This window comes from Leisingera sp. ANG59 (assembly GCF_013317235.1).
GTDB lineage: Bacteria > Pseudomonadota > Alphaproteobacteria > Rhodobacterales > Rhodobacteraceae > Leisingera.
Map to the genome: position 1 here is coordinate 54,767 of NZ_WLCM01000008.1, position 53,836 is coordinate 108,602.

Sequence of the window (53,836 nt, forward strand, 5' to 3'; positions counted from 1 at the left end):
CGCCGCGCCACGCTCAGTAGCCGTTCCAGCGGAACGCGCCGTCCTCTGCCAGCGGCGAAAACGGGTTGAAGGCGATCTCCCAGACATGCCCGTCCGGGCTGCGGAAATAGCCGTGATGGCCGCCCCAGAACACATCCTGCGCAGGCTTCAGCACCTCTGCCCCGGCGGCCTCGGCCGCGGCCAGCAGTTCCGCCACCTCTTCCTTGGTCCGGGTGTTGTGGCTCAGCGTCATGGCACCGGTTCCCAGGGCGTCTGCGGGCAGGCCGATATCCTCTGCCAGCGCCGCCAGCGGATAGAGGCCAAGCGTCTGCGAAATCAGGTCGAAGGCAATCACCCCATCGGGGCTGTCTGCCCGTATCCAGCCCAGGGCCTCATAAAAAGCCGCGGCCTTCGCCATGTCCGGCACGCCCAGCGTAATCAGGCTCACCCTTTGTTCCATCATTCAAATCCTTGTGTTTTCAACCACTTTAATATGCTGTCCACCGTTGCCTGCGTCTGGCCGGGGGAGACGATATCTCCGGCCAGAACATGGCCATGAATATCGTCCGCAGACCCCGGCGGCACCAGGTTCGCCGCCACCGGGCCACCCCATGCCGCGGCGACCTCGTCGGTGATGTCCGGCCGCACCACCTTATCGCCCTCCGAATACCAGAACAATACCGGAACATTTCCTTTGCTGAAATCCATTCCGCGGACCGTTTTCAGCAACGCCGCCATCGGCAGCACGGCCAGCGACGGGTATCGCGTGGTCCAGAACCGGCCATAGGCCTCGCTGCGCACCGGCAGCTCTATCTCCTGCCCGGCCAACGGCGGCAGCCAGTAGCGCGCGGCAGGCCAGGTCAGCAGCGGTGCAAAAGTAGTGTTCAGCCCGTAGTTCGGCGACATCAGCACCATCGCATCGATGGCCTGCGCCAGGTCCGGATCCAGCGCCGCCACCGTGGCCAGGGTGGCACCGGTGGAATTGGCGATCACCACAACCCGCTCCCCCACCTGCGCCGCCGCCGCCAGCGCCTCAGCAGTATCCTGCATCCAGGCCTTGGGCGAGCCCTCCAGCATCGCCGCGCCAGTGCGCCCGTGGCCGGTCAGCCGGGTAAAGACCAGGTTGGCCCGCAGGGCCTGCGCCACCCGGTCCGGCACCGGGCGGATTTCTTCGGAGGTCGCGGAAAAGCCGTGGATATAAAGGACGGAAACCGCCGTCCGCGCCTCCGCCTGCCCCGCCCAGACCACACGCTTCTCTGCACCCGGAGTAATGTCGTTAAACCGGCCCTCGACGCTCTCGAAGTAGACCTGCACACCTCCGCCGAACTTGCGAGTGTCAAAGCTGGCGCTCAGGTCCACATCTTCATAGGGGCCAAAGGTCCACAGCGCCGCCACCGGCACCGCCAGCGCCAGCAGACCCCACCCCAGGGCGCGTCCGAACCTGCGCATCAGGCGCCGCCCAGAACGTCCAGCACCGCGTCTTCGATCATCATCAGGCAGGCCTCATCCGAAAACCGGTGATCGGCATCTTTCACCAGGTTCAGCCGCATGTCCGGGCAGGTCGCATGGTCCATCAGCCGCAGCGCGGTCTCCGTGGACACCGCCGTATCCGCCGTCCCCTGCAGGCAGCGCACCTTGAAGGGCAGGAACAGCGGCGTGCGCAGCACCAGCCGCTTGCGCCCGTCCTCGATCATCCGCTTGGAGATATGGTAGGGCTCCATGTAATCGCTCGGCAGCTCCACATAGCCTTTGGCTTCCAGCTCCGCCTTCTGCACGTCCGAGAAATTGGCCCAATAGCCGTCCTCGGTGAAATCCGGCGCCGCGGCGATGGTCACCAGGCCCTTGATCCGCTCCGGCATCTCCCGCGCCAGCAGCAATGCCTGCCAGCCGCCCATGGACGACCCCACCGGCACGATCTCCCCTTCGGTCAGCTGCGCCACCGCCTCCAGCGTGTCCTCATGCCAGTCGCCGATGCAGCCTTCCTCGAAGGTGCCGGAGCTTTCGCCGTGGCCGGAATAGTCGAACCGCAGAAACGCCTGGCCTCGCGCCTTGGCCCAAGCCTCCAGATGCACCGCCTTGGTGCCCTCCATGTCCGACTTCAGCCCGCCCAGGAACACCACGCACGGCCCCTGCCCCTCGCTTTTGTGATAGGCAATCCGGCGGCCCTGGGCGGTCTCAAGGTAAGATGCGGCTGGCATGTCTTTGCTCTCCTGTGCTTTTCCCAAGATGTGGCACGGCTCCGCCCGCCCCGCAAGCGGCAGCACTGCCTGCTTGCAACACCCCCGCCGGCTTCCTTATGGTCCGCGAAAATTTTTTTGAAGGACCCGGGGCATGTTCAGACTCATCAAGGGCATTTTCACAGGCGCCGCCATTCTCGCGGTGGCGTTGGCCACGGCCTGGGCCGTGCTCGCCCTGTGGTACCGGCTGCCGTTCGAGGCGCTGGGGCGCAGTGCCCTGGCCGGCAGCTTTGCCCTTCTGGGCCTTGCAGTCAGCGCCGGACTGTTCCGCCGCCGGGCCTTGCGCGCGCTGACAACCTTCACCCTGGCCCTGGCCGCGGTCATCCTGTGGTGGTCCACCCTCACCCCGCCCGCGGACCGCGACTGGGCACCCGACGTGGCCCGCCAGGTGACCGGCCAGGTCGAGGGCGACTTCCTCACCCTTAGGGACGTGCGCAATTTCGCCTGGGAAACGCCGGAAGACTTCACCGAAAACTGGGAAAGCCGCAGCTACGACCTGACCAAGCTCCAATCCACCGACCTGTTCCTGTCCTACTGGGCCGGGCCGCAGATGGCGCACATGATCGTCAGCTTCGGCTTTGAAGGCGGCGAACATATCGCCTGGTCGGTCGAGGTTCGGCGCCAGCTGGGCGGTGGTTTCTCCCCGATTGCCGATCTGTTCAAGTCCAACACCCTGGTCCTGGTCGCCGCGGATGAGCGCGATGTGGTCGGCACCCGCACCAACGCCCGCGGCGAGGACGTGCAGCTGTTCCGCATCGGTGTCAGCCCCGACACCGGCCGGGAACTGCTGCTGAAATATGTCGAGACCGCCAACAGACTGGCGGCCCGGCCCGAGTGGTACAATTCACTGACCACCAATTGCACCACCGTGGTGATGGACCTGATCCGCAGTTTCGCGGATGAGGTGCCGCTGGACTGGCGGGTGCTGGCCAACGGCTATCTGCCGGAATTTGCCTGGGAACAGGGCGTGCTGGACCAGAGCCGCAGCGTGGGCGAATTGCGCGCGCTTGGCAGCATCACCCCGATTGCACAGGCGCATGGCGTGACACCGGACTACTCCGCAATGATCCGAGAAGGCGTGCCGTCACCGGCCCAATAGTCCCGGATCCTTTTCATCCGGCCGGGAATATCCCGGGGAGCGCGAGGGGAGGGCCCCTCGCCCGCCTGCCAATTTCTGCCCGGTCAGGAAAGGCCGGCAGCCGGTGTCCCGTCGGCCTTCTGCATCTGCAAACGGCCCAGCAAGTTCCGGATCCGGCTCAGCGTCTCCCCGGTCTGCACCGCCTTCTCCGCATTTGCCCCGCCTTCGATCTGCGCGCCATGCTCATAAGACAGATGGCGATGCGACAGGATCTTTTGCGACTGGCACAGCGCGGTTTCAATCAGATCCACATCTTCAACCGTCAGGTCAAAGTTCGGGTTCGGGCGGGTCATCGGAACACTCCTGGTATGTCCTTGGGTCTCAGGTTTCGGCCACCCTGCCCCGGATTCCCATCCATGGCAACCATTTTTATTGTTATTTTTCAATTGCTTAGTGGTATACAAATATGTGCAATCGCATGCGCAGGCACACAATCGGATTTTCCTGCGCAATTACAATCACATGCAAAGCCGCCTTGACACTGCTCCTTGCTGGCCGCAAAACGCGCGGACCAAACACATACCCGCAACCGGGCGTTCTGTGGGCGCCAAACCGACGAGGAGCAGCCAGACCATGGCCCAAATCTCTCTCACCTTCCCCGATGGCAATGCACGATCCTACGACGCAGGCGTCACGCCGGCGCAGGTGGCTTCCAGCATTTCCACCTCGCTGGCCAAGAAGGCCATCTCCGCCACCGTCAACGATCAGCACTGGGACCTGCAGTGGCCGATCGAAGGCGACGCCACCATTGCCATCCACACCATGAAGGACGAGGCGCAGGCCAACGAGCTGATCCGCCACGACCTTGCGCATATCATGGCGCGCGCGGTGCAGGAGATCTGGCCCGACACCAAGGTCACCATCGGCCCGGTGATCGAGAACGGCTGGTATTACGACTTCGACCGCGCAGAGCCCTTCACCCCCGAAGACCTCGGCGCGATCGAGAAGAAGATGAAGGAAATCATCAACAAACGTGATGAGGTCCGCACCGAGGTCTGGGAACGCGACCGCGCGATCCAGCATTACACCGACAACAACGAGCCCTATAAGGTCGAGCTGATCGAGAGCATCCCCGGCGACGAGCCGCTGCGGATGTACTGGCACGGCGACTGGCAGGACCTCTGCCGCGGCCCGCACCTGCAGCACACCGGACAGCTGCCGGGTGACGCCTTCAAGCTAATGTCGATCGCGGGCGCCTACTGGCGCGGTGACTCGTCGCGCCAGATGCTGCAGCGCATCTACGGCGTGGCCTTCACCGGCAAGGAGAAGCTCAAGGCGCATCTCACCATGCTGGAGGAGGCCGCCAAGCGCGACCACCGCAAGCTGGGCCGCGAGATGGACCTGTTCCACATGCAGGAGGAAGCCCCGGGGCAGATCTTCTGGCACCCCAACGGCTGGACCATCTACACTGAGCTGCAGGACTACATGCGCCGCCAGCAGCGCAAGGGCGGCTATGTCGAGGTGAACACCCCGCAGGTCGTCGACCGCAAGCTGTGGGAACGCTCGGGCCACTGGGACAAGTACCAGGAGAACATGTTCATCGTCGAGGTCGACGAGGAGCACGCCCGCGAGAAGGCAGTGAACGCGCTGAAGCCGATGAACTGCCCCTGCCACGTGGAGATCTTCAAGCAGGGCCTGAAGTCCTACCGCGATCTGCCGCTGCGCATGGCGGAATTCGGCTCCTGCAACCGCTACGAGCCCTCGGGCGCGCTGCACGGCATCATGCGGGTGCGAGGCTTCACTCAGGACGACGCGCATATCTTCTGCTCCGAAGACCAGATCGAGTCCGAGACCGCAACCTTTATCGAGTTCCTGTCGACCATCTACAAGGACCTCGGCTTCGAGAAGTTCTCGGTCAAGTTCTCCGACCGGCCGGAAACCCGCGCGGGCTCCGACGAGGTCTGGGACAAGGCCGAGGCCGCGCTTCTGTCCGCCACCCGCGCCGCGGGCATCGAGCCGGAACTGAACCCGGGCGAAGGCGCCTTCTACGGGCCCAAGCTGGAGTTCGTGCTGACCGACGCCATCGGCCGCGACTGGCAGTGCGGCACCCACCAGGTAGACTTCGTGCTGCCCGAGCGGCTGGACGCGACCTACATCGGCGCCGACGGCAACAAGCACCGCCCGGTGATGCTGCACCGTGCGACTCTGGGCTCGTTTGAACGCTTCATCGGCATCCTGATCGAGGAGCACGCGGGCAAGCTGCCGTTCTGGCTGGCGCCGCGACAGGTGGTGGTGGCCTCGATCACCTCGGAGGCCGACGACTACGTGCATGAGGTCGTGGCGGAACTGAAGAAGGCCGGCGTGCGCGCCGAGGCCGACATCCGCAACGAGAAGATCAACTACAAGGTCCGCGAGCATTCGGTGGGCAAGGTGCCGGTCATCCTCGCCGTCGGCCACCGCGAGGTGGAGGAGCGCACCGTCTCCGTCCGCCGCCTCGGCGAGAAGCAGACCAGGGTGGAGAGCCTCGAAAATGTTACAAAGTCGCTGGCGGTGGAAGCCACCCCGCCGGACCTTCTGTAACATTCCGCCCCGAAAACAGCTTCAGCGGCCCCCATTCGGGGGCCGTTTTGTTTCATGAACTGGTTAAACCCCGTTATTTCAGGGCTTTGCGCGGCTTGCCGCTCTCACATACACTGACGCGGACGTGAGACACGGCCTCGTGACTTAAAATCCCGGAGGCCTCGGGTTAGTGTTTTCTTGTCAACACGACACCGCACGATTAACCGAAAGGAATTCACGAGATGTCGACCACCGCAAAATCCCTGGCCGTTGCCAGCGCCGTTGCCGCCGCCCTGACCGCAGCATCAACCATCCCTGCTGCTGCCGCCACCAAGGAAAAATGCTACGGCGTTTCGCTGGCAGGCCAGAACGACTGCGCCGCCGGCCCCGGCACCACCTGCGCAGGCACCTCGACCATCGACTACCAGGGCAACGCCTGGACCCTGGTGGATGCAGGCACTTGCGAAGGCATGGAGCTGCCGGCCACGGCCGACGGCACCGAGCGCAAGGGCTCGCTGGAGCCGCTGGAACGCGACCTGCCGGCATAAGAGCGGCTTGAATTCAGGGGGCGGGAGTGAGAATTCCCGCCCCTTTTGCACCCGGACACAGGACCCGCCATGCTCGACGCCGCTGCTCATGACAAACTGCCTGCCGCTCCCGGCGTTGGCTACAAGCCGCAGCATTTCGCCCAGATTACCGCTGACCCTGGCGCGGTCAAATGGCTGGAAATCCATGCGGAAAACTACATGGGCGACGGCGGACGGCCGCTTGCGCAACTGCGCCACCTGTCCGAGCGCTTTGCCATGTCGGTGCATGGCGTCGGCCTCTCTATCGGCGGTGAAGGACCCTTGGACGCAGACCACCTGGTCCGGCTCAAACACCTGGTGGGATGGCTGACCCCCGCCAGCTTCTCCGAGCATCTGGCTTGGTCCACCCATGACAGCCATTTCTACAACGACCTGCTGCCGCTGCCTTACACGGACGCCAGCCTGCAGAGGATCTGCGATCATATTGACGAACTGCAGAGCACCATCGGCCGCCGTATGCTGCTGGAAAACCCCTCCAGCTACCTCGCCTTTGCCGAGAGCACCTGGTCCGAGCCGGAGTTCCTCGCGGAAATCTCCCGCCGGACCGGCTGCGGCCTGCTTCTGGACGTGAACAACGTCTTTGTCTCGGCCACCAACCTCAATTTCTCGCCGCAGGGCTACATCGAAGCCTTCCCGCTGCACGAGGTGGATGAGATCCACCTGGGTGGCCACGACGAGGATGAGGACGGCCACGGCCGCCCGCTGCTGATCGACAGCCACGGGTGTGCTGTGGTGGATCCGGTCTGGGCGCTCTTGGACTTTACCCTCGCCCGATCCGGCCCCAAGCCGGTGCTGATAGAATGGGACAACGACGTGCCGGATTGGCCGGTGCTGGAGGCCGAAGCCGCCCGCGCCGCAACCGCGCTGGAGCGCGTCCCGGCATGAGCGTGTCCCAGACAGAATTCACCCGCGCCATGATGGATGCGGGGCAGCCGGTGCCGGACGGTCTGATCGACCATCACGCCCAGCCCGCCGGGCGCCGCTTCAACGTCTACCGCAATAATGTGGCCGTCTCGCTGACCGAGGCGATGCACAGCGCTTTTCCGGTGATAGCCAAGCTTCTGGGAAAGCAGAACATGGACGGGCTGGCAGGCATCTACCTGCGCCAGCACCCGCCATCCACGCCCCTGATGATGTTCTACGGCGAAGATTTCCCCGCTTTCCTGGAAGCCATGGAGCAGCTCAAGCATCTGGGCTACCTGGGCGATGTAGCACGGCTGGAACTGGCCCTGCGCCGTGCCTATCACGCCGCAGATGCCGTCCCGGTCGCGCCGGAAGAGCTTGGCGCCCTGGCACCGGACCAGCTGATGAACACCCGCCTGACGCTGGCGCCTGCGGTGGACGTGCTGCGCTCGCCCTGGCCCATTCACGCGATCTGGCGCTACAACACCGAGGACGGCGCGCCCAAGCCTGAGCTGCGAGCCCAGGACGTGCTGGTCACCCGCCCCGAATTCGACCCCACTCCCCAGGTTCTGCCGCCCGCGGGCGCGCAGTGGATCCGCGCCCTGATCGGGGGCGCTTCCATCGGCGAAGCACTGGAACAGGCCGCCGCCGAAGACAAAAGCTTCGACCTGGGTGCCACGCTGGCCTTGCTGTTGCAGGGCGGCGCAATAACAGGATTGGACAGCAAAGGGTAAATCCATGCACGCACTTGTCTCCATTCACGACGCCGTATTCCGCCAGGTGGAAAGGGCCGGCAACTGGCTGCTGCCGCTGGCGGCGCGTTTTGTCTTTGCCTCGACGCTGCTTCTTTATTTCTGGAACTCCGGACTGACCAAGCTGGGCGACGGCATCCTTGGCCTGTTCAGCCCCTCGATCGGCGCCTACAGCCAGATCTTCCCGAAACAGCTTGAGGCGGCCGGCTATGACATCTCGCAGTTCAGCCTGTTTCATAAACTGGTGGTTCTGGCCGGCACTTATGCCGAATTCATCCTGCCGCTGCTGATCGTGATTGGCCTGCTGACCCGGCTGGCCGCGCTTGGCATGATCGGCTTTGTCGTCGTGCAGTCGCTGACCGATATCTACGGCCACGGCGCCACCGACGACAAAACCCTCGGCGCGCTGTTCGACCGCTTTCCTGATGCGGTGATCCTCGACCAGCGGCTGTTCTGGATTTTCCTGCTGGCGGTTCTGGTGATCAAAGGCGCAGGCGCCCTGTCGGTCGATGCCCTGCTGCGCCACCGGATGGAGCCCGTTACGGCCTGAGCCTGAAAACCGCCCATCAAAAAAAGGCGCCCTGCTCCGGCAGCGGTGCCTTTTCCATTCGGACCGGCCTGCGTCAGAAATGCGCCTTGGGCTCATCCGGCTTGCCGGCCGCCAGCGCCATCAGCCCGCCCACGGCAGCAAAGCTCAGCGGGAAGATAGTAAAGACGTTGAGGCCGAACCCCGCATACATGCCTGCCGCTGACCCCAGTAGCAGCACGCCGCCCCACAAGGCCCGAGCCCGTGCCATCGCCCCGCCGGCAATCGCCAGCAGCGGCGACAGCACCGCCAGCAGCCGCAGCTGCTCGACATTCTCCACCTGCTCAGCCAGCCCTTCGACCTCGCCAAAATGCTCCACCGCCGCGGTGTAGCCGTAGCCGAAAAAGCCCACCACCATGCCGAAAATCCCGGCGATGATCCCCAGAACAAGGGCTGCATTCCGCATCAATTCTCTCCCAAAAACTGAGGTAAAGACATATGCGCCGCGTTAAGCCGCGCCAAGGGCCGCCTTGGTGTTCTGATCCCACCCCAGGAAAAATTCCCCGTCACGCTCGATCAGCGGCCGCTTCATCAATGCCGGGTGCGCCCGCAGCAGCTCCAGCGGCTCGCCGGAACGCTCTTCCTCGCTTAAGCCCCGCCAGGTGGTGGAGCGCGTATTAACCAGCTTGGCGCCGAACTGCGCAAGGGCTGCCTCCAGCAAACCCTCCGGCATGCCATCCGCGCGGATATCGACCAGAACCGAATCTGGACGCTCTTTCAACGCCTTGCGGCAAGTATCGCAGTTCTTGAGCCCGTAGATTTTCATGATGCCTTCATGCTCCCCATCCGGGATTTACACAATTTATGGTAGAATTCACCGGTTTCTCTTGATTTTCAGTCAGCCCGTGCAAAACTCTAGGTTGTCCGGCTTCGCCTTACCCCGCGCGGGCAGGGAGCTGGCCGGATGCCCCGGGATGCCCCTGGGCGACGTGCAAAGTAGAAGGAGACACGGGAAATGCCAAGCGGCACCGTGAAGTGGTTCAACACCACCAAAGGGTACGGGTTCATTGAACCCGATGAAGGCGGCAAGGATGTGTTTGTGCACATTTCAGCGGTGGAGCGGTCGGGCATGACCGGTCTCGCCGACAACATGAAAGTCGGCTATCAGCTGACCGAGGGCCGGGATGGCCGGCAGATGGCTGCTGACATCAAGGCGATGTAAGGTCTCATGCCTGCGCTGCGCCCGGGCTTTGGCCGGGCGCAGGCAATAGAGGCGGCCTCAGCCCCGCCGCAGATATTCCACCATGATACAGGCCGGATCGCTGTCGCGCAGCACTGTCTCCCCGGCTTTGGTCCATTTGTCTGCCTGAAACTCCGGGAAAAACGCGTCTGCATCCTCAATGGTCAGATCCACCTCGGTGACCAGCAGCCTGTCCGCCATCCCCAGCATCCCGCGATAGATCCCCTCGCCGCCGATGCCATAAACACGCCGGTAGCCTTGGGCATAGGCTTCCTGCATCGCAGCTTCGATTGAGGGCAGCACGGTCTCTGCCGCCTGCGGGTTGGAGGACACCACCAGATTAAGCCGGTTCTTCAACGGCTTCACCGGCAGGCTGTCCCAGGTATTGCGGCCCATGATGATGGCACCGCCCAAAGTCTCGCGCTGGAACGCCTTCAGATCCTCGGGCGCAAACCACGGAATTTCGTTGTCCTTGCCGATGGCGCCGTTGCGCGCCCGCGCAGCGATCAGGGTAATCATGCCTGTTGTCCTTGTTTCTTAGACCGCAACCGGCGCCTTGATCACCGGGTCCGGGTCATAATTCAGGATCTCGAAATCCTCGAAGGTGAAGTCGAAAATCGAGTTCACCTGACGCTTGATCCGCAGCTGCGGCAGCGGCTTGGGGCTGCGTGACAGCTGCAGCTGCACCTGCTCCAAATGGTTCGAATAGATATGCGCATCCCCCATCGTGTGCACGAAATCCCCGGCCTCGTAGCCGGTCACATGCGCCAGCATGGCCAGCAGAAGCGAATAGGAGGCGATATTGAACGGCACCCCCAGGAACATGTCGGCGGAGCGCTGGTACAGCTGCATATGCATCTTGCCGCCCGCAACCCGCACCTGCCACAGCGTATGGCAGGGCGGCAGCGCCATGTCCGGCACATCCGCAGGGTTCCAGGCTGAGACGATCAGGCGGCGGCTGTCCGGGCTTTTGCGGATCATCTCCACCAGATCCGAAATCTGGTCGACACTGCCCGCACGGTAAAGCGGCTCATCCCCGATGGTGCCCTCTGCCAGCTCCAGCTTGGGGAACCGGCGCCATTGGTGGCCGTAAACGGGGCCGAGGTCGCCGTTCTCATCGGCCCATTCGTCCCAGATCGACACCCCGTTTTCCTTCAGGTAGCGGATGTTGGTGTCGCCGGACAGGAACCACAGCAGCTCATGGATGATCGAGCGCAGATGCAGCTTCTTGGTGGTGACAAGCGGGAAACCGTCCGCCAGGGAATAGCGCGCCTGCATCCCGAAACAGGACAGCGTGCCGGTGCCGGTGCGGTCGTCTGACGGCACCCCGTTATCCAGAATGAACTGCAGCTGATCGTGATACTGTTGCATGGCCTGCTCCCTGCCCTCTGGCGCTGGCCCGGTCTTACCTTCCGGACCGGGCGGGGCCAAGCGGGAATCCCTTGCGCCCTGCCCCTGGGAACATACTACATCTGGCCCGCCGGGAATCAAAAGCCGCAAAATGAGCATAGGATCGTGACGGCAGCCCCGTCTTTGACGCTTTTCCTTCTGCGCGGTGCAGGCAATACTGCGGGCAAAACCAATCAGGGGAAACCATCATGCCGCTTACTTATCTGCACACCATGGTCCGGGTGAAGGATCTGGAGAAGTCCATGGCCTTCTTTGAACTCCTCGGCCTCAAGGAGACCCGCCGCTGGGACAACGAGCAGGGCCGTTTCACCCTGGTTTTCATGGCGCCTCCGGGCCAGGAAGACGCCCCTATCGAGCTGACTTACAACTGGGACGGCGACGAGGGGCTGCCCAGTGACAGCCGCCACTTCGGCCATCTCGCCTATGGGGTGGATGACATCTATGCCACCTGCCAGCACCTGAAGGACAACGGTGTCACCATCAACCGCCCGCCGCGCGACGGGCATATGGCCTTTGTGCGCTCGCCGGACAATATTTCCATCGAACTGCTGCAGAACGGCACCTCCCTGCCTGCGGCAGAACCCTGGGTGAGCATGGAAAATACCGGTCATTGGTAAAACTGGCCGCCGGTGGCACAGGCCGCGCCCGGCGGGACTGTCTGCCAGACTGGCTGCAAAGGCGGCCTCCGGTCGGCCGGTAAGTGGAGGTCAGGGGGGCGGCTTGCGCGTGTCACTGGCCGCCAGCCCGCCCCTGGAAACAGGCTGCTTGCACAGAGACAAGCGGCCGCATGGCCCCGAACGCACCGGGCACAGCCGACCGCGCGCGACAGCCCCAAACTTATTTAGGACCCTCACGCAGAAAACCGGCTCAGCCCTGCCGGGGCTGTCCGTGCAAAAAACGCCAGTTCTTTACCCCGTTAATGCCGGGCGGAAAGGGCGGCCGCTTCTGCAGCCTCTGCCGTGGCCTGCGCGAGGCCCGGCGCCTTACCCTTCAATCCTAGCAGAGCACGGTTTCCCCTCATGCCCTGTCAGCGGCCTGCCGGTATCCCCCGGCTGCGCGGCCTGTTTCCTGCTGGTAAGTTTCGCCGGCAGGCCCTTAGTAAATATAGCGGATCTGGTCGGACCAGTAGCGCTCCATCCGCTTCAGCGAGGCGGTAATGTCCTCGATCCCTTCCGACGTGATCACGTTCTTGCCCTCCAGCCCTTCGGCATGGCGGGAGAACAGCGCCGACACGATGTCGCGGATCTCGCGGCCCCGCTGGGTCAGGCGCACCCGTACAGAGCGGCGGTCGATCTCGCAGCGCTGATGGTGCATATAGCCCATCTCGACCAGCTTCTTCAGGTTGTAGCTGACATTGCTGCCCTGATAGTAGCCGCGGGTTTTCAGTTCCCCGGCGGTGACCTCATTGTCGCCGATGTTGAACAGCAAGAGCGCCTGGACCGCGTTGATCTCCAGCACCCCGACGCGCTCAAATTCATCCTTGATGACGTCCAGCAGCAGGCGGTGAAGGCGCTCAAGCAGCCCCAGCGCCTCCAGGTAGCCAGTCATGAATCCCTTGCGGTCCGTCTGGCCAATTGGCAATTCCATACTCATTCGCATCTCCGACTCGAATTTGCTTCTGAGACAAGATGCCAACAATTCCCGAAAAATCGGTTAAGCCGGAATTTTATTATTTTTGGTGGGTTTGTGCTATCTCCGAAACCAGGGCGCGAAACCGCTCTTGCGGTTCCGCCTGGCCGGTCACCCACTGGTACAGATCCTGGTCATTCTCAAGCAGCAGCTGGTCGTAAAGATCCAGCTGCGCCGCGTCCATCTGCTCCAGGCTGGCGGCTGCATAGGCCGACAGCAGGATATCCATTTCCTTGATACCCCGGCGCATCGAACGCATCTGCAGCCGCTTCAGGCGGGTGGATCGGTCTTCCTGCATCATTCGGCCTCAGGCAGTTTCCGCTGCCGGAGCCTCATTCACCTGCAGCAGGGTGCGCAGTTTCTTTTCCAGCCGCGCCGCGCGCTCGGCGTTCTGGCGCATTTCACTGCGAAGCGAACGCAGCTCGTTCAGAACGCTGGCGAAATCACCGGCTTCCAATTCCAGCGGCGCCGGTTCGCTCATGCCTTCGCCTTCGCCGGTCAGCAGCCAGGACATCGACACGTTCAAAAGGCCCGCAAGCATGGTCAGCTTGTTGGCGCGCGGCTCCGACAGGTCCCGCTCCCAGGCGCTCAGGGTCGATTTCTTGACGCCAAGCCGCCGTGCCAGCTGGCCCTGGGTCATCCCGGCCGCTTCGCGCGCCGCAGCCACGCGGTCACCGAAAGTTGCTGCATCGGGGCCGTACCAGTCTGTGTTCTGCTCAGTCATTGTCCGTTCTCCTAACTCAAAGTGCCAATGCAGCTTGATCGCTGTTTGGCGGCAACCTATGACAGTTCCGCACAACATTCAAACCGGGGCACCGCCAATGTCTTTCCTGTCCGAGACCTTATCCCGCGTCAAACCGTCGCCGACCATAGCGATGACCGCAAAAGCGGCAGAGCTGAAGGCGGCGGGACGTAACGTCATCGGCCTCAGCGCCGGTGAGCCGGACTTCGACACGCCGCAAAACATCAAGGATGCCGCGGTTGCCGCCATTGCCGCGGGCAAAACCAAATACACCGCCCCCGACGGCATCCCGGAGCTGAAGCAGGCCGTCTGCGCCAAGATGAAGCGCGACCACGGGCTGGACTACACGCCGGCTCAGGTCTCGGTCGGCACCGGCGGCAAGCAGACGCTTTACAACGCGCTGATGGCGACGCTGAATCCGGGCGACGAGGTCGTGATTCCCGCTCCCTACTGGGTCAGCTACCCGGACATGGTGCTGCTGGCGGGCGGCACGCCCGTCGTGGTCGAAACCGCGCTGAAAAACAATTTCAAGCTGACTGCGGACCAGCTGGAGGCCGCAATCACTCCGAAAACCAAATGGTTCATCTTCAACTCCCCGTCGAACCCCACCGGCGCCGGCTACAGCCGGGACGAGCTGAAGGCACTGACTGAGGTGCTGATGCGCCACCCGCATGTCTGGGTGATGACCGACGACATGTACGAGCACCTCGCCTACGACGGGTTCGAATTCTGCACGCCTGCGCAGGTGGAACCTGGGCTTTATGAGCGCACCCTCACCTGCAACGGCGTCTCCAAGGCCTATGCGATGACCGGCTGGCGCATCGGCTATGCCGCGGGCCCGGAAAACCTGATCGGCGCGATGCGCAAGGTGCAGTCGCAGTCGACCTCCAACCCCTGCTCTGTCAGCCAATGGGCCGCGGTTGAGGCGCTGAACGGCACCCAGGCCTTCCTCGCGCCCAACAACAAGACCTTCAAACGCCGCCGCGACCTGGTTGTCTCGATGCTGTCGGAGATCGAGGGCATCACCTGCCCCACGCCCGAGGGCGCGTTCTATGTCTACCCCTCTATTGCCGGGCTGATCGGCAAGACCACGCCTGCGGGCAAACGCATTGAAACGGATGAGGATTTCGCCACCGCCCTGCTGGAGGAAGCGGACGTTGCCGTGGTCTTCGGTGCCGCCTTCGGACTGTCGCCCAATTTCCGCGTCAGCTACGCAACCTCCGACGCAGCGCTGGAAGAGGCCTGCCGCCGCATCCAGGCCTTCTGCGCCGCGCTGACCTGACAGGAGACAAGAGCATGAGCGCCGATCTGCCGGATTATTACTTCCGCGTCCGTGAGAACGGCGCTTTTGTCTTCCGTGTCGATACCGAGAACCGCAACCGGCGGATCGAGATGGACCAGATCGCCGTAGTGAACATCCGCAACGGCGAAATCAAGCCGCACGGCCAGCGCCAGCTGACCGCTCAGGACATCGCCGAGATCAAATCCTGGATGGAGGCCCGTGCCGCCACCCTGGCGGCCCGCGATATTGACGACATCCACCGCGCCATCGACCACCTGAACCTCACCGCTCACTGGGTCAACAGCCGCGCCACGGATGCACAGCTGGAGGACGTCACCGATGCGCTCTTGCTGGCGATGCACGACCTGCGCAGCGTGCTGGTGCGCAAGAAGGCCGACCGGCTGATGAAGGAACGCGGCGCCGAATAACCCCGCCCCGTTTCAGCCGCAATAGAGCGACCGGACCGAAAAGGACCGTACCGGGCTCTGTGGCTGCGGCAACGCAGTGCTGGTCTGCCCAGGCTTGTGCCTTGGCAAATTCGGATTGCCCAGAACAAAGCCGCTGCGCTGCCGCAGCGCGTCCGGCGTTCCCGGGGCCACCCCTATCAGTCCCAGCCGCCAACTCAGATGCACTACGCCCCGTGCGTGCAGATCACCGCCCAAGGTAAACCAGCGCGGCGGCCCGACCCGCTGCGGCTGCACCTCTTCCAGGCCGGCAATCTGGCAGACGAACTGGCCCTTGACCTCTGCCCGCAGGCCGCCGCTCCGCGGCTCCCGCGTCAGCGACACCAGGTGCCCCGCCTTGATCCCTGCGCCGCGAACCGCAAAGTCCAGCGCCTCCGGCAGCTCGAACACCACGGTGTCCGGCCCGAACAGCTTGTCTTCGCCCTGCCAGTCGCTGCCGCTGGCAAAGCGCAGCTGATAGCGCCCTGGCGGCACCAGCACCTTGAAGAACGCGCCGCCCTGGATATAGGCCGCCAGCGCGTCGCCGCCGCGGCCCGACAGCACCAGGTAATAATCCGCGCCCTCCGGCGTTTTGACCTGCAGCGGGAACACGGCGGGCAGCCCGGTGCGGTTCCACATCAGCCCGGCGCGGGGATGCTCAGCGGAAGTCTCCGCAGCAACCGCCGCCGCCCCGCAGAAAACCGCCAGCAGCAGCCCGGCCAGACGTGCTGCCCAAACCCTGCATGCCGGACCGCTCGGCCCCCGCATCATCACTGCCAGTCCTTTCTGCCGCCACAGCTTGCGGCTGCCATCAGCCTATCACACCTGCGCGGTTCTGCCCGCCCAAGCCCCGGCAAGGCTTTGCCGACTCCAGCCCCCGCTGCACGCTGCGGCTGGACGCAGGCTCAGCCGCATGGTTGAGGTTCAACAGCTCCGCCGGATCTCATTCCGGCCCCTGGCAGAATACGAGAACGCCCATGCGCCCCGGTTTCCTCTTCAGCACCCTTCCCCTTCTCTGCGCCCTGGCCCTGCCGCATGCCGCCGCGGCCGGCGGCCCGTCGATCAAGGTCCAGGACAAGGGCAACCAGTACAAGTACGAGTACAAGGACCACCGCTGCCAGTTCAAATACCACCTGAAGTACGGCAAGGGCGACGCCAAGACCTCAACCAAGGGCGACTGCTCCCACATCGCCCGTTTCCCGCAGTTCGCGCCGCCCGCCGCCTATGCCCACGGCAGCAGCGGGCGGGCACCGCAGCCCGCATCCTGGCCGTCGTGCAACTCGCAGGCCTTGGGCCGCCTGCTCGGCGGCGCAGCCGGGGCAGCGGCGGGTTCCCGGCTCGGCAATGGCGACACCATCACAATTGCCGCGGGAACGCTGCTGGGCGCCCTGCTGGGCGGCGAGATCGGCCGCCGCCTGGGTGCGGACGACCGCCGCTGCATCGGCTCGGCCCTGGAATACGCAGGCGACAGCCAGGTCTTCGACTTCACCAACCCGCAAACGGGTCTCGCCTATGCGCTGCGCCCGCTTGCGCGCAGCAGCCACGACGGCAGCACCTGCCGCAGCTTCGATGCCCGGTTCGACGGCGGCCCCTGGCACCGCGGCCTGGCCTGCCGCGAGGGCGGCGAATGGCGGATCGTCAGCCTGGACTGACGGCGCCGGGCCGCGGATGTCACGGGATTTCTTGCCCTCCGCTCAGGCCCCTCGGCCAGCACCACCGCAGCCGCCCCCGCAATGCCGCGGGTTGCCGCAAAGGAACTGCACATTTCCTAAGCGCCTCCAGTTGCATTGCCTTTGCTCTGCCCTGGGCTCGCTGAACTGTCAGGCGCGCACCGTGAATTGCCCGCCCTGCAGCGGCCGCGCCACCCGCCGGATACGAAGAAAGGCCCCGCAATCCGAGGGGCCTTTCCTGGGCTATGCCGCCACCGGCGCGGCTGCAAGGACTATGCTGCGCCCGCCCCAAAAGGCCAAAGGGGAGCAGCGGGACGGTACACCGGCGGCTTTAGCCGGATCAGCCCGCCCGGGTCAGAACGCCGGCTTCAATCGCCGCGTTGACCTCAGCTGCATCGGCTTCGCCGTCCGCATTGGCATCAACCGTGGCAAAGGTTTCCGCGGTCAGGTCCGGGAACGCCAGCTGAAGCTCTTCCAGCGAGAAAGTACCGTTGCCGTCTGCATCCAGCTCTGCTGCGACGTCCTTTGCAGCCAGCGGGGATGCAACCAGGACAGCAACAGCGGCGGCGGTCAGGGCAAACTTTTTCATGTGAGACACTCCAGTCATCCTTTGGTTTGTTGCGGTCCGAGGCTTGTCCTGCGAACCGTGAGAAACAGCTAAGAGGCCGCCCCGCCCGCCGCCACCCCCAGACCGCAGCCAGCGATATTCCGGGCGCAAGAGTGCCGTTTTCCTGTTTCTGATAAGCAGGTTACCGCCTCAGATCCCGATCCGGCCTTGTTCAGCTCAAGGCCAGCAGCCGATCCTGCGGCTTTCCGCCCAGCCAAAAGCAAGTGCACCGTGACCGGGAACCAATCCGCCTGTCAGGTTTCACGCTTTGCCTCGCTGCAGCGATGCGCGACCTGTGTTGCGCCGCGGCCTGCAATAATCTGGCCAGCCGGCCCGGAACCGGTAAAGGTGTATTTCCCTGCCCGCGCCACTGCCGGATTTGCTATGCTGAGACAGCGCCTGTCTCCGCAGGCCATCCCAAACCCGCAGCCTGCCGATGCCCGACACGCCCTCGCAAAGCAAGAAGATCGCCCTGGTCCTGCAGGGCGGCGGCGCGCGCGGTGCCTATCAAGTCGGCGCGCTCAAGGCGATTGCAGAACTGTCGGCACAGCAGCGCTCGCCGTTTCAAATCATCTGCGGCGCATCGGCGGGAGCCATCAACGCCGCCTCCATCGCGGCCGCTTCAAACAGCTTTCAGAACGGGGTGCAGCACACCGAAAAGCTGTGGCGCAGCCTGCGCTGCAACTCGATCTTTGACACCCGCGCCCTGCCGCTGCTGCTGACCAGCCTGCATTGGGCCGGAACGCTGCTCTTCGGCCATCTCGGGCTGCGTGCCACCGGCGGGTTCCTCGACTATTCCGCCCTGCGCGCCCTGCTGGAACGGGAGTTCAACCACCGCCACCTGCAGCGCGCGATCCGCAGCGGCGCGCTGCACGCCTTCTGCATCACCGCCTCCAGCTATTCCGAGGGCAAGGCGGTTACCTTCTTCGACGGCCATAAGGACATCGCCGGCTGGACGCGGGCCCGGCGCCGAGGTGAACGCACAAAGATCGGCCCGGACCACCTGCTGGCCTCCTCGGCTCTGCCTTTCGCCTTTGCGCCGGTGCGCATCGGCGGCGGCTTCCTCGGCGACGGCTCGCTGCGGCTCACGTCGCCGCTGTCGCCCGCCATCCATACCGGCGCCAGCAGAATTGTGGTTATCGCCACCCGGGACCAAGGCACCGCCGGCATGCGCAGCCGCCCGGAACAGGACAGCCCCTCCATCGGCGAAATTGCCGGCCACGCACTCGACATCCTGTTCAACGACAACCTCGAATCCGATTACGAGCGGCTCAGCCGGGTCAACCACACCCTGTCGCTGCTCAGCCCGGAGGCCCGGCAGCAGACCCCGCTCAGGATCATCGAGGCGCTGCTGCTGTCGCCCTCCCGCGACCTGCGCGAAACCGCCGTTGCCCATGCGTCAGAAATGCCTCAGGCGGTCCGCCTGCTGATCCGCAGCATGGGCGGCCGGCACGGCGATGGACGGCTGGAAAGCTATCTGCTGTTCGAGCCGGGGTACATCGGAGCCCTGATCCAACTCGGCTACGCCGATACCATGGACCGGGCCGGCGAGGTTCTTGCCTTCCTGCGCAACTGACGGCGGAGCCGCCTTACTCGGCGATGTCCTCGGACCACAGATCCGGCTGCTCGCGGATGAACCGCTCCATCAGCGCGATGCAGTCGGGATCATCGGCAATCACCACCTCGACGCCGTGCTTGCGCAGGAATGCCTCGTTGCCGCCAAAGTTCTGCGTGTCACCGATCACCACCCGCGGGATGCCGAACTGCACGATGGTGCCGCTGCACATCATGCAGGGCGACAAGGAGGTATAGAGCACCGTGTCCCGGTAGGACTTCTGCCGCCCGGCCTTGCGCAGCGCATCCATTTCGCCGTGGGCGATCGGGTCGCCCTTCTGCACCCGCTGATTGCGCCCCTGCGCCACCGCCTGGCCCGCCCGCGCCAGCACCGACCCGATCGGGCAGCCGCCCTCGTCAAACCCCGCCTTGGCTTCCTCATAGGCAAGGCGCAGCAGGCGCCTGTCGTCGTCGGTCATCATGGGCAACGGCCTCTTTCCGAATGAATACAATGCTCTCCTGAAAGCCTGCCCGCCAGCTCCAGTCCGGTCAAGCCCGCCAGGAAACAAGGTAGACCCGCTGAGCAGCCCGGCTCAGGCAGCCCCTACCGTCAGGATCGACCGGCGCCAGAACCGAAGCATCAGGAACAGCCCCGCCGTGGTCAGGCCTGCAACCAGCCCCATCCAGACGCCCAGGCCGCCCCAGCCCAGCAGGAAGCCAAAGACGTAGGAGGCCGGAATGCCCACCGCCCAATAGCTGAGCGCGGCAATCACCATTGGCATCCCGGTATCCTGCACCCCGCGCAGCAACCCCAGCGCCACCGCCTGCATCCCGTCCATCAGCTGGAACAGCGCCGCCGCCGCCAGCAGCACCCCGCCGATCAGCAGGATCGCGTCCTTCTGCGGATCTGCACTGTCCAGGAACAGCGACATCAGCGCATCAGGAATGGTCAGGAACAGAGCAATCGCCACCGCCGACACCGCCAGCGACATCACCGTCACCGCCTTGCCGCCGCGCGCCAGATGCTCCCGGTCGCCGCGGCCAAAGGCATTGCCAGCCCGGATGGTGGCGGCGTTGGACAGCCCCAGGTGCACCATGAACGTGAGCCCCGCCAGCGAGATGGCAATCCCGTGCGCCGCCAGCGTCACCGTGCCCAGCCAGCCCATCATCATGGCCGAGGCCGCAAACAGGCTGGCCTCCGCAAGGGTCGTCAGCCCGATCGGAGCGCCCATGCGGAACACCTTGCCCAGCATCTCCCAGTCCGGCCGGTGGAAGTTTTTGAGCAGCTCATGCTCCGGCAGCACCCGCAGCGCATAGGCCAGCACCAGCACGAAGGACACCCCGTTGGTCACCAGCGAGGCAATCGCCGCCCCGGTGATTCCCAGCTCCGGCGCCCCCCAGTTGCCAAAGATCAGCGCATAGTTAACCAGCGCGTTGATCACTGCCGCAAAGACCGACAGCCACAGCACGATCTGGGTCCGCTCCAGCGCCGCCAGATAGGATTTCGCGACCATGTACAAAAGCGCCGGAAACAGCGACCAGCCGGCAATCCGCAGATACTCTGCCGCGTCATGCGCCACCTGCGCCTCCTGCCCCAGCATCAGCAGGATAGGCTCCGACCACCACAACAGCGGCATCGCCGCCACGCCATAGGCCAGCGACAGCCACAGACCCATCCGGGTCGAACGGCGGATCTGCCGTTCCTCTCCCGCGCCGGCCGCGGCCGCCACCATCGGCATCACCGCAAAGGCAAAGCCGGAGCCCAGAAGGAAAATCGAGAAGAAATAGGACGAGCCCAGCGTCACCGCCGCCAGCTCCGCCACCCCGTACCAGCCCAGCATGACGGTATCGGTCAGGCCGATGGCAAACTGCGCCACATGGCCGCCGATCAGCGGCAGGCCCAGAACGGCAATCGCCCGCACGTGGCCGCGCAGGGGCATCTCGGTGTGTCTGGTCGCTAACGTGCTCATCCCGCCAGCCTTAGGCGCCCCCGCACGCCCCGGCAAGAGAAGAGTTTCCTTGCCTGCGCACAGGCCCATGGTGGTATTCTGCACAGGCAACCCTTCGCAGGAGCCCTTTTGAATGACCGACGCCTTTGCCCAGCTGATCCCCGACGCCCGCGCCTTTCTGGCGGAGCTTGCGCAGAACAACAGCCGGGACTGGTTCACCGCGCACAAGGACCGGTACGAGGCGCAGCTGAAATCCCCCGCGCTCCTGCTGATGGACGAGGTCGCACAGGCGATCAGCCGCCGCAGCGGCGCGCCGGTCACCGCCAAGCTGTTCCGCCCGCAGCGCGACGTGCGGTTTTCCAAGGACAAGACGCCCTACAATACCCATCTGCACATGATGTGGACCCTGAACGGCGCAGGCTGTGCGCTGTTCTTCGGCATCGCACCGGACTATTGCACCGCTGGCGGCGGCATCATGGGCTTCAGCAAGGCGCAGCTGCCGCGCTGGCGGCAGGCCATCGACGGCGCCTTCGGCGATGAAACCGCGGCACTGGTGGACATCCTCGCGCTCAAAGGGTTTGCCGCCAGGGACCCGGAACTGAAACGCGTTCCCGCCCCCTATGGCAAGGCCCACCCCCACGGCGCGCTGCTGCAGCGCAAGTCGCTGACGGTCTGGCATGAGATGAACGCGCACGAGCAGGCCGCCCCGATGGGCGCGCTGATGTCGGCTTACCTGACGCAGGAGCCGATGTTTGCGATGCTGGACAGTGCTCTGTCGGAGTGAGGCCTAGAGCGCCCGCAGCATGATCTGGCTGGCCAGCACCGCCACCACGGCGCCGGCAAGGATCTCCAGCACTGCCGCCGCCCGCAAGGCACCAGTGCCCTGCATCTGCGCCAGCGCGCCCTTGCGCATGGTCACCGCCGCAATGGCCACAGCCACCGTCACCGTGGCGGTGCCGATCCCCATGGCAAAGGCGCCGGCAATCCCGGCCCACAGCACCCCCATCCGCCAGGTCAGCAGCAGCAGGAACACCGCGCCGGTGCAGGGCCTGAGCGCCACCGCGCCAATGATTGCCAGCGCATCGCTCAGCGAATGCACATTAGCGGCTTCCTCGACCGTCGGCCCGTGCCGGTGTCCGCATGAGACGCAGCCCCCGTCATCATGATCGTGATGATGATGATCATGGCCGTGCCCATGGTGATGATGCCCGGCATGGCTTGCGGCCTGAACGGTGCGGCTGCCCATCAGCCGCCGCAGACCGCGCCACAGCAGCCAGAGCCCGACCAGCGCAATCAGCCCGTATGACAGCGGCGCCAGAACATCCTCCGCCGCACTGGTCAACTGCTCGCGGCCCCAGTCCAGCAGCAGCAGCCCGCCCGCCACCAGCAAGACCGCCGTGGCCGCCTGCGCCAATGAGGAGGCCAGCGCCAGCCCGGCCAGCCGCAAGAGCGGCACCGGCTTGCCCATGCCGTAGCCGCCGATGACCAGCTTGCCATGCCCCGGCCCGGCGGCGTGAAAGAACCCGTAGGCGAAACACAGGGACAGCAGCGCCATCAGCGCCCCCGGCTCCCCGGCGCGCAGGGCCCGCAGCCCCCGCGCCATCGCGTTCTGCGCCTCGCGCTGGCCCTCCGCCGCCCAGGCTGTCACCGCCCCGGCACCGCCAAAGCCCCAGAGCCAGAGCGCCAGCACAGCCACGCCCAGCGCTGCTATGGTTAATAAAATCCTCACCTTACGCGCCGCAGCTCAACCGCACGGTATCGGCAAAGGCTTCGCCCACTTCCGGGTAGGCCTCCTCCGCCTGTTCCGCAGGCATTGCGTAAAGCAGCTCCTCCACCAGGGTATAGGCCTGATCCAAGTTGGGCGGGGTAATGCTGCCCTGGCAGCCGCCGGTGACATCCAGCCCCTGGGTCACCGTATAGGCGGTGTAGTAGGTCGGGTCATAGGCCTTGATCACCACCCCGTCCGCGGCCTGCGGCTGTGCCAGAACGCGCCGGTGCCGCGTTGTGATCCGCCCGTCCTGCACCTCGGTGGACAGATGCTCCGGCGCCCCCAGCGCCAGCGCCTCCCCGTCCTGCGTCAGATAGGTATCGCCCTGAAACCCCTCGCTCCAGGCCAGATCAAACCCTTGCAGCTGTGCCAGTTCCTCCGCCGTCAGGCTGCCGTCGAAATCACTGTCCAGCCCCCGGTCCTCAAAGATCAGCAGCGAATAGAATTCATCATAGGCCCAGGTGATCTCCACCGCCTGCAATTGCCCGCCATCGGACACCACCAGCTTCATGCCGGTGTCGATAAAGATATGCGGATGCGCCGCGGCGCCTTGCGGGGCCAGCAGCGCAAGCGTGAACAAGGGAACAAAACGTTTCATGCCCAAAGATCTAAGCCCTGCGCCGCTGCCCCGCAACTGCCGAAGGCCGCTAAGGCGGTCTTCAGCGCAAGTGCTTCTTTCTGGTTCCCAATGCCCCGGGGGAGGCCCGCAAGGGCCGAGGGGCGGCGCCCCTATTTATGCCCCCAGTCATCGGGATTTTCCGAATTGTTCGGACTCAGCCCCAGCACATCCCCCTTGGTGGAGCATCCAAGCCCCAGCACTGTCCGGTTGGCATATGCGAAATAGGCTGTGACCTGATTGATCTCCAGAATTTCCCCGTCGTCGAATCCGGCCTCCCGCAAGGCCCCGATATCGGCTTCGCTCACGCTGGCGGGCTCCTCGGTCAGCATCCGGGCATAGCCCATCGCCAGCACCTGCGCAGGCTCCAGGGGCGCGCCCTCCGGATCGCGCGCCTCGATCGCCGCCCGGATTGCCTGCCCGCGCGCCTGATCCCCCAACAGCCGCTGCAGGCCGGCAAAGTGGTGCTCCACGCAATAGGCGCAATCATTGAGGCTGGATACCCAAACGCCCAGCACCTCCAGAAACCATTTCGGAATTTTATTGCCGGTGTGGTGCAGCACATTCTTGTACAGCGCCATATGGCCTTCCATCGAATGCGGCCGCAGGGAGTGCGCCATCATGATGTTGTCCACGTTGCCACCCGGCCCGCTCACCCGCTCATAAAGCTTCTTCAGTTTGCCAGCTGCCTCTTCAAATGGAACGGTCCTGATCCAGGCCATGTCTCTCTCCCTGATTATCTGACGCCGAGAGTAGCGGGATATGGCACCACCGAAAGACGAAACCGAACGTCACAGGCGGCCCGCCAGGCGGCACCGCTGCCCCGTGCCTGCCTGCCCCCCCCGGCAGGCGCGTTCAACAGTTCAGCTTGGTGCGAAGTTTGCTTCTCTATCCCGCCGGGCGCCAAGTATCCCGGTTCCCGCATTGCGCCCGCCCTGGCAGACGCGTGGCTTAGCGCTCAACTTGCCGCTTCCCGCGCCACCGCGGCAATGGCCGCCCGCACATCCGCCTCGCGGCTGCGGTGGTTGGTGATTGCGGCTCGCAGCATCACCCGGCCTTCCGCACGGGTGGTCGAGAACACCGCCTCGCCGCTTTCCTGCAGGGTCTGGGCGACATGGGCATTGACCACCGACTGCGCCTCCGGCGGCAAATCGCTGCGCGCGGTGAACACGCAGACATTCGACACCACCGGCGCCCCCAGCGCCATAAAAGGCTGGGCCTCGACCTCTGCCGCCATGAACGCCGCCAGTTCGCAATTGCCGGTGATCGCCTCGGAAAAGGCCGCCTCGCCATAGGTCTCCAGCGCCGTCCAGACCTTCAGCGCCCGGTTGCCGCGGGACAAATCAATCCCGTAATCGCAGAACCACGGCTCGCCCCCCGCCAGCCCGCGCTCGGCGCCTTCCAGATACGCGGGCCGCGCCGCAAAGGCCGCCCGGTGCTCGTCCTCATTGCGCAACAGCGCCATGCCGCAGTCATACCCCACATACATCCACTTGTGGAAATCCAGCGCGATGCTGTCGGCCCGCCCGATGCCGTCGGACAGCGACCGGTACGGCTCCGCCGCAATCCGCGTCCAGGCGCCAAAGGCCCCGTCCACATGCAGCCACAGCCCCAGCTCCGCTGCCGCATCCGCCAAAGCGTTCAGATCATCAAACAGCCCCAGATCCACCGTGCCCGCGTTGCCCACCACCAGGAAGGGCAGCGCTCCGGCAGCCTTGTCCCCGGCCACCATCGCCGCCAGCGCGCCGCAGTCCAGCTTGCCATCGGCCAAGGGCACCTTGCGCAGGTTGTCCGAACCGATGCCCAGCAGCTCCACCGCCTTCAGCGTTGCGTTATGCACGCCCTCGCCCGCATAGGCGGTCAGCCGAACATCGCCCTGCCCGCGCTTGCGCAGATCCTTCAGAACCCGCAGCCGCGCCGCCTGAAAGGCAATCACCGTCGCCTGCGACGTCCCCGTCACCAGCAATCCGCTGGCCCCCTCCGGCAGCCCCATCTTGCGGCGGGTCCAATCCACCACCGCACGCTCCATGTAGTTGGCGCCGTGATCGCGCCCGCCCATATTGGCATTGACCGCCGCCGCTGCCAGCGAGCTGATCAGGTCAGAGGCCAGCCCCGACCCCTGCACCCAGCCCCAGAACCGCGGATGAATATTGCCGCCATGATAGGGCAGCACGTCCTCAATGATCCGATCCACGGTCTCCTGCGGCCCGCGCGCCTCAGCCGTCACCGCATAGCGTGCATCAATATCCTCCGGCACCGGCTGCCACGGCCGCTCCGCCGCCTGCTGCATCTGATCCAGTGCCGCATCCAGCATCCGCTGCGCCTCTGCCCGGAACGCCGCCCAGTCCTGCGTCCTGATCCCCTTCTCAGCCACCTTCGCGCCCTCCTCCTGCCTGCCGCTGGCGGCAGGTTTAGCCCGCAAATGCTGCAGTTGCACGGATAAGATCGCCGCACCCGGATAACCGGAATTTACATTCGAGGGATTGATAACTCTCTCACGGCTGCAACCAATCTAGACGAAAGTGGACGCGCTGCAGCATGGTTGACCCAGCGGCACTCCGGGCAGCCCCATCGGCGGAGGCAGCCCTCACCGTTTAAGATTCAAGACGATACAAAGCCCAATCCACCTTATCCACAGCCCCTTGCGTCCCTCTTCCACCCGGCCCCAACACCTGCCATAATGGGCGCCAATCAACACCAAGGAAGAGCAGCTCCCGCACATGGCCGACGACCTCCTCAGCACGCCCGCTTCTGAGACTTATGACGCGTCCTCCATCGAGGTTCTGGAAGGCCTCGAACCGGTCCGCCAGCGCCCCGGCATGTATATCGGCGGCACCGATGAGCGCGCGCTGCACCACATGGTAGCCGAGATCCTCGACAACTCCATGGACGAGGCCGTCGCCGGCCACGCCAACCGGATCGAGGTGACGCTGCATTCCGACTACGCCGTCACCATCTCCGACAACGGCCGCGGCATCCCGATCGACCCGCACCCCAAGTTCCCGGACAAATCGGCGCTTGAGGTGATCCTCTGCACCCTGCACGCGGGCGGCAAATTCTCCGGCAAGGCCTATCAGACTTCGGGCGGCCTGCACGGCGTCGGCTCCTCGGTGGTGAACGCGCTGTCGGATTCCATGGTCGTGCAAGTGGCCAAGAACAAGGAGCTGTTCGAACAGCGCTTCTCCCGCGGCCTGCCCCTCGGCCCGGTGGAGAAAATCGGCGCCGCCCCCAACAAGCGCGGCACCTTCGTGACCTTCCACGCCGACGAGCAGATCTTCGGCCACCACCGCTTCAAGCCCAAGCGCCTGTTCACCCTGGTGCGCTCCAAGGCCTACCTGTTCTCCGGCGTCGAGATCCGCTGGAAATCCGAAATCGACGACGGCGAAACCCCGACTGAGGCCACCTTCCACTTCCCCGGCGGCCTCAAGGACTACCTCACCGAAGTCCTTGGAAAATCCTCCGTCTACGCAGACCAGCCCTTTGCCGGCAAGGTTGAGTTCCGCGAGAAATTCGGCGAGCCGGGCTATGTTGAATGGGCGATCAACTGGACGCCCTCGCGCGACGGCTTCACCCAGTCCTACTGTAACACCGTCCCGACGCCGGAGGGCGGCACCCATGTCACCGGCTTCTGGGCCGCGATCCTCAAGGGCATCAAGGCCTATGGCGAACTGGTCAGCAACAAGAAGGCCGCCCAGATCACCCGCGACGACCTGATGGCGGGCGGCTGCGCGCTGGTCTCCTGCTTCATCGCCGACCCGGCTTTTGTCGGCCAGACCAAGGACCGCCTGTCGACCGAGGCCGCCAACAAGATGGTGGAAAACTCGGTCCGCGACCATTTCGACAACTGGCTGGCGGCCGACACCAAATCCGCGGGCGCCATCCTCGACTTCCTGATCCTGCGCGCCGAGGAACGCCTGCGCCGCAAGCAGGAGAAAGAGACCCAGCGCAAATCCGCCACCAAGAAGCTGCGCCTGCCCGGCAAACTGACCGACTGCACCTCCAAGGACCGCTCCGGCACCGAGCTGTTCATTGTCGAGGGCGACTCCGCGGGCGGCTCCGGCAAGGGCGCGCGCAACCGCACCAACCAGGCGCTGCTGCCCTTGAAGGGCAAGATCCTGAACGTCCTTGGCGCCGCCTCCAACAAACTCGGCTCAAACGCCGAGATCAACGACCTCTGCGAGGCGCTTGGCGTCGGCCTTGGCACCAAGTTCAACCTTGATGACCTGCGCTATGACAAGATCATCATCATGACCGACGCGGACGTCGACGGCGCCCATATCGCGTCGCTGCTGATGACCTTCTTCTTCACCCAGATGCGCCCGCTCATTGACGGCGGCCACCTCTACCTCGCCTGCCCGCCGCTGTTCCGCCTGACCCAAGGCGCCAAGCGCGTCTACTGCCTGGACGAGGCCGAGCGCGACAAATGGCTGGAGAAGGGCCTGGGCGGCAAGGGCAAGATCGACGTCTCCCGCTTCAAGGGTCTTGGCGAAATGGACGCCAAGGACCTGAAGGAGACCACGATGGACCCGGCGACCCGCAAGCTGATCCGCGTCACCATCGACGAGGACGAGCCCGGCGAGACCGGCGACCTGGTCGAGCGCCTGATGGGCAAGAAACCCGAGCTCCGCTTCCAGTACATTCAGGAAAACGCGAAGTTCGTGGAGGAGCTGGATGTTTGAGGGGGTTGGTGAAAGTGGTGCAGAATTAATCTTCTCTTAACCAACCTATGGTACTGTATCCCTAACTACTAGTTTGGGGTATGTCATGAGCACTTGTTTAGCAATCGCCATGTCTTTGGCGCTTTTACTCAATATTGTCGAAGATCTATTCAAGCCTATCTGGTTGCCGTTAAGTGGAACGCAAATGGGGCAGTTAGGCATATTGTTCTTCGGCCTATATGCCTTATGGTCACTTCTTAATCTCCTGAAGGACAAACCTGATGAATAAGACGCAAAGGATGTCACTCACTCTCTCTGAAGATGCGGTCTATAAAATTGACAAGCTAGCTCAAAAAATAGGGGTGTCTCGAAGTAACATACTGCGATTGATCGTTGAACAGACGGTTATGTCACCCGACTGGAGTGAAAACAGCTTACTTGCACGACCCAACCCGAGGACTCCTAGCTGTTTTAGCAATGATCAGCTTCTTGATGTGAAAGATGCAATCGCTACTGTTTCCACTTTGGAAGAAATCCCTGAATTTATTGGCGCGCACGAAACCAAGAAATAAAAAATATGCCTCATAGCGCTTTAAGACTTATTTTTTGCGCCTTACACATTCCTTAAAACACCAGATAAGGAACACTCCAGTTATTTGAGCCAAAAAATGAGAACCTTTCGCAAGCTATCCGCTCTGCACCACAAGGCCCGCACCTGACCTTGGGGAGGCGTGAAGCGCCTTCCCGGGGGGGGAGTGAAGGCCGTCTCGAAAACGCTCCGGGGGAGCGTTTCAGGCCTGAACGGGCGGAGCCCAAGGCGCGCTTTCCTGCTTCCCTCCCGCACCACAAGGCCCGCGCCTGACCTTGGGGAGGCGTAAAGCGCCTTCCCGGGGGGAAGGTCAGGCGCGGGCCGTGCCGCAAGCGCCACGTCCCAAAGGTGCACACCGCCCCCATTTCACCTTTGCGCAAATACTCTCGCCGAAGGCACCCCACGACAGGCCTGCGGCTGCCGGGGGGCAGGCAGGCGCAGACCGGGCCGCAAGCGGTCTGGTCAGGGGACAAACCCTGTAGGGTGGGCAATCTGCCCACCATTCCCCGGTCTCCCCACCAAACCCCGCCAAACGGTGGGCGGAATCGCCCACCCTACGCCGCCGCACCCCCGTTGCGCCAAACCCCAAACCACCGCACGCCCCGCTTCCGCGCCCTTAACCCCGGCCTGCCATACTCCAATCCGTCGCGACACACCGGTGCGGACTGACACCCCGCACCACAGGAGATACGGGAGCCCCCAAGACCACCTCTTCATCGGGTGCAGGGGTTCTCCGCAACACGAGAGCTTTCGAGCGGACATGGGGGTTTGCGTTCCCCTGCCCGGCCCTCCGCCTCTGGCCCCTCCGGGCCCTTGGCGGCGCCGCCACCTCTTAACCGGCCAGCACATCACGGCCAAACAGCAAAACGGCCGACCGGCCCCACACAACCCACCGGACAGGGACACAATCCCGCCCGGCCAATCCCGCGCATCCGGTGACAGCTTCGTGAGGGCTGTTGCCTGAAACCGCTGTCCCTTCTTATGGTTAGGCCAGCCGATCACAGCAGGGAAACAGCCATGGCCTTTATCGCGGACAACCAGCTGCCCCTGCTCCTGATGTTCTTCTTTGCAGGACTGATCGGCACCGCCTTCCTGTTCCGCAAACCGGCGGGCCACCGCGCCTGGAAACTGGCGGACCTCGTCTGGGTGGTCCTCGGCGGCTTCGGCGCGCTGGTCGCGGTGATCTCCGGCATCTACGCCACCGACTCATCCAAGCTCGAACGCCAGATCGACATCGCCTATGCCGCCACCGCCGCCTTCGACCGCGACGCCGCCCGCTTCCGCCTGCGATTCTGCGACCCCGCCTATGACGCGGACATCGCGGTCTTGTGCGAAAAGGTCGAATTCCTCTCCGCCTCCACCGCGGGCAACGCCGAACTGCCGCTGTTCATCGCGGTGACGGACGAGGTCGCGCCCTTGCAGGGCCTCAGCTTCCTGTTCGGCAGCCGCGGCGGCAGGGGGGAAAAGAAGGACATGGAGGCCCAGGCCAGCGCCTTCGACCCGGAGGCTTTCCTGGTCTTCACCGCGCTCGACGACCCGACACAGGCCGCCGTCGACACCATGCGCCGCAAGGTGCCTGCCATTGCAGGCGATTTCCTGATCATCGCCCGCGCCTATGACGACCTCATCGCCCATGTGGCGAAGCTCAAGGAGGAATGGGAATACCTGCAGGACAACGCCCATATCCTGGTGCTGCAGATCATCGCGCTCTGCCTCGTCAGCTTCGCCGCCCCCTTCCGCCTCGGCAAATCCATTGTCGAGCTGCGCGAGCGCCGCTAACCTGACCAGACCCCAACAGGACAGCCCTATGCGCAGCTTCGACGAGATCTACGCCATTTCCGCAGACCGCCACGGCGGGCCGGAGATGCTGGAGGAAAAGCTCACCAGACCCGACCCCAAGGTGACAGAGCTGCCGGAGGACCGCTGGCTCTCGACCATGACCAAATGCATCTTCCAGGCGGGCTTCAACTGGAAAGTGATCGAGGCCAAATGGGACGGGTTCGAGGAGGTCTTTCACGGCTTCGACCCCGGCCCCTGCGCGTTCATGCCAGAGGATGAATTCGACCGGATCCTCAGCGACACCCGCGTGGTCCGCAATGGTGCCAAGCTCGCCACCGTCCGCGCCAATGCCGCCTTCCTGATGGAGCTGCGCGACCAGGGCGGCGCCGGACAAGTGCTGGGCGGCTGGCCCTCATCCGACTACATCGGGCTCCTGGAGATGCTGAAAAAACGCGGCGCCCGCCTCGGCGGCATGACCGGCCAATACGCCATGCGCTTTGCCGGCCGCGACAGTTTCATCCTCAGCCAGGACGTCACTGCGCGCCTCATCGCAGAAGGCGTGATCGACAAGCCCGCCGCCTCTAAGACCGCGCTGAAGGCGGTGCAGGCCGCGTTCAACGAATGGATGGAGCAATCCGGCCGCTCGCTCACCGAAATCAGCCGCGTGCTGGCGATGAGCTGCTGAGGCGGGGCCTGCGCATGATCCGCTGCCTGCTCCTCGCCCTGTTTCTCCTCGCCGCCTGCGGCCGCCCGCTGACGGAAACCGAGCGCAGCTATCTCGGCACCCTGCACGGCACCAGCCTGAACCCGGACAAGGTCCGCATCGTGAACGGCGCGCCGCTGGGTGCTGTCACCTTCCGCCGGATGCCGCGCCCGCGCGTCACCTGCCGCGAGCGCATCCTGCCGCCGGTCAAGGAGGAGATCGTCACCTCCAAACCCGCCGCCGTCGCCCTGTTCAACCGCATCTTCTTCACCCGCGACTGGTACCTGGACAATTACCTGCCGGAATACCCGGACCGGCTGCACCTGGTGGAGGCGATGCTGCTGGCGCATGAGGCGACGCATGTCTGGCAATGGCAGAACCGCCGGCAGACCGGCTATTCACCGCTGCGCGCCGCGGCAGAGCACGGCCAGGACCGCGACCCCTATCTGTTCGACCTGGAGGGCGATCCCGGCTTCCTCAGCTACGGGTTCGAACAGCAGGGCGCCATCATCGAGGAATACGTCTGCTGCCGCGCCCTGGCCCCGCAGGCCGCCCGCACCCAGCGGCTGCACCGGATGCTCTCCGCTGCCATGCCGGTCAGCCCGCTGCCGCAAAGCCGCGAGAGCGATGTCTACCTGCCCTGGAAGGATGCCAGCCTCAATGGGATTTGCGACTGACTGAGCGCAGTTCCGCATCCCCCTGCTCTGCCGCCTGGCCGGCCTGCACCGCCAGGCGCCGGGACAGCAGCCCGGCCGCGGCGGCAGTCAGGGCCGTCATCGCCGCGACCAGCAGCAGGTACCCCGTCAGGATCTGCGCCGCGGGAAGCGTGAAATTCAGCTGCGGGAACGCGCCCAGGGCCACCGGCAGGTACCAGGACACCGCCGAAACCGCGCCCGAGGCCGCAAACAGCGTCCGCTGCACATGCCCCATGCCCTCAAACAGCGCCCGCCCGGCCTGCCTGCGCAAATGCGGCAGGATCACCGCATGGATAAACAGCCCGTTCAATGTCAGGATGCAAACCACAAGGAGCTTGGCATGAACCTTCGGATTTTCCAGTTTCACCGGGTCGGTCAGCGCGTAAAGCAGCAGGAAGCCGAACCCGGTCAGCCAAAGCAGCTTCAATCCGGCATCGACCACCCCGGACGCGAATTCGAAGATTGCAACACGCTCCCCACTCACCTCCCCCCGCAGGAAGAACCGCAACAGCAGCAGGTCCAGCAGCGTGGCACTGCCCAGCCCTGCGGCAAGGCCGATGAAATGCAGGAACCTGAGGCCGGTTCTGGCGGTTTCCGCGGGATCATCAAGAAACAGGCTGGGAAGGCTGGAAAGCGGCATTGGGACCTCTGGCGGATTCATGGATTTCAGATCATACCGGCCCCTTACATGCAATTGCGAGTCATTCGCAACTATAAAAACAGGCCGCCTGCGTGCGGCAGTCCCGGATGCAGGCGCCGTTCACCGGCGCCGCAACGTAGCGCTTGTCTTTTCACCGGAAGTCCGGCCACAAATCCCAAGCCGAACAACAGGAGCCGCCACATGACCCAATACGCCCTCATCATGCTGGCCGCGGGCCTCGGCATTCCGGTGCTGGCCGCGCTGAACGCCGCCCTGGGCAAACTGATCGGCTCCCCCGCCTCTGCCGCCGTAGTGCTGTTCCTGATCGCGCTGATTGCCACCGTGCTCTATGCGCTGGTGGCGGGCCCGCAGGCCCTGTCCAAGATCCCCGCCGCGCCCAAGCACCTGTTCCTGGCGGGCGTTCTGGTCGCCTTCTACGTCTTGTCGATCACCTATGTGGCGCCGCATTTCGGCGTTGGCAACGCGGTGTTCTTCGTGCTGATCGGCCAGCTGATCTCTGCCGCTGCCATCGACCATTTCGGCCTGTTCGGCGCCCAGGTCAGCCCGCTGACCCTGACCCGCGCGGCCGGCATTTCGGTGATGGCGCTGGGGGTCTGGATCACCCAGATGGCCTGAGCCGCAGGCCGTGCCCTAGCCGGAGACCTTCTTCACGAACTGCGATTTCAGCCCGATCGGCCCGACCCCCGGCACCTTGCAGTCGATATCGTGATCGCCGTCCACCAGCCGGATGCCGCGCACCTTGGTGCCGACCTTGATCACTGAGGACGTGCCTTTCAGCTTCAGGTCCTTGATCACCGTCACCGTGTCGCCGTCAGCCAGCACATTGCCGACGCTGTCGCGCACTTCCTTGCCCTCGCCCCCGGCCTCTCCCGCCGCCCATTCATAGGCGCATTCTGGGCAGATCAGCAGGGCATCCACCTGATAGGTATAGGCAGAGGCGCATTCGGGGCACGGCGGCATCGTATCAGTCATGCGCACGCAATTAGCCTGCAAACCGGGTTTGTGCCAGACGGAAAATGCCGGTTCGCGGCGGAACCGCGGCCGCTGCCCAGGCTCAGCCCGTCTTGCCGCTGACCTTGATATTGCCCTGCAGCTGGGCGCCGTTTTCGGTGGACATGGTCTGCGCCGAAACATCCGCCTGCACCTGCGAGCTGGCCGCCAGACGCAGATCCTCGCACTGGATCTTGCCGCTGTAGGCGCCTTCCACGGTGACCGATTTCGCGCTGAGGGCACCATCGACGGTACCGCCTTCCAGCACCGTCACCGCCAGCGCCGATACATCGCCCACAACCCGGCCCCTGACCTCGACGCTGCCTTTGCTGGAGGTGATATTGCCTTCAACCGTTACATCCTTCTCGATTACCGAATTCACCACGTCTCAGCCCTTTCTGCGCATCCCCGGACAGCCTAGCCCGCCCGGGCAAATTTGAACAGTTGTTAGCAAACCGCCGCCCCGGGCCAAAGCCGCGAAGCATCCGCCGGCAAGGTTTCGCCGTCTTGCCCGGCCCTTGCCGCCTATTCCGGCTGTGGAAACGGCGGCGTTGCGCGCTTTGTTCCGGGCTTTGTTTGAATGCCGGCGGACCGGACTAATTCATTTGACGCTTTATCCTCCTGGCAACCTGCCATTCCCCCGTGTTGTCCCGCTGGTACCGGCCCTTGTCATCGTTTGCACGGTCATCCGGTTTGAGGCTATGCGCCATATGTTCCACGCCCTTCTCAAGCGGGATCATGTTTCCCAACGGATTCGGAACCTCTGCTTGCAGTGCCCGCAAACGCATCCAGACATCATCGCTCATCCGATGCCGCCAGACACCAGTGAGCATGCGTTTGAAATCAGGATCAACAGAGGCCCGCGCTTCAAAATATGGCATCATCGAGCCATAGTGTGCGAGGATGTGCTCTGCCAGTCCAACAGCAATCCGTCCAAGATCGTCGTCATTCTCCGCGGCAGCCATTGCATCGATAGTGAAATTCCACAACGCGTTCGGGTTCGCCCAAAAGCAGATGAAGACAATCCATTGCTCCACATCGCCTTTAGAAAGCCCCGAATGAAGATAATCACAGGCATTTTCGAGCACTTGATTTGTGACTTGCAACTTTCGCTGCCGGACAAATGACCGGAGCTTCTCAAGCGTGTCCTGGTCTTGGAGGTTCAGTTCCTCGCTGCGCAGCCAGTAAACGGCCAGCAGCTCTTCTGCAGTCAGTGATTTTGATGACAAAAATACCCGTGGCTATCACCACGTTTTCTATGGCGCACCGAATAATGGCCGCCCATTCACAGTATCCGCAGCTTTAAACTGTTGAGGCCGCCAGTCAAGGCGCAGCGGCCTCCCGGCGCTAAACCGGCACCAGCAGCCCGTTCTCCAGTTTCACCTGCCGGTCCATCCGCGCTGCCAGCTCCAGGTTGTGGGTGGCAATCAGCGCCGACAACCCCGTGCCGCGCACCAGCTCCATCAGCGCCGCAAACACCTGGTCGGAGGTGCCAGGGTCGAGGTTCCCAGTCGGCTCATCCGCCAGCAGCACTCGCGGGCTGTTGGCCAGCGCCCGGCAGAACGCAACCCGCTGCTGCTCGCCGCCCGACAGCGCCGCCGGGCGGTGATCGGCGCGGCCCGACAGCCCCACGGTGCCCAAGAGATCCGCTGCCCGTGCCACCGCTGCCTTCTGTCCGGCGCCATTGGCCAGCTGCGGCAGCACGATGTTTTCCAGCGCGGTGAACTCCGGCAGCAGGTGGTGGAACTGGTAGACAAACCCGACCTCCTGGCGGCGCACCCGGGTGCGGCGGCGGTCGCCCTTACGGGTCACGTCCTCGCCCGCAACCCGCACCTCGCCCGCGTCCGGCGTGTCCAGCAGGCCAGCGATATGCAAGAGCGTTGACTTGCCCGCGCCCGAGGGCGCGACCAGCGCCACCACCTCACCCGCCTGCAGGCTCAGATCGGCGCCGCGCAGCACATCCACCTGCCCCGGCGTGCCTTTCAGGTAGGATTTGGTGATCCCCTTCAGTTCCAGCGTGATCTCACTCATAGCGCAGCGCCTCCACCGGGTTCAGGCGCGCCGCGCGGCGGGCCGGGAAAATGGTCACGAAGAACGACAGCCCCAGCGACAGCGCGGTGGCCGAGACCACATCCGCCAGCCGCAGCTCGGCGGGCAGTGCATAGATGCCGCGGATCGACGGGTCCCAGACGCCGCCGCCCATGACGTAGTTCACGAAGGAGAAGATCGGGTCGATATAAAGTGCGAACAGGCAGCCCAGCACCACGCCGCAGAGGGTGCCGAGGACGCCGGTGAAGGCGCCGCAGATGAAGAACACCCGCATGACGGACCCTTCGCTGAGGCCGATGGTGCGCAGGATGCCGATGTCGCGGCCCTTGTTCTTGACCAGCATAATGAGGCCGGAGACGATGTTCATTGCCGCGATCAGCACCAGGATCGACAGGATGATGAACATCACGTTGTCCTCGACCTCCAGGGCGCGCAGGAATCCGCCGGAGGCATCGCGCCAGGTCCAGACACCTGCCACGCCGCCCGCCGCGGTCAGGATCGGCAGGGCGATTTGATCCACGTTTTCAGGGTCTTCCACCATCACCTCGATCTCATCTGCGACACCCTCGCGATTGAAGAAGCTCTGCGCCTCGGCAAAGGGCAGATAAACCCGGGTGCGGTCGATGTCCCAGCGCCCGGCGGTGAAGACATAAACCACCTCATAGGCATTGACCCGCGGGCTGGTGCCAAAGGCGGTTTTGACGCCATTGGGGGAAATCAGCTTGATCTTGTCGCCGACCGACACCCCCAGCTCCCGTGCCACGCCGGAGCCGATGGCGATCCCCTCCTCGAAGCGCGACAGGTCGCCCACGGCTTCTTCGCTTTGCGCAACGCCGGGGATGCCCTGGATGTCCTTGGCGGAGATGCCGAACACCTCGACGCCTGCATTGCGGTCGCGCAGGTTGGCCATCACCTGCCCCTTGACCAGCGGTGCCGCGCGGATGACGCCTGGCACCGAAGCGACCTTCTCCGCCAGTGCCTCGTAGTCCTTCAGCGAACGGTCCAGCACTCCGGCCACATTCACCTCGCCATAGGAATAGACGGTGACATGGGCATTGGCGCCCAGAATGGTGCCGACAAACTCCGAGCGGAAGCCGGAGCGCACCGCCAGCGTGGCAATCAGCGCAAACACCGCCAGGGTGATGCCGATCAGGCTGATCCAGGTCATCACGCTGACCCCGCCCTCGGCCTTGCGGGCGCGCAAGTAACGCCAGGCGATGATCCATTCGAAACGTGAAAACGGCGGTGGTGTCGAGGCCATAGAGGGGTCCTGCCCGGAAATTTTGCCTGCAAACTGTGCTGCCTAGCGCCCGGGGTCAAGGTGTGGTTGCATATCCGCCCGATTATCCGCCGACGGCAGCTGGATCCGGCCGGCGCGGCGCTGCAAATCCTTTCTGAAAGGATTTGCCGGGAGTTTTTGAAAACTCTTGGGCGCCGGGGGCAACTGATCCGCCTGACGTCACCGCAATGTGACATGCCGTATTTGCCTATTCCCTTGCCTCCGCCCGGCGGTAAGGCTGTAACGGGCCGGTTCCGGTTGCAGACAAGGGTGAAGTCGATATGGACAGGTATTTCAAACGCGCGCTGCCGAATCCGTCACCGCGCACGGTGATCACCGCGGGGCTCGGCGCCTTTCTGGCGATTGCGGTGCTGTCGCTGCTGACCACCCACGCCAATCTGCTGCTGCTGATGGCACCCTTCGGGGCCAGCTGCGTGCTCCTGTTCTCGGTGCCCGCCAGCCCGCTGTCGCAGCCCGCGCATGTCGTCGGCGGCCATGTGCTGGCCACCGCAGTCGCGCTGGCGCTGAACGCGCTGCTGCCGGACAGCTGGTGGGCGCTGGCGCTGGCCGTGGGGCTGTCGATCGCCCTGATGGCGGCGCTGCGGCTGACGCATCCGCCCGCCGGCGCCGACCCGCTGGTGGTCTTTGCCACCGACCCCGGAATAGCATTCCTGCTGTTCCCGGTGCTGACCGGCGCCGTCGCGCTGGTGGCGATTGCCGCGCTGTTCCACCGTGTGTCGGGCCATGAATACCCGCTGAAACACGGCTGACCGCGGCCACGCGGTCAGAGCGCCAGCATCGCCGTCACCGGCGCCCGCAGCGCCTCGCCCAGGGACCGCGAATCCGCCGCCTCCAGGTGATAGCCATCGGCGGCGGAGGCCCGCGCCACCTGCGCCGCATCGAAGTAACCGCAGCCCAGGCGGTCCGCCAGCGGCTCGATCACCCCTGCCAGCGCCTCGGACTGCGCCACCATCTGAGGCGTGATGTCGGGATCATCGCACAGGCTCATCGGCGGCGGCGAGACCAGCAGCACCTGCGGCACCGCGGGCTGCGGCAGCCGCCAGGGGTGGTGGCGGATGATCTCCACCAGCCGTTCCAGCCCGTCGCGGATCAGATAGCTGGGATGGCCTTCGTAAATGTCATTGGTGCCCAGCATGATCACCGCCAGGTCCAGCGGCGCATGGCTGTGCAGCAGCACGGGCAGCACCGCATCGCCGCGCATCTCCACGCAGGCGGAGTGGCGCGCGTGAATTGTGGTGCGCCCGCGCAAGCCTTCCGCAAAGACCACCGCATCCGCCAGGCCTTCGCCCAGCGCCGCCGGCCAGCGGTCGCCATAGGAATGCCGCCCACCGCTGTGCGGGTCGCTGCCCCAGGTCAGGCTGTCGCCAAAAGCCAGGATCTGTTTCATTCCGTATCCTCCCGTTTCGGGCACCCTGCGGCGGACGGCGGGTTCGGGCAAGAAAAAAGGGAGCCGCCCGGCCCCCTTTCCATGTTTTTCAGACAGTTGCGCCGCGAAGCTCAGAAGCCGCGGCCGGTGGGGTGGGCCTTGTAGACCTCGACCACCTTCTTCACCGCCTCTTCCGGGGACAGCTCCTCGCTCTCGCCGGTGCGGCGGGAGGTCAGCTCCACCACGCCGTTCTTCAGGCCCCGCGGGCCGACGGTGATGCGCCAGGGCAAACCGATCAGGTCCATGGTGGCGAACTTGCCGCCCGCGCGCTCGTTGCGGTCGTCATAGAGCGGGTCCAGACCGGCCGCGGTCAGCGCCGCGTAGAGCTGGTTGCAGGCGGCGTCCGCCTCGTCGTCGCCCTGCTTGAGGTTGACGATACCGCAGTGGAACGGGGTCACGCCTTCGGGCCAGATGATGCCCTTGTCGTCGTGGCTGGCCTCGATGATCGCGCCCAGCAGGCGGGAGACGCCAATGCCGTGGGAGCCCATGTGGACCGGCACGTTCTTGCCGTCCGGACCTTGCACGGTGGCGCCCATTGCGTCGGAATACTTGGTGCCGAAATAGAAGATCTGGCCGACCTCAATGCCGCGGGCCACCCGGCGGCGCTCCTCGGGGATCTGGTTGAACAGCGCCTCGTCGTGGGTCTCGTCGGTGCGGGCGTATTTGGAGGTGAATTCTTCCAGCACCGCCTGGCACTGCTCGACGCTGTCATAATCGATCTCGCGGTCGCCGAAGGTCAGATCGGTGACGGCGCTGTCATAGAAGACCTCGGACTCGCCGGTATCGGCCAGCACCAGGAATTCATGGGTGTCGTCGCCGCCGATGGGGCCGGAGTCGGCGCGCATCGGGATCGCCTGCAGGCCCATGCGCTCATAGGTGCGCAGGTAGCTGACCAGGTGGCGGTTGTAGGCGTGCAGCGCGTCTTCCTTGGTCAGGTCGAAGTTGTAGCCGTCCTTCATGTAGAATTCGCGGCCGCGCATCACGCCGAAACGCGGGCGGATCTCGTCGCGGAATTTCCACTGGATCTGGTACATGGTCAGCGGCAGGTCCTTGTAGCTGCTGACATGGGCGCGGAAGATGTCGGTGATCAGCTCTTCGGCGGTGGGGGTGAACAGCATGTCGCGGTCATGCCGGTCCTTCACCCGCAGCATCTCCTGGCCGTAAGCCTCGTAGCGGCCCGACTCGCGCCACAGGTCGGCTGACTGCATGGTCGGCATCTGCATCGGGATATGGCCCGCGCGGATCTGCTCGTCATGGACGATGCTTTCGATCTTCTTCAGCACCTTGAAGCCCAAGGGCAGCCAGGAATAGATCCCGGCGGCGGATTGCTTGATCATCCCGGCGCGCAGCATCAGCCGGTGGCTGACGATCTGGGCTTCCGAGGGGTTCTCTTTCAGAACCGGCAGAAAATAGCGGGACAGGCGCATCTTGGCTCCATCGGTGATGTGGGTTCGAGTTCCCGCCCGGTTTAGTGGGTGATGGGGATGCGGGCAAGAGGTGGATCAAGTCCCTGTTCGCCCCGTATTGAACCCTGTGCTCCGGATCACCGCATCAGCTTGTATCCCTTGGGACGTGGCGTGCAGCGGCACGGCCCGCGCCTGACCTTCCCCCCGGGGAGGCGCATTCGCGCCCTCCCAAGGTCAGGCTCGGGCCTTGTGTCGCGGCCTCTTTGCAAGAGAGTGTCTCTGCGGGCGGCAATCCCGCCCGCAGCACTGGCCTCTTACATCTTCGCCCGCTCAGCCCGCAGCGCCAGCCACAGGCAGTAGCACATCATCAGCACCACCAGCGTGAACGGGATGCCGGTCGAGACCGCCGCGCCCTGCAGCGCCGACAGCCCGCCGCCGAGCAAGAGCGCGATGGCGACCAGCCCCTCCAGCGTGCACCAGAACACGCGCTGGATCACCGGGGCGTCCATCTTGCCGCCGGCGGTGATGGTGTCGATCACCAGCGAGCCGGAGTCCGATGAGGTCACGAAGAAGATCACGATCAGCACCAGCGAGATGGGCGCAACGATCGAATAGAGCGGCAATTCCGACAGGAAGCCGAACAGCGCACCCTCGGGCTTGTAGCTGTCGATCACCGTCGCCTTGACGCCCTCGGCGCCGCCGGCGTTCAGCATGTCAATGGCGCCGCCGCCGAAGGTCGACATCCACAGCGCGCAAACGGCTGTGGGCGCGATCAGCGCGCACAGCACGAATTCGCGCACCGTGCGGCCCTTGGAGATGCGGGCGATGAACATGCCGACAAAGGGCGACCAGGCAATCCACCAGGCCCAGTAGAAGGTGGTCCAGCCGTGGAAGAAGCTGGTGTCCTCGCGGCCGAACGGGTTCGACAGCGCAGGCAGCAGCTGCACGTAGTCCACCATCACGCTGAAATAGCGCGTCACCGCGGCGACAATGCCGGTCGTCAGGATCACGAAGACAAACAGTGCCACCGCCATCACCATATTGATTTCCGACAGCCGCTTGACGCCTGCATCCATGCCCATCAGCACCGAGCCCAGCGCAATTGCTGTAATGCCGATGATCAGCAGCACAACAACCGTGTTGGACGGCTCGATCCCGAACACCTCGTAGAGGCCGGCCGCAACCTGCTGCGCCCCCAGGCCCAGCGATGTGGTCAGGCCGAACAGGGTGGCAAAGACCGCCAGCGTGTCGATGGCATGGCCCCACCAGCCCCAGACGCGCTCGCCCAGGATCGGGTAGAAGGCAGAACGCAGGGTCAGCGGCAGGCCGAGGTTGTAGCAGAAGATCGCCAGCGACAGCCCGACAGCAGCATAGACCGCCCAGGCCTCCAGCCCCCAATGGTGGATGGTGCCGACGATGCCGATGTATTCATTGCCCGGCTCACTGATGTCCATTCCCAGGGGCCGCGCAGCGCCGCCTTCGGAGAAGTTGTAGTAGACCGGTTCGAGCACGCCGAAGAACAGCAGGCCGATGCCGATGCCGGCCGCGAACATCATCGCAATCCACCCGGGATAGGAATAGTCCGGCCTGGCATCCTTGCCGCCGATCCGCACCGAGCCGACCGGCAGGATGATCAGCGCCAGGCAGAACAGGGTGATGGCGTCCACCGACAAGACCAGGAACCAGTCGAAGGTGCTGGTCAGCCAGGGCCGCAGCCAGCCGAAGAAGGCCGCCGCCGCCTCCTGGTTGGCCAGTGCGATCAGCACGAATGCGGCGATCAGGATACTGGAAATCAGGAAGACAGGATTATGGATATCCAGGCCCAGCGGCCTGATATTGTCCTGTCCCAGCTCATACTCAGTCTCGAAGTCCCAGACCCTTGGATCCGGGTCGAGCATTTTCTTTGACTCTGGCATAACGCCTCCCCTTCAACTCGTTATTTCACCCCCAAGTGTCGCATTAAATTCGGAAATCTCCTAATTTGCGCATCCCGCTCCTGCTTTGCCGGGGCCGGCGGCAGGTGTTTCCGCGCCGGAGAACCTGCAGAAACGCGTCATCGCCCCCGCCATATGCGGCATTTGCAGACGGATGTCGTTTTTGCGGCATCACGGCGCAAAAGAACTTGAATCGCCATTCAAGATTCGAAAGTGTTAGCGGAAACGCCGGACACGGCAGCAAGACTTAGGGAGAGAGACGTGGCCAGAACCATTACCGAGCCGGCCCGCGAGATACCGGTGATCCATGAAACCGAGGTGCTGGTCGTGGGCTCCGGCCCCGGCGGGCTGGCGGCGGCGCTGGCCGCGGCGCGGGCAGGCGCCGAGGTCACGCTCATGGACCGCTTCGGCTGCTTTGGCGGCAATATCACCACCGTCGGCGTCGAGGGCTTTGCCTGGTACCGCCACGAGGAGACGGTGGAGGCCGGCGGCATCGGCTGGGAGTTCGAGGAGCGCGCCAAGGCGATGGGCGCGGCGGTGCCGGAGAGCCAGTCGCTGAGCTATGAGCTGGACAGCGAGGGCTTCAAGCTGGTGGCGGACAAGCTGGTCGAGGAGGCTGGCATCCACCCGATGCTGCACCGGGTGTTCGTGGCGCCGATCCGTGAGGGCAGCCGCATCACCGGCGTCATCGTCGAGAGCAAGGCGGGCCGCGAGGCGGTGCTGGCGAAACGGGTGATCGACGCCACCGGTGACGCAGACATTGCGCATATGATGGGCGCACCTTGCGTCAAGACCCCGGTGGAGCAGATGCAGGCCGCCAGTGTGATGTTCAACATCGCAGGCGTCGACAAGCAGAAGTTCATGGAGGGCGTGAAGGCCGATCCGCAGACCTATGCCAACTGGTCGACCGGCGAATGGCAGGTGGAGACCTCCGGCAAGGAGGACGAGATGTTCTCCCCCTTCCTGGCCAAGCCGTTCTCGCAAGCCATCCGCGACGGGGTTATTCCGGCGCATCTCAACACCATTGGCGGCACCTGGGGCGCGGTGCATGACTCAGGGGAAATGACCTATATGAACCTAGTGCATCTGGCCGGCATCGACGGCACCGACCCCGACAGCATGACCCGAGGCGAGATCGAGGGCCGCAAGCAGGCGATGCATGCGATTGACGCGCTGCGCGCCTATACGCCGGGCTGCGAGGGTGCGCGGCTGCGCAACTTCGGCATGACCATCGGCATCCGCGACACCCGCAAGATCGACGCGCATCATAACATCACCGAGGATGAGACCCGCAACCAGGGCCGGTTCGAGGACACCATCGGCATCTACCCGGAGTTCATCGACGGCTACGGGGTGCTGATCCTGCCGACCACCGGCCGCTACATGCAGATCCCCTACCGCTCGATGCTGCCCAAGGGCGTTCAGGGCCTCTTGGTCACCGGCCGCGCCATCGGCGGTGACAGGATCGCCCATGCCGCCACCCGCAACATGGCCTGCTGCGCCGTTGCGGGACAGGGCGCGGGCATCGCCGCGGCGCTGTCGGTGAAGTCGGGCTGCGAGTTCGACGCGGTGGACATCACCGCCGTGCAGGCCGAGCTGAAACGCCAGGGGGTGCGGATCCATTGACGCAGGCCATCCCCACCATCGACATCACACCGCTGCGGGAGGCCAGCCATCCGCAGCGGCAGCAGACCGTCGAGGCCATTCTGGCGGCGGCTGAGGACATCGGCTTCCTGTCGGTCACCGGAACCGGCGTTGCGCAGGAAACGGTGGAGGCGGTGCGGGACGTGGTGCGGGCAATCTTTGCCGTGGACGAGAAATCCAAGTGGGATCAGGCGATAACGCGGGAGAGTTACCGCGGCTATATCCCCTTGGGCTTCTTCACGCCGAACGACGGGTCTGGGACCGCGGACAAATACGAGGGCTACAAGCTGCACCATGAGGTGGCGGCAGACGACCCGATCCGCGCCGCCTGCCCGCTCTACGGCCCCAACCGCTGGCCTGTTGAGGTGCCGGAGGCGCGCGAGGTGATCCTCGGCTATTGGGCAGAACTGGACGGCGTGTTTCACCTGCTCTTGGGCGCGCTGGCCGAGGGGCTGGGGCTGGACCCGGCGGCGTTTCAGGAGCCCTTCGAAACGCCCCTCACCAACATGTCGCTGCTGCACTACCCGCCGCAGGCGCCGGAGGAGGACGGCTTTGGCATCCACCCGCACAAGGACACCGACGCGCTGACCATCATCGCGCCGGACCCGGTGGGGGGCCTCGAGGTGCAGACCCGCGACGGCGGCTGGATCACCCCGGACTGCCCGCCCGGCGGCTTTGTCGTCAATATCGGCGACATGCTGGATCTGTGGTCCGGCGGGCGGCTGGTCTCCACCCCGCACCGGGTGGTGAACAAATCCGGGCGGGAGCGTTACTCCTTCCCCTATTTCGCGGTGCCGCGCCATGACGTGGTGGTCGAGCCGCTGCTGCCGCCGGTCGAAGGGTTCAACCGCCCCGCGGTGCATTGCGGCCATTGGTCGGCAGAGATCTGGCGCACCAACTGGCCGGATGAAGGCGCCAGCGCCGACACGCCGGAGCTGGGCACCATCCACAGCTGAAGAAGCCATGTCTTCACGCCCCTTCACGGACGCGTGAACGGGATAATCCGATCCTCCTGCCGGCGCCGTAATGCCCGTGTCATGACGCCAAACACAGCTTTCGCAGAGAGGACTTCCCATGCTTTCCAAAGTCAAACACGCGGCTTGTGCCGCCGCAGCCGTTCTGAGCTTTTCCAGCGTTGCCTCGGCTAACACGATTGTCGACATCGCGGCGTCTGACGACCGTTTCACAACCCTGGTTGCAGCTGTCAAAGCGGCCGGTCTGGCTGAAACCCTGCAAGGCCCCGGCCCCTTCACCGTCTACGCACCGGTCAACGACGCCTTTGCCGCCCTTCCCGAAGGCACGGTGGAGACCTTGCTGAAACCCGAGAACAAGGACCAGCTGACAAATGTGCTGCTGTATCACGTCGATGACAGGAAGCTGACGGCTGAGATGATTCCCAGCGGCTCCACCTACTTCAAACCTGTGCTGGCCTCCGAACGGCTGTGCATCAGCAAAAGCTCCGCAGGTGTCAGCATCGCCGATGGAACCGGCAGTTCCGCCAATGTCGTGATTGCCGACATCCAGGCGGACAACGGCGTGATCCATGTGGTGGACAAGGTTCTGCTGCCAGGCACCCGGCCTGATTGCCACTAAGGCGCCCCGCCCCCTCGGCAGCTGAGCCCGGATCAATTTGATCCGGGCTTCTTCGCATGGCTGCCCGGCCGCTTCGCGGCAAAGCCATCCCCCAGTTGCCCCCGGCCTTTTCCGCCTTATCCCCGCCTTGCCCACAGGGGAATCGCCCTGCCCCCTTGCAAGCCCCTGCTGCATCAGGAAAGACTGGCGCCAGGAACCTGATGCAAACGGACCAAGGGCGGCACGCGGACCATGGCCTTACCGGCAAAACAGCAGTTGAAGTACTGGGGCATCGCCGCCCTTGTCTTTGCGGTGGTGATGTGGGCGCTTGGCAATGTGCTGATGCCCTTCGTGCTGGGCGCCGCCATCGCCTATATGATCGATCCGGTTGCCGACCGGCTGGAGGCCTGGGGCATGAGCCGCACCGGCGCCACCGCCACGATCACCGTCGGCACCCTGCTGATCTTCCTGCTGCTGCTGCTGATTGTGGTGCCGACGCTGATTGCGCAGATGATCGACCTGGCGCAGGTGCTGCCGCAGCTGCTGCGCGATGCCCGCGCCTTTGCCATCGAGCATTTCCCGACGGTGTTCGAGGAGAACAGCCGCATTCACCAGGCGGTGACCTCCTTCACGCAGACGCTGCAATCCCGCGCGATGGAGGTGCTGCAATCGGTGCTGGGCGGCGCGGCCTCTTTCCTGAACATCGTGGTGCTGCTGGTCATCGCGCCGGTGGTGGCCGTCTACCTGCTGCTGGACTGGGACCGGATGGTCGCCCGCATCGACGAATTGCTGCCGCGCGACCACCAGCCGGTAATCCGCCGCCTGGCCGGCGAGATCGACGCGGTGCTGGCATCGTTTATCCGCGGCATGGGCACTGTCTGCCTGATCCTGGGCACCTATTACGCGGTGGCGCTGATGCTGGTGGGGCTGAACTTCGGCCTCGCGGTTGGCTTCATCGCAGGCCTTGTCACCTTCATCCCCTACCTCGGCGCCTTGATCGGCGGCGCACTGGCGATCGGCCTGGCGCTGTTTCAGTTCTGGGGCGACTGGGTGTCGATCGGGCTGGTGGCCGCCATTTTTGCCATCGGTCAGGTCGCAGAGGGCAACGTCCTGACACCCAAGCTGGTGGGCGGCTCGGTCGGCTTGCATCCGGTCTGGCTGCTGCTGGCGCTGTCGGTTTTCGGCGCCCTGTTCGGCTTTGTCGGCATGCTGGTGGCGGTGCCTGTGGCGGCGGCGCTTGGGGTGATTGCCCGCTTCGTGACCGAGCAGTATCTGGACAGCCGCCTGTACCAGGGCCAGAGCCATCCCAGTGCTGAAAAGCGGGACGCGGGCGCGGAGTGATCCCATGGCACAGCAGCTGAGCTTTGATCTCCCGGCGAAACCGGCGCTGGGGCGGGAGGACTTCTTTGTCGCGCCCTCCAATGCGATGGCCGTCGCCCTGCTCGACCCGCAGTTCGCCTGGCCCAGCGGCAAGCTGGTGCTGACCGGCCCCAAGGGCGCAGGCAAGACCCATCTGGCCCATGTCTGGGCCAGCCAGACCGGCGCCCGCATCATCCCCGCCGCCAGCCTGAGCGAACAGTTGGTGCCGGAGCTGGCGCAAGGCCCGGTGGTGGTCGAGGACGTGCCGCAGATCGCCGACGACACCGGCCAGCAAAACGCCCTGTTCCACCTGCACAATCTGGTGCTGGCCAACGGCCATTCGCTGGTGATGACCGGCCGCGGCGCGCCGAACCTTTGGGGGCTGACGCTGCCCGACCTGCAAAGCCGGGTGCAGGCCGCCACCCACGCCGAACTGCAGCCGCCCGATGACCAGCTGCTGGCGGTGGTGCTGGCCAAGCTGTTCAACGACCGCCAGATCACGCCGAAGCCGGATGTGATTCCCTATCTGGTGGCGCATATGGACCGCTCCTTTGCCGCCGCGGCGCAGATCGTGCGGCGGCTGGACCAGCTGTCGCTGGCGGAAAAACGCAGCCTGACCCGGCCCCTGGCGGTGCGGGTGCTGACGGAAGTGCGCGAAGAGGCAGCGGAAAATGACGCATCCGCAAGCGGTTGACCCCTGCCCGCCCATGCACCATCCTGACCGCGGATCGCAAGACGGAGCCCTCATGAACCTGTCCCAGGACCCCGCCGCCGCTGCCACCGATTGGGGGCCCTTCGGGCGTCCGATCTTTGATGACCCCAAGGCCCGGGCGCTGTCGCGGGTGGGGGTGGTCGATGTCGGCTCCAACTCGGTCCGCCTGGTGGTGTTTGACGGCGCCGCCCGCAGCCCGGCCTATTTCTACAACGAAAAGATCATGTGTGCGCTGGGGGCCGGCCTGTCGGAATCGGGCCGCCTGAACCCGGAGGGCCGCGCCCGCGCCCTGTCGGCGCTGAACCGGTTCCAGCATCTGGCCAGGGGCATGGGACTGCCGCCTCTGACGGTGATCGCCACCGCCGCGGTGCGCGAGGCGGAGGACGGGCCGGAGTTCTGCGACGAGGTGCTGCGCGAGACTGGATTGAAGATCCACGTCATCGACGGCCGCGAAGAGGCGCGGCTTTCGGCGCAGGGCGTGCTGCTGGGCTGGCCCGGCGCCTACGGGCTGGTCTGCGACATCGGCGGCTCCTCGATGGAGCTTGCGGAGATCCAGGAAAACACTGTCGGCCGCCGGGTGACCTCGCCGCTGGGGCCGCTGAAGCTGCGCGACATCAAGGGCGGGCGCAAGGGCCGCAGGGACTACATCCGCGCGGTGATGGAACAGCTGCGCGGCGAGATGGGCGCGCAGCGCGACCGGCTGTTCCTGGTCGGCGGCAGCTGGCGGGCGATTGCCCGCATCGACATGCACCGGCGCGGCTATCCGCTGAAGGTGCTGCACGAATACCGGATGAGCGCCAGCGACGTGCGCGAAACCGCGAAATACATCGAAAAACGCGACCTGAACAAATTGCGCGAGGCCTGCGGCATCTCCTCCAGCCGGATGGCGCTGGTGCCTTATGCGATCGACGTGCTGACCCGGCTCATCCACACCTTCAAGCCCAAGGATATCGCGGTCTCCAGCTATGGCATCCGCGAAGGCCTGCTTTATGAGCAGATGCCGCAGCGGCTGCGCGCCCGCGACCCGCTGGTCGAGGCCTCCCGCTTTGCGGAGATGAAGGACGCCCGCGTGCCCGGCTTCGGTAAGACGCTCTATGACTTCGTGAGCCCGATCTTCAGCGGCGCCAAGCATAGCAAGCGGCGGCTGGTCAAGGCCGCCTGCCTGCTGCACGATGTCAGCTGGCGGGCGCATCCCGACTACCGGGCCGAGGTCTGTTTCGACAATGCCACCCGCGCCAACTTGGGCGGGCTCAAGCATTCCGAGCGGGTGTTCCTGGGCCTGGCGCTGCTGCACCGCTACAGCAACAAGCGGCACGGCAGCTCCTTCGAGCATCTCTATGATCTGCTGGACGAAAAGGGCCAGCATGAGGCCGAAGTGCTGGGCAAGGCGATGCGGTTCGGCGCCATGCTGATGGTGACCAGCAACGGCGAGATCGGCGAATTGCAATGGCAGCCGCGCAAACGGGTGCTGCATGTGACACTGCCGGATGCGGCAAGGCCGCTCTATGGCGAGGTGGCGGAATCGCGGCTGAAGTCGCTGGCCAAGGCGCTGGATGCGGAAGTTGACCTGAAGTTCAGCAAACCCGCGCCGGAGCCTGAATCGGAGCAGGTGCCGGAATAACGGGCCCAGGAGACCGCACCGGCGTCAGATTTCGGTGACGCCCTCGTCCTCATCCTTGTCTTCCTTGGCAGGCGCGTTGTCCTTGGGCTTCTTGCGGATGATGATGTCGCCGTTGGGCAGGATTTCCGGCAGCTCATAGGCGCTCCAGTCTTCCACCTGTTCAGCGATATCCGCCAGCGCCGGCCCCATTTCGGCCAGGAAAGCCCCCATCGAGGGTCCGATCTCCTCCATCATGCCCTGCAGGTCTTCGAGCGCCGGCGCCATTTCCTGGCGCAGGCCCTCCCAGAACAGCTCCGCTCCGCGCTCCACCAGCGACGGGCCGGTGCCCTCCTCTTCCGCCTCCTGAGCGGAAAGCGGCGCGGACATCAGGGCAATAAGGGCGGCAGGCAGGATGAGGTGTTTCATGGGGCTAATATAGGGAGGTCGGCTACGCCGGAACAAGGGGGCCTGTTAACAACCGGGCCGGGCAGCGCCTGATACGGTGCCCGGAATTTTCAGGTTCGGGCGCTGGGTGCCGCGGCGGCGGGGGATGGCTTGACAGCCGTGCCCGGCGCGGTCAGCGGGCCGGACAGGATCAGCGGATCGCGGCGGCGGGGGGCGCGGCATGGCTCCGGGACAGGCGGCGCCTTGTCCCAGGTGCCGCATTGCTGCGGGGCATAGGTTTGCAGCAGCGGCTGGCTGTTCTTCTTGTGGCGGGCGATCAGGCTCCGCTGCTGCTTGCCCGCGGGCACGTGGCGCGCAGGCTCCGGCGGCGGGGCGGCGCCGTCCAGCGTCGGAAACAGCCGCTTGAGCCGGGCATGTTCCGCGGGCGGCAGAGTTTTCAGCGCCTCAGGCCCCATCAGCAGGCTTTCGGCCGGGGCGCCTTCGGCCAGCACCACCTCATGCCGGTCGAAGATCAGGTGGAAATATTCCACCGCTGCGGCGGCATCATCCAAACGGATGCCAGGCAGCGCAGTGAGCTGGTGAGCGGCCGCAAGCACCTGCGCCTGGCCGAACATGCGCTCAGCAATGCGGGAGCAGACCATCAGCCGGTGCTGGCGCGATACCCGCAGATCGCGCAGCGGCAGGCCGGCCCCCAAGGCGCCGGCGCGGATCAGCACCGGGCGCAGCTTCGGGTTGCGGCGGATCCGCTCCGCGCTGGCGGCACGGGAGGTGACCATCCGCAGCACGGCGCGGCCGCCGTCCGCGGTCACAACCGCCTGCCCCGGACGCAGATTTTCGACCGGACAGGGGCCTTCAGCAGTGCTGATAAGCGTGCCGCGGGCGAAACAAACGACATCCGCATAGTTCCAGCCGGTGCTGTGGCTTTGATAACTGCCCAGCGTTGCGCCGGTGGTAAAGGCGGACCCCGGCCCCGGCAAGAAATACCATTCTCCGCCGGTGTTGAAAAAGTAGAAGGTTTCGGTATGCGATGCTCCGCTGGTGCCGGTGAAGGAGATGTCGATGGCATAGGGGCTGCCGGACGTTTTCCCGAAGGAGCCGCCGTCGATGCTGATGCGTTCGCCATTGTCGCCGCTGCCGTCATAGGCGGCGTCATTGTCCTTGAACACCGCAGTGTGGGAGGTGTTGTACTGTGCGTTGTAGCCGGTGCCCGACCATTTGAAGGCTTCTGCCGTATATTCTGCCATGACAGCGCTCAGTTCCGGCCGGGCGGATCTTTGGCGTCGAGCGCTTTAAACAGTGCCCGCAGCCCGCCCGGACGCAGACGACAGCGGGCCGCATCACGGCCCAGTGCCTGCGCCGCGGCCTCGCGTTCGCGGCTGTCAAGCTCCGCACCGAACCGGGCTTCCAGCTCCGCCGCAAAGGCTTTGTTTCTGTCTTGGCCGCTCATACATCAGCACCTGCGATTGCGGATTACCCCGCGAACGCCGCCCACCGAAACCAAAGTTGGAGGGCGCGACGGGTCCCCGCAAGGGTGAGCTTGCCTCCAAATGCCTAAAATTTAATGAAAACAGCTTCAGACGGGATCAAGTCAGCTCCAGATCCAGCGTCACCGGGAAATGATCCGAGGCATCCAGCAGCGCCTGGCGCATCTCTGGGTCGGCGTAGCATTCGCCGTCCTCGAACGGGTGCCAGATGCGCCACTGGGGGCGCAGGGCCATCAGGCTTTGCGAGATCATCACATAGTCGAGGAGCGCCCGGGTGAAGCGCTTGGTCTCTGCGTTGTAGAACCGCGAGGTGCTGGGCGGTATCGCGGGGCGCGGCTGCAAGAGGCATTCAGCGTGGGGGTCGTGCAGCAGATCGCCCATCACGATCTCGACCGAGGACTGGCCGAACAGCTGCTCATACTGGTCCAGGCCGGGGCCGTCGTTGAGGTCGCCCAGCACCATCACATGCTCGCCTGCGGCCACGTGCTCCTCGACCCGGCGGTGCAGCCAGATCGCCTGCGCCAGCTGTTTGCGGCGGTTGGCGATGGCCATGGCCGTGACCGCCTCCGGCGTCTTGGCCCCGTGCGGCGCCTTGGATTTCAGATGCGCGCCGATCATCCGCAGCTCCATCCCCCCGTTGTCCGGGCCGCCCTTGGTGGTCACCGCCAGCTCCAGCGGCGGTTTTGAGAATTCCACCTGATCCAGCCGCTCATCCACGTCGAGGTCGATCTCGAACACTCCGTCAAAACGCGGGGCGGCAGCGCTGGAGCGGGCATCATGGCGGGCGTCCAGCACATCCGGGTCATAGAGCAGCGCAATTTCCTGATGGGTGTCGTTCGGGAAGCCGCTGACCGCCTCGCGCGCGCGCAGCCCGGCTTCGGCAGCGAAGGCTTCCAGCGCGCGGGTGGTGCGCTGGGTGCGGCCGGTGTTGGGCGCTTCGATCACCATCACCGCATCGGCGTCGATGCGGCGCAGCACATGGGCGATGGCGCGGCCCTGGGTATAGCGGTCGACACCGTGAACGCCTGACGGCTTTTCGTCCAGCATCAGCCTGTCGTCCTTGTCGAACAGATAGGCGAACCACTCGATATTATAGGTGGCCAGCCGCATTGCCGCCGCATCCGCTGATTTCATCCCAAGCGCGGTTGATGTCGATCATCCGCTTCTCCGCCAGCCGCACTGCTTCCTCCGGCACGCCGCGGGCGATCATCGCATCCGGGTGGGTGTCGCGCACCAGCTTGCGCCAGTGCTTGCGGATCTCTTCCTTGCTCATCTCCGGGCTGACGCCCAGCACCGTATAGGGGTCCTTGGGCGCATCCGGCACAAACCGCGCCCGCAGCGCCTGGAACTGCTGCGGCGTCTGGCCGAAGATGCGGCTCACTTCCTCCAGGAACTCGTTTTCGCCGGGGTGGTAAAAGCCGTCGGCCATGGCGATGTGGAAGAGCCCCTCCATCAGGTCGCACAGCGTGGTGGGGTCGTTTGCAAACATCCGCTGGATGCGGCGGGCGTAATCCTGGTATCCCGCCACATCGGTGCGCGCCATGTTGAAGACGCGGGCGGCGCCGGCCTCGTCATCCTGGGCGATCTGGAACACCTCGCGGAAGGCGGTGACCTCATCCCGGGTGACCTGGCCGTCGGCCTTGGCCATCTTGGCGCCAAGGGCGATGACGGCAATGGCAAAGGCGACAGTGCGTTCGGGCGGCGCCCGCAGCTTGTCAAAGACGTCGGTCAGGCTTTCGCCTGCGGCAAGCGCGGCCAGCGCGTCGGATATGCGGGTCCAAAGTGACATGGGCTCAGCCTATCCGGGTTTGGCGGCACTGTCAGGGGCGGGAATCCCCGGTGTCAGGATTTTCTGCATGAAAACAGTGTCCAGCCAGCGCCCCTGCTTGCAGCCGAGCTCCGGCATCCGGGCGGTCTCGACATAGCCGAGGGCGGCGTGAAAGGCGATGGCGGAGGGGTTGGCGCTGCTGACGCTGGCGATCAAAACATGCAGGCCAGTCTCCCTTGCCTTCTCCTCCAGTACCAGCATCAGCCGGCGGCCCGCGCCCTTGCCCTGCGCGGCGGGCAGCAGGTGAATGGTGTGTTCGGCGGTAAAGCGGTAGCCCGGACCGGAGCGGAACGGAAAGAAATAGGCATGGCCCAGGATCTCCCCCTCCTGCTCCGCCACTAGGTAGCTGCCATTGCTGGCGGCGATCTGCCGGCGCACCTGTTCCGGTGTTTTCTCGATCGTGTTGAAGGTCGCCAGCGTGTCGCGGATCACCCAGTTGGCAATGGCGCAGACGGCTTCGGCATCAGCCTCGGTTGCGGGTCGGATGATCATCTGAGCACCCTCGGCCCGTGCGGCGTGTCAAACTCCGCCATCATTGCCGGCGCGCCCTGCTCTACTTTGAGGCGCGGGTCCTTGAGGATGCGGTCCAGCGCGGTCTGTAAATCAGAGGCCTCCGGGTGGCTGAGGACCAGCCGGGTCAGGCGGCAGCCGGACTGCGGCAGTTTGCCTGCGGGAGGCTCTGCCTGCCACTGCAGGACCGCCGGGAACAGGTTGTCATAGGGCAGCAGCCCGTCCGCAGGCACCGTCATCAGCCAGCGCAAGTCACCGCGCTGCATCTGCACATGCCGCTGCGCATGGGGCGGCAGCAGGGGTTTCTCCGCTTCCAGGTCCTCGCTGCGCAGGATCCAGTTGCTGAGCCTTGCCGGGCCTTCGAAGCGGTCGAGATTGAACCAGCGCGGCTGCTCCTGCGGGATGGCCTCCGGGTCGATGGCAATGGCCTCCAGATAGAGCCCGTCCTCCAGCCCGGTCAGCCGGTTACGGGTGCCATAGCGCGCGTGGGCGCCGCCGGGGCCGAGGGCGATGCCGAGCGCGTCTTCGGTATGCGCGACGGCCTCTTCCAGCGTTGCGCCTGCCACTGCCAGGTGATCGAGTATCATATCCGCCCTCCCCCTTTTGCGGGCTGAGACTAGCCTGACAGCTGCAGGGTGCAAGGCGGGAGTTTCTGTCAGAGGGAATGGAGGAAACTTCTAATTGGGCAGACGCTAGGATTAGGGTAAGCCTGCATTACTGCTGTTTACCGGCGTTAGCACCCCGTTTCTTTTGAGAGAAAATTCTAATGACAGTCTACCATTTGAGCACCAGTTTGGATGCGGTTTCAGCCGGAGTGGACTGGTCGGAAACCAAGGAGCGTCGCCAGCCTGGGTCGGATATAGGTTTGAATCGCTGGTATTGCACCGACGCTGACAGGGCTTTCTTGGGCCAGCTACCCACGTAGATTAGGAATGAGATCAATGCGCATTGGGCTTTGAGTTTCGCTCGCAATGACAACTTGCCCGATACGTTTATGAGCC

61 protein-coding genes are annotated in these 53,836 nt (G+C 64.7%); 26 read left to right on the forward strand and 35 right to left on the reverse strand.

The window, feature by feature from the left end; genetic code table 11:
* Window positions 1-13: 13 nt before the first annotated feature.
* Genes GKC28_RS09550 through GKC28_RS09560 form a run of 3 tightly spaced genes read right to left on the reverse strand, consistent with a single transcriptional unit; the run spans window position 14 to window position 2,177 of the window.
* Entirely contained in the window at window positions 14-439 is a 426-nt protein-coding gene (locus tag GKC28_RS09550; protein ID WP_174146674.1) for a VOC family protein, read from the reverse strand.
* Window positions 439-1,428, reverse strand: coding sequence for a carboxylesterase (locus GKC28_RS09555; RefSeq protein ID WP_174146675.1), 990 nt, complete (start codon window positions 1,426-1,428; stop codon window positions 439-441). Before GKC28_RS09555 ends, GKC28_RS09550 begins: the two co-directional genes overlap by 1 nt.
* The gene (locus tag GKC28_RS09560) at window positions 1,428-2,177 is read right to left on the reverse strand and encodes a carboxylesterase (RefSeq protein WP_174146676.1); all 750 of its coding nucleotides are present in this window, start codon (window positions 2,175-2,177) and stop codon (window positions 1,428-1,430) included. Before GKC28_RS09560 ends, GKC28_RS09555 begins: the two co-directional genes overlap by 1 nt.
* 133 nt (window positions 2,178-2,310) lie before the next feature.
* Between GKC28_RS09560 and GKC28_RS09565 the strand changes: the two genes are divergently transcribed.
* Complete coding sequence (locus GKC28_RS09565; RefSeq protein WP_174146677.1) at window positions 2,311-3,315, forward strand: DUF4105 domain-containing protein; 1,005 nt, start codon at window positions 2,311-2,313, stop codon at window positions 3,313-3,315.
* 83 nt (window positions 3,316-3,398) lie between these two features.
* Here GKC28_RS09565 and GKC28_RS09570 read toward each other — a convergent pair whose 3' ends face one another.
* Complete coding sequence (locus GKC28_RS09570; protein ID WP_174146678.1) at window positions 3,399-3,647, reverse strand: hypothetical protein; 249 nt, start codon at window positions 3,645-3,647, stop codon at window positions 3,399-3,401.
* Between the two features lie 280 nt (window positions 3,648-3,927).
* Here GKC28_RS09570 and thrS point away from each other — a divergent pair, with 280 nt between their 5' ends.
* The 5 genes from thrS to GKC28_RS09595 all read left to right on the forward strand — a co-directional run bounded on the left by thrS (window position 3,928) and on the right by GKC28_RS09595 (window position 8,645).
* Complete coding sequence (thrS, locus tag GKC28_RS09575) at window positions 3,928-5,874, forward strand: threonine--tRNA ligase (RefSeq protein ID WP_174146679.1); 1,947 nt, start codon at window positions 3,928-3,930, stop codon at window positions 5,872-5,874.
* A gap of 221 nt (window positions 5,875-6,095) precedes the next feature.
* Window positions 6,096-6,401 (forward strand): DUF2282 domain-containing protein, encoded by a 306-nt coding sequence (locus tag GKC28_RS09580; protein WP_174146680.1) that lies wholly within the window; start codon window positions 6,096-6,098, stop codon window positions 6,399-6,401.
* A 69-nt stretch (window positions 6,402-6,470) separates the two neighbouring features.
* Complete coding sequence (locus GKC28_RS09585) at window positions 6,471-7,325, forward strand: DUF692 family multinuclear iron-containing protein (RefSeq protein ID WP_174146681.1); 855 nt, start codon at window positions 6,471-6,473, stop codon at window positions 7,323-7,325.
* Window positions 7,322-8,077, forward strand: a complete 756-nt coding sequence (locus tag GKC28_RS09590; RefSeq protein ID WP_174146682.1) for a DUF2063 domain-containing protein — start codon at window positions 7,322-7,324, stop codon at window positions 8,075-8,077. Before GKC28_RS09585 ends, GKC28_RS09590 begins: the two co-directional genes overlap by 4 nt.
* Before the next feature lie 4 nt (window positions 8,078-8,081).
* On the forward strand, window positions 8,082-8,645 hold the full coding sequence (locus GKC28_RS09595; RefSeq protein WP_174146683.1) for a DoxX family protein: 564 nt from the start codon (window positions 8,082-8,084) through the stop codon (window positions 8,643-8,645).
* 73 nt (window positions 8,646-8,718) lie between these two features.
* Here GKC28_RS09595 and GKC28_RS09600 read toward each other — a convergent pair whose 3' ends face one another.
* On the reverse strand, window positions 8,719-9,087 hold the full coding sequence (locus GKC28_RS09600) for a hypothetical protein (protein ID WP_174146684.1): 369 nt from the start codon (window positions 9,085-9,087) through the stop codon (window positions 8,719-8,721).
* Between the two features lie 42 nt (window positions 9,088-9,129).
* Window positions 9,130-9,447, reverse strand: coding sequence for an ArsC/Spx/MgsR family protein (locus GKC28_RS09605; protein ID WP_174146685.1), 318 nt, complete (start codon window positions 9,445-9,447; stop codon window positions 9,130-9,132).
* A 189-nt stretch (window positions 9,448-9,636) separates the two neighbouring features.
* On the opposite strand from GKC28_RS09605, the gene GKC28_RS09610 reads away from it, so the two are divergent.
* On the forward strand, window positions 9,637-9,843 hold the full coding sequence (locus GKC28_RS09610) for a cold-shock protein (protein WP_039186282.1): 207 nt from the start codon (window positions 9,637-9,639) through the stop codon (window positions 9,841-9,843).
* Between the two features lie 57 nt (window positions 9,844-9,900).
* Here GKC28_RS09610 and GKC28_RS09615 read toward each other — a convergent pair whose 3' ends face one another.
* Both GKC28_RS09615 and GKC28_RS09620 read right to left on the reverse strand, forming a co-directional pair.
* Window positions 9,901-10,380, reverse strand: a complete 480-nt coding sequence (locus GKC28_RS09615; protein WP_174146686.1) for a dihydrofolate reductase — start codon at window positions 10,378-10,380, stop codon at window positions 9,901-9,903.
* An 18-nt stretch (window positions 10,381-10,398) separates the two neighbouring features.
* Window positions 10,399-11,232 carry a thymidylate synthase gene (locus GKC28_RS09620; protein ID WP_174146687.1) on the reverse strand — a complete coding sequence of 278 codons (834 nt, stop codon included), beginning with the start codon at window positions 11,230-11,232 and terminating at the stop codon, window positions 10,399-10,401.
* A gap of 227 nt (window positions 11,233-11,459) precedes the next feature.
* Between GKC28_RS09620 and GKC28_RS09625 the strand changes: the two genes are divergently transcribed.
* Window positions 11,460-11,888, forward strand: a complete 429-nt coding sequence (locus GKC28_RS09625; protein WP_174146688.1) for a VOC family protein — start codon at window positions 11,460-11,462, stop codon at window positions 11,886-11,888.
* Between the two features lie 478 nt (window positions 11,889-12,366).
* On the opposite strand, the gene GKC28_RS09630 is transcribed toward GKC28_RS09625, so the two are convergent.
* From GKC28_RS09630 to GKC28_RS09640, 3 genes are all read right to left on the reverse strand, one after another.
* The gene (locus GKC28_RS09630) at window positions 12,367-12,864 is read right to left on the reverse strand and encodes a MarR family winged helix-turn-helix transcriptional regulator (RefSeq protein WP_174146689.1); all 498 of its coding nucleotides are present in this window, start codon (window positions 12,862-12,864) and stop codon (window positions 12,367-12,369) included.
* 76 nt (window positions 12,865-12,940) lie between these two features.
* Window positions 12,941-13,198 (reverse strand): succinate dehydrogenase assembly factor 2, encoded by a 258-nt coding sequence (locus GKC28_RS09635; RefSeq protein ID WP_174146791.1) that lies wholly within the window; start codon window positions 13,196-13,198, stop codon window positions 12,941-12,943.
* Window positions 13,199-13,207: 9 nt separating this feature from the next.
* Entirely contained in the window at window positions 13,208-13,624 is a 417-nt protein-coding gene (locus tag GKC28_RS09640; RefSeq protein WP_174146690.1) for a helix-turn-helix domain-containing protein, read from the reverse strand.
* A gap of 97 nt (window positions 13,625-13,721) precedes the next feature.
* Here GKC28_RS09640 and GKC28_RS09645 point away from each other — a divergent pair, with 97 nt between their 5' ends.
* Together GKC28_RS09645 and GKC28_RS09650 are read left to right on the forward strand one after the other, a co-directional pair.
* Window positions 13,722-14,924 carry a pyridoxal phosphate-dependent aminotransferase gene (locus GKC28_RS09645; RefSeq protein WP_174146691.1) on the forward strand — a complete coding sequence of 401 codons (1,203 nt, stop codon included), beginning with the start codon at window positions 13,722-13,724 and terminating at the stop codon, window positions 14,922-14,924.
* Between the two features lie 14 nt (window positions 14,925-14,938).
* Window positions 14,939-15,352 carry a hypothetical protein gene (locus GKC28_RS09650; RefSeq protein WP_174146692.1) on the forward strand — a complete coding sequence of 138 codons (414 nt, stop codon included), beginning with the start codon at window positions 14,939-14,941 and terminating at the stop codon, window positions 15,350-15,352.
* 12 nt (window positions 15,353-15,364) lie between these two features.
* On the opposite strand, the gene GKC28_RS09655 is transcribed toward GKC28_RS09650, so the two are convergent.
* Window positions 15,365-16,138, reverse strand: coding sequence for a hypothetical protein (locus GKC28_RS09655; RefSeq protein ID WP_174146693.1), 774 nt, complete (start codon window positions 16,136-16,138; stop codon window positions 15,365-15,367).
* Between the two features lie 206 nt (window positions 16,139-16,344).
* Here GKC28_RS09655 and GKC28_RS09660 point away from each other — a divergent pair, with 206 nt between their 5' ends.
* Window positions 16,345-17,019: an RT0821/Lpp0805 family surface protein gene (locus GKC28_RS09660; protein ID WP_174146694.1), complete on the forward strand. Its 675-nt coding sequence runs from the start codon at window positions 16,345-16,347 to the stop codon at window positions 17,017-17,019.
* A 358-nt stretch (window positions 17,020-17,377) separates the two neighbouring features.
* On the opposite strand, the gene GKC28_RS09665 is transcribed toward GKC28_RS09660, so the two are convergent.
* Complete coding sequence (locus GKC28_RS09665; RefSeq protein ID WP_174146695.1) at window positions 17,378-17,626, reverse strand: EF-hand domain-containing protein; 249 nt, start codon at window positions 17,624-17,626, stop codon at window positions 17,378-17,380.
* Between the two features lie 454 nt (window positions 17,627-18,080).
* Here GKC28_RS09665 and GKC28_RS09670 point away from each other — a divergent pair, with 454 nt between their 5' ends.
* On the forward strand, window positions 18,081-19,220 hold the full coding sequence (locus GKC28_RS09670; protein ID WP_174146696.1) for a patatin-like phospholipase family protein: 1,140 nt from the start codon (window positions 18,081-18,083) through the stop codon (window positions 19,218-19,220).
* A gap of 13 nt (window positions 19,221-19,233) precedes the next feature.
* Here the strand turns inward: GKC28_RS09670 and GKC28_RS09675 are convergent, their stop codons facing one another.
* Window positions 19,234-19,680, reverse strand: coding sequence for a nucleoside deaminase (locus GKC28_RS09675; RefSeq protein ID WP_217434032.1), 447 nt, complete (start codon window positions 19,678-19,680; stop codon window positions 19,234-19,236).
* A 111-nt stretch (window positions 19,681-19,791) separates the two neighbouring features.
* A complete protein-coding gene (locus GKC28_RS09680) occupies window positions 19,792-21,168 on the reverse strand; it encodes an MATE family efflux transporter (protein WP_254604196.1) in 1,377 nt (458 codons plus the stop codon).
* A gap of 112 nt (window positions 21,169-21,280) precedes the next feature.
* Between GKC28_RS09680 and GKC28_RS09685 the strand changes: the two genes are divergently transcribed.
* Window positions 21,281-21,931: a TIGR02453 family protein gene (locus GKC28_RS09685; RefSeq protein ID WP_174146697.1), complete on the forward strand. Its 651-nt coding sequence runs from the start codon at window positions 21,281-21,283 to the stop codon at window positions 21,929-21,931.
* 3 nt (window positions 21,932-21,934) lie between these two features.
* Here the strand turns inward: GKC28_RS09685 and GKC28_RS09690 are convergent, their stop codons facing one another.
* The 4 genes from GKC28_RS09690 to GKC28_RS09705 form a co-directional block, all read right to left on the reverse strand.
* Complete coding sequence (locus GKC28_RS09690) at window positions 21,935-22,876, reverse strand: hypothetical protein (protein ID WP_174146698.1); 942 nt, start codon at window positions 22,874-22,876, stop codon at window positions 21,935-21,937.
* 1 nt (window position 22,877) lies between these two features.
* Window positions 22,878-23,513, reverse strand: a complete 636-nt coding sequence (locus GKC28_RS09695; protein WP_174146699.1) for a DUF1007 family protein — start codon at window positions 23,511-23,513, stop codon at window positions 22,878-22,880.
* A gap of 131 nt (window positions 23,514-23,644) precedes the next feature.
* Window positions 23,645-24,253, reverse strand: a complete 609-nt coding sequence (locus GKC28_RS09700) for a carboxymuconolactone decarboxylase family protein (protein ID WP_174146700.1) — start codon at window positions 24,251-24,253, stop codon at window positions 23,645-23,647.
* A gap of 236 nt (window positions 24,254-24,489) precedes the next feature.
* Complete coding sequence (locus GKC28_RS09705; RefSeq protein WP_174146701.1) at window positions 24,490-25,905, reverse strand: pyridoxal-dependent decarboxylase; 1,416 nt, start codon at window positions 25,903-25,905, stop codon at window positions 24,490-24,492.
* 346 nt (window positions 25,906-26,251) lie between these two features.
* Here GKC28_RS09705 and parE point away from each other — a divergent pair, with 346 nt between their 5' ends.
* From parE to GKC28_RS09730, 5 genes are all read left to right on the forward strand, one after another.
* Window positions 26,252-28,210: a DNA topoisomerase IV subunit B gene (parE, locus tag GKC28_RS09710; protein ID WP_174146702.1), complete on the forward strand. Its 1,959-nt coding sequence runs from the start codon at window positions 26,252-26,254 to the stop codon at window positions 28,208-28,210.
* A gap of 260 nt (window positions 28,211-28,470) precedes the next feature.
* Window positions 28,471-28,761, forward strand: a complete 291-nt coding sequence (locus GKC28_RS09715) for a CopG family transcriptional regulator (protein ID WP_174146703.1) — start codon at window positions 28,471-28,473, stop codon at window positions 28,759-28,761.
* A 1,034-nt stretch (window positions 28,762-29,795) separates the two neighbouring features.
* On the forward strand, window positions 29,796-30,557 hold the full coding sequence (locus GKC28_RS09720) for a hypothetical protein (protein ID WP_174146704.1): 762 nt from the start codon (window positions 29,796-29,798) through the stop codon (window positions 30,555-30,557).
* A gap of 28 nt (window positions 30,558-30,585) precedes the next feature.
* On the forward strand, window positions 30,586-31,242 hold the full coding sequence (locus GKC28_RS09725) for a DNA-3-methyladenine glycosylase I (RefSeq protein WP_174146705.1): 657 nt from the start codon (window positions 30,586-30,588) through the stop codon (window positions 31,240-31,242).
* A 14-nt stretch (window positions 31,243-31,256) separates the two neighbouring features.
* A complete protein-coding gene (locus GKC28_RS09730) occupies window positions 31,257-31,937 on the forward strand; it encodes a hypothetical protein (protein WP_174146706.1) in 681 nt (226 codons plus the stop codon).
* On the opposite strand, the gene GKC28_RS09735 is transcribed toward GKC28_RS09730, so the two are convergent.
* Complete coding sequence (locus tag GKC28_RS09735) at window positions 31,918-32,595, reverse strand: hypothetical protein (RefSeq protein WP_174146707.1); 678 nt, start codon at window positions 32,593-32,595, stop codon at window positions 31,918-31,920. The genes GKC28_RS09730 and GKC28_RS09735 overlap by 20 nt on opposite strands.
* Window positions 32,596-32,796: 201 nt before the next feature.
* On the opposite strand from GKC28_RS09735, the gene GKC28_RS09740 reads away from it, so the two are divergent.
* Entirely contained in the window at window positions 32,797-33,231 is a 435-nt protein-coding gene (locus tag GKC28_RS09740; protein WP_174146708.1) for a DMT family transporter, read from the forward strand.
* A 15-nt stretch (window positions 33,232-33,246) separates the two neighbouring features.
* Here the strand turns inward: GKC28_RS09740 and GKC28_RS09745 are convergent, their stop codons facing one another.
* From GKC28_RS09745 to GKC28_RS09765, 5 genes are all read right to left on the reverse strand, one after another.
* Window positions 33,247-33,588 carry a zinc ribbon domain-containing protein YjdM gene (locus GKC28_RS09745; protein WP_174146709.1) on the reverse strand — a complete coding sequence of 114 codons (342 nt, stop codon included), beginning with the start codon at window positions 33,586-33,588 and terminating at the stop codon, window positions 33,247-33,249.
* 82 nt (window positions 33,589-33,670) lie between these two features.
* Window positions 33,671-33,991: a polymer-forming cytoskeletal protein gene (locus GKC28_RS09750; RefSeq protein WP_174146710.1), complete on the reverse strand. Its 321-nt coding sequence runs from the start codon at window positions 33,989-33,991 to the stop codon at window positions 33,671-33,673.
* A 211-nt stretch (window positions 33,992-34,202) separates the two neighbouring features.
* Window positions 34,203-34,835, reverse strand: coding sequence for a DUF6869 domain-containing protein (locus GKC28_RS09755; protein ID WP_174146711.1), 633 nt, complete (start codon window positions 34,833-34,835; stop codon window positions 34,203-34,205).
* A 118-nt stretch (window positions 34,836-34,953) separates the two neighbouring features.
* On the reverse strand, window positions 34,954-35,637 hold the full coding sequence (locus GKC28_RS09760; RefSeq protein ID WP_174146712.1) for an ABC transporter ATP-binding protein: 684 nt from the start codon (window positions 35,635-35,637) through the stop codon (window positions 34,954-34,956).
* Entirely contained in the window at window positions 35,630-36,916 is a 1,287-nt protein-coding gene (locus tag GKC28_RS09765) for a lipoprotein-releasing ABC transporter permease subunit (RefSeq protein ID WP_174146713.1), read from the reverse strand. Before GKC28_RS09765 ends, GKC28_RS09760 begins: the two co-directional genes overlap by 8 nt.
* A gap of 299 nt (window positions 36,917-37,215) precedes the next feature.
* Between GKC28_RS09765 and GKC28_RS09770 the strand changes: the two genes are divergently transcribed.
* On the forward strand, window positions 37,216-37,704 hold the full coding sequence (locus GKC28_RS09770) for an HPP family protein (protein WP_174146714.1): 489 nt from the start codon (window positions 37,216-37,218) through the stop codon (window positions 37,702-37,704).
* A 14-nt stretch (window positions 37,705-37,718) separates the two neighbouring features.
* On the opposite strand, the gene GKC28_RS09775 is transcribed toward GKC28_RS09770, so the two are convergent.
* The 3 genes from GKC28_RS09775 to GKC28_RS09785 form a co-directional block, all read right to left on the reverse strand.
* Window positions 37,719-38,342, reverse strand: coding sequence for a GDSL-type esterase/lipase family protein (locus GKC28_RS09775; protein ID WP_174146715.1), 624 nt, complete (start codon window positions 38,340-38,342; stop codon window positions 37,719-37,721).
* A 110-nt stretch (window positions 38,343-38,452) separates the two neighbouring features.
* Entirely contained in the window at window positions 38,453-39,808 is a 1,356-nt protein-coding gene (proS, locus tag GKC28_RS09780) for a proline--tRNA ligase (RefSeq protein WP_174146716.1), read from the reverse strand.
* A gap of 293 nt (window positions 39,809-40,101) precedes the next feature.
* Window positions 40,102-41,703 carry a BCCT family transporter gene (locus GKC28_RS09785; RefSeq protein ID WP_174146717.1) on the reverse strand — a complete coding sequence of 534 codons (1,602 nt, stop codon included), beginning with the start codon at window positions 41,701-41,703 and terminating at the stop codon, window positions 40,102-40,104.
* 279 nt (window positions 41,704-41,982) lie between these two features.
* Here GKC28_RS09785 and GKC28_RS09790 point away from each other — a divergent pair, with 279 nt between their 5' ends.
* The 6 genes from GKC28_RS09790 (at window position 41,983) to GKC28_RS09815 (ending at window position 48,629) form a co-directional block, all read left to right on the forward strand.
* Window positions 41,983-43,347 carry an FAD-dependent oxidoreductase gene (locus GKC28_RS09790; RefSeq protein ID WP_174146718.1) on the forward strand — a complete coding sequence of 455 codons (1,365 nt, stop codon included), beginning with the start codon at window positions 41,983-41,985 and terminating at the stop codon, window positions 43,345-43,347.
* Entirely contained in the window at window positions 43,344-44,321 is a 978-nt protein-coding gene (locus tag GKC28_RS09795; RefSeq protein WP_174146719.1) for an isopenicillin N synthase family oxygenase, read from the forward strand. The genes GKC28_RS09790 and GKC28_RS09795 overlap by 4 nt, the downstream gene beginning before the upstream one ends.
* A 118-nt stretch (window positions 44,322-44,439) precedes the next feature.
* Window positions 44,440-44,958 carry a fasciclin domain-containing protein gene (locus tag GKC28_RS09800; RefSeq protein WP_174146720.1) on the forward strand — a complete coding sequence of 173 codons (519 nt, stop codon included), beginning with the start codon at window positions 44,440-44,442 and terminating at the stop codon, window positions 44,956-44,958.
* 231 nt (window positions 44,959-45,189) lie between these two features.
* The gene (locus GKC28_RS09805) at window positions 45,190-46,278 is read left to right on the forward strand and encodes an AI-2E family transporter (RefSeq protein WP_174146721.1); all 1,089 of its coding nucleotides are present in this window, start codon (window positions 45,190-45,192) and stop codon (window positions 46,276-46,278) included.
* Window positions 46,279-46,282: 4 nt separating this feature from the next.
* Complete coding sequence (locus GKC28_RS09810) at window positions 46,283-46,990, forward strand: DnaA/Hda family protein (RefSeq protein WP_174146722.1); 708 nt, start codon at window positions 46,283-46,285, stop codon at window positions 46,988-46,990.
* 52 nt (window positions 46,991-47,042) lie between these two features.
* The gene (locus GKC28_RS09815) at window positions 47,043-48,629 is read left to right on the forward strand and encodes a Ppx/GppA family phosphatase (protein ID WP_174146723.1); all 1,587 of its coding nucleotides are present in this window, start codon (window positions 47,043-47,045) and stop codon (window positions 48,627-48,629) included.
* A gap of 24 nt (window positions 48,630-48,653) precedes the next feature.
* Here the strand turns inward: GKC28_RS09815 and GKC28_RS09820 are convergent, their stop codons facing one another.
* The 7 genes from GKC28_RS09820 to GKC28_RS09850 all read right to left on the reverse strand — a co-directional run bounded on the left by GKC28_RS09820 (window position 48,654) and on the right by GKC28_RS09850 (window position 53,422).
* A complete protein-coding gene (locus GKC28_RS09820; protein WP_174146724.1) occupies window positions 48,654-49,034 on the reverse strand; it encodes a hypothetical protein in 381 nt (126 codons plus the stop codon).
* Window positions 49,035-49,123: 89 nt separating this feature from the next.
* Window positions 49,124-50,257 (reverse strand): Hint domain-containing protein, encoded by a 1,134-nt coding sequence (locus tag GKC28_RS09825; RefSeq protein WP_174146725.1) that lies wholly within the window; start codon window positions 50,255-50,257, stop codon window positions 49,124-49,126.
* A gap of 8 nt (window positions 50,258-50,265) precedes the next feature.
* Window positions 50,266-50,460 (reverse strand): hypothetical protein, encoded by a 195-nt coding sequence (locus GKC28_RS09830; RefSeq protein WP_174146726.1) that lies wholly within the window; start codon window positions 50,458-50,460, stop codon window positions 50,266-50,268.
* Between the two features lie 136 nt (window positions 50,461-50,596).
* Window positions 50,597-51,607, reverse strand: a complete 1,011-nt coding sequence (locus GKC28_RS09835; RefSeq protein WP_174146727.1) for an endonuclease/exonuclease/phosphatase family protein — start codon at window positions 51,605-51,607, stop codon at window positions 50,597-50,599.
* Window positions 51,588-52,286, reverse strand: a complete 699-nt coding sequence (locus GKC28_RS09840; RefSeq protein ID WP_174146728.1) for a molecular chaperone DjiA — start codon at window positions 52,284-52,286, stop codon at window positions 51,588-51,590. Before GKC28_RS09840 ends, GKC28_RS09835 begins: the two co-directional genes overlap by 20 nt.
* Before the next feature lie 9 nt (window positions 52,287-52,295).
* Complete coding sequence (locus GKC28_RS09845; RefSeq protein ID WP_174146729.1) at window positions 52,296-52,817, reverse strand: GNAT family N-acetyltransferase; 522 nt, start codon at window positions 52,815-52,817, stop codon at window positions 52,296-52,298.
* A complete protein-coding gene (locus GKC28_RS09850; RefSeq protein WP_174146730.1) occupies window positions 52,814-53,422 on the reverse strand; it encodes a VOC family protein in 609 nt (202 codons plus the stop codon). Before GKC28_RS09850 ends, GKC28_RS09845 begins: the two co-directional genes overlap by 4 nt.
* Between the last annotated feature and the right edge of the window lie 414 nt (window positions 53,423-53,836).

Excerpts from the sequence above, each read along its gene's own strand:
- GKC28_RS09550 (WP_174146674.1), bottom strand. The coding sequence starts at position 439 with ATGGAACAAAGGGTGAGCCTGATTACGCTGGGCGTGCCGGACATGGCG.
- GKC28_RS09555 (WP_174146675.1), bottom strand. The coding sequence starts at position 1,428 with ATGCGCAGGTTCGGACGCGCCCTGGGGTGGGGTCTGCTGGCGCTGGCG.
- GKC28_RS09560 (WP_174146676.1), bottom strand. The coding sequence starts at position 2,177 with ATGCCAGCCGCATCTTACCTTGAGACCGCCCAGGGCCGCCGGATTGCC.
- GKC28_RS09565 (WP_174146677.1), top strand. The coding sequence starts at position 2,311 with ATGTTCAGACTCATCAAGGGCATTTTCACAGGCGCCGCCATTCTCGCG.
- GKC28_RS09570 (WP_174146678.1), bottom strand. The coding sequence starts at position 3,647 with ATGACCCGCCCGAACCCGAACTTTGACCTGACGGTTGAAGATGTGGAT.
- thrS (WP_174146679.1), top strand. The coding sequence starts at position 3,928 with ATGGCCCAAATCTCTCTCACCTTCCCCGATGGCAATGCACGATCCTAC.
- GKC28_RS09580 (WP_174146680.1), top strand. The coding sequence starts at position 6,096 with ATGTCGACCACCGCAAAATCCCTGGCCGTTGCCAGCGCCGTTGCCGCC.
- GKC28_RS09585 (WP_174146681.1), top strand. The coding sequence starts at position 6,471 with ATGCTCGACGCCGCTGCTCATGACAAACTGCCTGCCGCTCCCGGCGTT.
- GKC28_RS09590 (WP_174146682.1), top strand. The coding sequence starts at position 7,322 with ATGAGCGTGTCCCAGACAGAATTCACCCGCGCCATGATGGATGCGGGG.
- GKC28_RS09595 (WP_174146683.1), top strand. The coding sequence starts at position 8,082 with ATGCACGCACTTGTCTCCATTCACGACGCCGTATTCCGCCAGGTGGAA.
- GKC28_RS09600 (WP_174146684.1), bottom strand. The coding sequence starts at position 9,087 with ATGCGGAATGCAGCCCTTGTTCTGGGGATCATCGCCGGGATTTTCGGC.
- GKC28_RS09605 (WP_174146685.1), bottom strand. The coding sequence starts at position 9,447 with ATGAAAATCTACGGGCTCAAGAACTGCGATACTTGCCGCAAGGCGTTG.
- GKC28_RS09610 (WP_039186282.1), top strand. The coding sequence starts at position 9,637 with ATGCCAAGCGGCACCGTGAAGTGGTTCAACACCACCAAAGGGTACGGG.
- GKC28_RS09615 (WP_174146686.1), bottom strand. The coding sequence starts at position 10,380 with ATGATTACCCTGATCGCTGCGCGGGCGCGCAACGGCGCCATCGGCAAG.
- GKC28_RS09620 (WP_174146687.1), bottom strand. The coding sequence starts at position 11,232 with ATGCAACAGTATCACGATCAGCTGCAGTTCATTCTGGATAACGGGGTG.
- GKC28_RS09625 (WP_174146688.1), top strand. The coding sequence starts at position 11,460 with ATGCCGCTTACTTATCTGCACACCATGGTCCGGGTGAAGGATCTGGAG.
- GKC28_RS09630 (WP_174146689.1), bottom strand. The coding sequence starts at position 12,864 with ATGAGTATGGAATTGCCAATTGGCCAGACGGACCGCAAGGGATTCATG.
- GKC28_RS09635 (WP_174146791.1), bottom strand. The coding sequence starts at position 13,198 with ATGCAGGAAGACCGATCCACCCGCCTGAAGCGGCTGCAGATGCGTTCG.
- GKC28_RS09640 (WP_174146690.1), bottom strand. The coding sequence starts at position 13,624 with ATGACTGAGCAGAACACAGACTGGTACGGCCCCGATGCAGCAACTTTC.
- GKC28_RS09645 (WP_174146691.1), top strand. The coding sequence starts at position 13,722 with ATGTCTTTCCTGTCCGAGACCTTATCCCGCGTCAAACCGTCGCCGACC.
- GKC28_RS09650 (WP_174146692.1), top strand. The coding sequence starts at position 14,939 with ATGAGCGCCGATCTGCCGGATTATTACTTCCGCGTCCGTGAGAACGGC.
- GKC28_RS09655 (WP_174146693.1), bottom strand. The coding sequence starts at position 16,138 with ATGATGCGGGGGCCGAGCGGTCCGGCATGCAGGGTTTGGGCAGCACGT.
- GKC28_RS09660 (WP_174146694.1), top strand. The coding sequence starts at position 16,345 with ATGCGCCCCGGTTTCCTCTTCAGCACCCTTCCCCTTCTCTGCGCCCTG.
- GKC28_RS09665 (WP_174146695.1), bottom strand. The coding sequence starts at position 17,626 with ATGAAAAAGTTTGCCCTGACCGCCGCCGCTGTTGCTGTCCTGGTTGCA.
- GKC28_RS09670 (WP_174146696.1), top strand. The coding sequence starts at position 18,081 with ATGCCCGACACGCCCTCGCAAAGCAAGAAGATCGCCCTGGTCCTGCAG.
- GKC28_RS09675 (WP_217434032.1), bottom strand. The coding sequence starts at position 19,680 with ATGATGACCGACGACGACAGGCGCCTGCTGCGCCTTGCCTATGAGGAA.
- GKC28_RS09680 (WP_254604196.1), bottom strand. The coding sequence starts at position 21,168 with ATGAGCACGTTAGCGACCAGACACACCGAGATGCCCCTGCGCGGCCAC.
- GKC28_RS09685 (WP_174146697.1), top strand. The coding sequence starts at position 21,281 with ATGACCGACGCCTTTGCCCAGCTGATCCCCGACGCCCGCGCCTTTCTG.
- GKC28_RS09695 (WP_174146699.1), bottom strand. The coding sequence starts at position 23,513 with ATGAAACGTTTTGTTCCCTTGTTCACGCTTGCGCTGCTGGCCCCGCAA.
- GKC28_RS09700 (WP_174146700.1), bottom strand. The coding sequence starts at position 24,253 with ATGGCCTGGATCAGGACCGTTCCATTTGAAGAGGCAGCTGGCAAACTG.
- parE (WP_174146702.1), top strand. The coding sequence starts at position 26,252 with ATGGCCGACGACCTCCTCAGCACGCCCGCTTCTGAGACTTATGACGCG.
- GKC28_RS09715 (WP_174146703.1), top strand. The coding sequence starts at position 28,471 with ATGAATAAGACGCAAAGGATGTCACTCACTCTCTCTGAAGATGCGGTC.
- GKC28_RS09720 (WP_174146704.1), top strand. The coding sequence starts at position 29,796 with ATGGCCTTTATCGCGGACAACCAGCTGCCCCTGCTCCTGATGTTCTTC.
- GKC28_RS09725 (WP_174146705.1), top strand. The coding sequence starts at position 30,586 with ATGCGCAGCTTCGACGAGATCTACGCCATTTCCGCAGACCGCCACGGC.
- GKC28_RS09730 (WP_174146706.1), top strand. The coding sequence starts at position 31,257 with ATGATCCGCTGCCTGCTCCTCGCCCTGTTTCTCCTCGCCGCCTGCGGC.
- GKC28_RS09735 (WP_174146707.1), bottom strand. The coding sequence starts at position 32,595 with ATGCCGCTTTCCAGCCTTCCCAGCCTGTTTCTTGATGATCCCGCGGAA.
- GKC28_RS09740 (WP_174146708.1), top strand. The coding sequence starts at position 32,797 with ATGACCCAATACGCCCTCATCATGCTGGCCGCGGGCCTCGGCATTCCG.
- GKC28_RS09745 (WP_174146709.1), bottom strand. The coding sequence starts at position 33,588 with ATGACTGATACGATGCCGCCGTGCCCCGAATGCGCCTCTGCCTATACC.
- GKC28_RS09760 (WP_174146712.1), bottom strand. The coding sequence starts at position 35,637 with ATGAGTGAGATCACGCTGGAACTGAAGGGGATCACCAAATCCTACCTG.
- GKC28_RS09765 (WP_174146713.1), bottom strand. The coding sequence starts at position 36,916 with ATGGCCTCGACACCACCGCCGTTTTCACGTTTCGAATGGATCATCGCC.
- GKC28_RS09770 (WP_174146714.1), top strand. The coding sequence starts at position 37,216 with ATGGACAGGTATTTCAAACGCGCGCTGCCGAATCCGTCACCGCGCACG.
- GKC28_RS09775 (WP_174146715.1), bottom strand. The coding sequence starts at position 38,342 with ATGAAACAGATCCTGGCTTTTGGCGACAGCCTGACCTGGGGCAGCGAC.
- proS (WP_174146716.1), bottom strand. The coding sequence starts at position 39,808 with ATGCGCCTGTCCCGCTATTTTCTGCCGGTTCTGAAAGAGAACCCCTCG.
- GKC28_RS09785 (WP_174146717.1), bottom strand. The coding sequence starts at position 41,703 with ATGCCAGAGTCAAAGAAAATGCTCGACCCGGATCCAAGGGTCTGGGAC.
- GKC28_RS09800 (WP_174146720.1), top strand. The coding sequence starts at position 44,440 with ATGCTTTCCAAAGTCAAACACGCGGCTTGTGCCGCCGCAGCCGTTCTG.
- GKC28_RS09805 (WP_174146721.1), top strand. The coding sequence starts at position 45,190 with ATGGCCTTACCGGCAAAACAGCAGTTGAAGTACTGGGGCATCGCCGCC.
- GKC28_RS09810 (WP_174146722.1), top strand. The coding sequence starts at position 46,283 with ATGGCACAGCAGCTGAGCTTTGATCTCCCGGCGAAACCGGCGCTGGGG.
- GKC28_RS09815 (WP_174146723.1), top strand. The coding sequence starts at position 47,043 with ATGAACCTGTCCCAGGACCCCGCCGCCGCTGCCACCGATTGGGGGCCC.
- GKC28_RS09820 (WP_174146724.1), bottom strand. The coding sequence starts at position 49,034 with ATGAAACACCTCATCCTGCCTGCCGCCCTTATTGCCCTGATGTCCGCG.
- GKC28_RS09825 (WP_174146725.1), bottom strand. The coding sequence starts at position 50,257 with ATGGCAGAATATACGGCAGAAGCCTTCAAATGGTCGGGCACCGGCTAC.
- GKC28_RS09830 (WP_174146726.1), bottom strand. The coding sequence starts at position 50,460 with ATGAGCGGCCAAGACAGAAACAAAGCCTTTGCGGCGGAGCTGGAAGCC.
- GKC28_RS09835 (WP_174146727.1), bottom strand. The coding sequence starts at position 51,607 with ATGCGGCTGGCCACCTATAATATCGAGTGGTTCGCCTATCTGTTCGAC.
- GKC28_RS09840 (WP_174146728.1), bottom strand. The coding sequence starts at position 52,286 with ATGTCACTTTGGACCCGCATATCCGACGCGCTGGCCGCGCTTGCCGCA.
- GKC28_RS09845 (WP_174146729.1), bottom strand. The coding sequence starts at position 52,817 with ATGATCATCCGACCCGCAACCGAGGCTGATGCCGAAGCCGTCTGCGCC.
- GKC28_RS09850 (WP_174146730.1), bottom strand. The coding sequence starts at position 53,422 with ATGATACTCGATCACCTGGCAGTGGCAGGCGCAACGCTGGAAGAGGCC.